Annotated in this window: 50 protein-coding genes and 8 pseudogenes (1 of these 58 running past the window's edge); 18 read left to right on the plus strand and 40 right to left on the minus strand. The window is 40.7% G+C overall.

Translation table 11 applies throughout. From position 1 onward, the window contains the following. Nucleotides 1–418: 418 nt before the first annotated feature. From UYI_RS0130835 to UYI_RS0130845, 3 genes are read right to left on the minus strand one after another with little or no spacing between them, the layout of a single operon-like run. Entirely contained in the window at nt 419–796 is a 378-nt protein-coding gene (locus tag UYI_RS0130835; RefSeq protein WP_016870544.1) for a hypothetical protein, read from the minus strand. Nucleotides 797–851: 55 nt separating this feature from the next. Next, the gene (locus tag UYI_RS0130840) at nt 852–1,355 is read right to left on the minus strand and encodes a hypothetical protein (RefSeq protein ID WP_016870545.1); all 504 of its coding nucleotides are present in this window, start codon (nt 1,353–1,355) and stop codon (nt 852–854) included. A 55-nt stretch (nt 1,356–1,410) separates the two neighbouring features. Next, on the minus strand, nt 1,411–4,530 hold the full coding sequence (locus UYI_RS0130845) for an efflux RND transporter permease subunit (protein WP_016870546.1): 3,120 nt from the start codon (nt 4,528–4,530) through the stop codon (nt 1,411–1,413). A gap of 290 nt (nt 4,531–4,820) precedes the next feature. On the opposite strand from UYI_RS0130845, the gene UYI_RS35485 reads away from it, so the two are divergent. Continuing rightward, a complete protein-coding gene (locus UYI_RS35485; protein ID WP_071588903.1) occupies nt 4,821–5,006 on the plus strand; it encodes a CbtB-domain containing protein in 186 nt (61 codons plus the stop codon). Between the two features lie 84 nt (nt 5,007–5,090). Beyond that, nucleotides 5,091–6,233 carry a hypothetical protein gene (locus UYI_RS0130850; protein ID WP_016870547.1) on the plus strand — a complete coding sequence of 381 codons (1,143 nt, stop codon included), beginning with the start codon at nt 5,091–5,093 and terminating at the stop codon, nt 6,231–6,233. Between the two features lie 175 nt (nt 6,234–6,408). Here the strand turns inward: UYI_RS0130850 and UYI_RS0130855 are convergent, their stop codons facing one another. After that, nucleotides 6,409–6,660, minus strand: coding sequence for a thioredoxin family protein (locus UYI_RS0130855; RefSeq protein ID WP_026086282.1), 252 nt, complete (start codon nt 6,658–6,660; stop codon nt 6,409–6,411). Nucleotides 6,661–6,838: 178 nt separating this feature from the next. Between UYI_RS0130855 and UYI_RS0130860 the strand changes: the two genes are divergently transcribed. Further along, a complete protein-coding gene (locus UYI_RS0130860; protein WP_016870549.1) occupies nt 6,839–7,147 on the plus strand; it encodes a hypothetical protein in 309 nt (102 codons plus the stop codon). 67 nt (nt 7,148–7,214) lie between these two features. Here the strand turns inward: UYI_RS0130860 and UYI_RS0130865 are convergent, their stop codons facing one another. Next, the gene (locus tag UYI_RS0130865) at nt 7,215–7,673 is read right to left on the minus strand and encodes a heavy metal-responsive transcriptional regulator (protein ID WP_016870550.1); all 459 of its coding nucleotides are present in this window, start codon (nt 7,671–7,673) and stop codon (nt 7,215–7,217) included. 452 nt (nt 7,674–8,125) lie between these two features. Between UYI_RS0130865 and UYI_RS0130870 the strand changes: the two genes are divergently transcribed. Beyond that, nucleotides 8,126–9,148 (plus strand): F510_1955 family glycosylhydrolase, encoded by a 1,023-nt coding sequence (locus UYI_RS0130870; RefSeq protein WP_016870551.1) that lies wholly within the window; start codon nt 8,126–8,128, stop codon nt 9,146–9,148. Nucleotides 9,149–9,185: 37 nt separating this feature from the next. On the opposite strand, the pseudogene UYI_RS33795 reads toward UYI_RS0130870, so the two are convergent. Beyond that, nucleotides 9,186–10,172: pseudogene (locus tag UYI_RS33795) on the minus strand (RpoD/SigA family RNA polymerase sigma factor). Between the two features lie 427 nt (nt 10,173–10,599). Here UYI_RS33795 and UYI_RS37420 point away from each other — a divergent pair. Then, nucleotides 10,600–10,737: a hypothetical protein gene (locus UYI_RS37420; RefSeq protein ID WP_157226422.1), complete on the plus strand. Its 138-nt coding sequence runs from the start codon at nt 10,600–10,602 to the stop codon at nt 10,735–10,737. On the opposite strand, the pseudogene UYI_RS33800 reads toward UYI_RS37420, so the two are convergent. From UYI_RS33800 to UYI_RS0130895, 4 genes and pseudogenes are all read right to left on the minus strand, one after another. Next, a pseudogene (locus UYI_RS33800) lies at nt 10,725–13,303 on the minus strand (efflux RND transporter permease subunit). The gene UYI_RS37420 and the pseudogene UYI_RS33800 overlap by 13 nt on opposite strands. A gap of 122 nt (nt 13,304–13,425) precedes the next feature. Beyond that, the gene (locus UYI_RS0130885) at nt 13,426–16,551 is read right to left on the minus strand and encodes a CusA/CzcA family heavy metal efflux RND transporter (RefSeq protein WP_016870556.1); all 3,126 of its coding nucleotides are present in this window, start codon (nt 16,549–16,551) and stop codon (nt 13,426–13,428) included. A 58-nt stretch (nt 16,552–16,609) separates the two neighbouring features. Beyond that, nucleotides 16,610–18,301: an efflux RND transporter periplasmic adaptor subunit gene (locus tag UYI_RS0130890; protein ID WP_016870557.1), complete on the minus strand. Its 1,692-nt coding sequence runs from the start codon at nt 18,299–18,301 to the stop codon at nt 16,610–16,612. Between the two features lie 208 nt (nt 18,302–18,509). Next, complete coding sequence (locus UYI_RS0130895) at nt 18,510–19,235, minus strand: DUF305 domain-containing protein (RefSeq protein WP_016870558.1); 726 nt, start codon at nt 19,233–19,235, stop codon at nt 18,510–18,512. Nucleotides 19,236–19,785: 550 nt separating this feature from the next. On the opposite strand from UYI_RS0130895, the pseudogene UYI_RS35490 reads away from it, so the two are divergent. Both UYI_RS35490 and UYI_RS33805 read left to right on the plus strand, forming a co-directional pair. Then, nucleotides 19,786–20,000: pseudogene (locus UYI_RS35490) on the plus strand (cation transporting ATPase C-terminal domain-containing protein); the annotation flags it as partial. A 224-nt stretch (nt 20,001–20,224) separates the two neighbouring features. Continuing rightward, nucleotides 20,225–21,244 (plus strand): annotated as a pseudogene (locus tag UYI_RS33805) (iron uptake porin); the annotation flags it as partial. Here UYI_RS33805 and UYI_RS35495 read toward each other — a convergent pair. From UYI_RS35495 to gorA, 3 genes are all read right to left on the minus strand, one after another. After that, on the minus strand, nt 21,167–21,646 hold the full coding sequence (locus UYI_RS35495; protein WP_235148047.1) for a flavodoxin: 480 nt from the start codon (nt 21,644–21,646) through the stop codon (nt 21,167–21,169). The pseudogene UYI_RS33805 and the gene UYI_RS35495 overlap by 78 nt on opposite strands. Nucleotides 21,647–21,679: 33 nt before the next feature. Further along, the gene (locus UYI_RS40320) at nt 21,680–21,814 is read right to left on the minus strand and encodes a hypothetical protein (protein WP_407636606.1); all 135 of its coding nucleotides are present in this window, start codon (nt 21,812–21,814) and stop codon (nt 21,680–21,682) included. 79 nt (nt 21,815–21,893) lie between these two features. Continuing rightward, nucleotides 21,894–23,234: a glutathione-disulfide reductase gene (gorA, locus tag UYI_RS0130910; RefSeq protein ID WP_016870560.1), complete on the minus strand. Its 1,341-nt coding sequence runs from the start codon at nt 23,232–23,234 to the stop codon at nt 21,894–21,896. Between the two features lie 267 nt (nt 23,235–23,501). On the opposite strand from gorA, the gene UYI_RS0130915 reads away from it, so the two are divergent. Further along, nucleotides 23,502–23,870, plus strand: coding sequence for a four-helix bundle copper-binding protein (locus tag UYI_RS0130915; RefSeq protein WP_016870561.1), 369 nt, complete (start codon nt 23,502–23,504; stop codon nt 23,868–23,870). A gap of 378 nt (nt 23,871–24,248) precedes the next feature. Here the strand turns inward: UYI_RS0130915 and UYI_RS33810 are convergent, their stop codons facing one another. Further along, entirely contained in the window at nt 24,249–24,566 is a 318-nt protein-coding gene (locus UYI_RS33810) for a transposase family protein (protein WP_235148048.1), read from the minus strand. Between the two features lie 113 nt (nt 24,567–24,679). Between UYI_RS33810 and UYI_RS39405 the strand changes: the two genes are divergently transcribed. The 6 genes from UYI_RS39405 (at nt 24,680) to UYI_RS39420 (ending at nt 28,565) form a co-directional block, all read left to right on the plus strand. Next, nucleotides 24,680–25,513 carry a helicase-related protein gene (locus UYI_RS39405; RefSeq protein WP_016870562.1) on the plus strand — a complete coding sequence of 278 codons (834 nt, stop codon included), beginning with the start codon at nt 24,680–24,682 and terminating at the stop codon, nt 25,511–25,513. A 529-nt stretch (nt 25,514–26,042) separates the two neighbouring features. Next, complete coding sequence (locus UYI_RS39410) at nt 26,043–26,330, plus strand: Zn-binding domain-containing protein (RefSeq protein WP_235148055.1); 288 nt, start codon at nt 26,043–26,045, stop codon at nt 26,328–26,330. 101 nt (nt 26,331–26,431) lie between these two features. Then, nucleotides 26,432–27,178, plus strand: coding sequence for a hypothetical protein (locus UYI_RS0130935; protein ID WP_026086285.1), 747 nt, complete (start codon nt 26,432–26,434; stop codon nt 27,176–27,178). Between the two features lie 28 nt (nt 27,179–27,206). Then, nucleotides 27,207–27,644 carry a hypothetical protein gene (locus UYI_RS0130940; protein ID WP_016870565.1) on the plus strand — a complete coding sequence of 146 codons (438 nt, stop codon included), beginning with the start codon at nt 27,207–27,209 and terminating at the stop codon, nt 27,642–27,644. 167 nt (nt 27,645–27,811) lie between these two features. Beyond that, nucleotides 27,812–28,261 (plus strand): transposase, encoded by a 450-nt coding sequence (locus UYI_RS39415; protein WP_235148049.1) that lies wholly within the window; start codon nt 27,812–27,814, stop codon nt 28,259–28,261. Nucleotides 28,262–28,277: 16 nt separating this feature from the next. Further along, a complete protein-coding gene (locus tag UYI_RS39420) occupies nt 28,278–28,565 on the plus strand; it encodes a hypothetical protein (protein ID WP_081589282.1) in 288 nt (95 codons plus the stop codon). Between the two features lie 16 nt (nt 28,566–28,581). Here the strand turns inward: UYI_RS39420 and UYI_RS40395 are convergent, their stop codons facing one another. The 6 genes from UYI_RS40395 to UYI_RS0130980 all read right to left on the minus strand — a co-directional run bounded on the left by UYI_RS40395 (nt 28,582) and on the right by UYI_RS0130980 (nt 32,295). Beyond that, nucleotides 28,582–29,064, minus strand: coding sequence for an MFS transporter (locus UYI_RS40395; protein WP_235148050.1), 483 nt, complete (start codon nt 29,062–29,064; stop codon nt 28,582–28,584). After that, nucleotides 29,003–29,248 (minus strand): hypothetical protein, encoded by a 246-nt coding sequence (locus tag UYI_RS40400; RefSeq protein ID WP_026086287.1) that lies wholly within the window; start codon nt 29,246–29,248, stop codon nt 29,003–29,005. The genes UYI_RS40395 and UYI_RS40400 overlap by 62 nt, the downstream gene beginning before the upstream one ends. After that, nucleotides 29,236–29,592 (minus strand): MFS transporter, encoded by a 357-nt coding sequence (locus UYI_RS40405; RefSeq protein WP_026086288.1) that lies wholly within the window; start codon nt 29,590–29,592, stop codon nt 29,236–29,238. The genes UYI_RS40400 and UYI_RS40405 overlap by 13 nt, the downstream gene beginning before the upstream one ends. Before the next feature lie 97 nt (nt 29,593–29,689). Then, nucleotides 29,690–31,087, minus strand: coding sequence for a two-component system sensor histidine kinase RppB (gene rppB, locus UYI_RS0130970; RefSeq protein ID WP_016870566.1), 1,398 nt, complete (start codon nt 31,085–31,087; stop codon nt 29,690–29,692). Next, nucleotides 31,065–31,778, minus strand: a complete 714-nt coding sequence (gene rppA / locus UYI_RS0130975; protein WP_026086289.1) for a two-component system response regulator RppA — start codon at nt 31,776–31,778, stop codon at nt 31,065–31,067. The genes rppB and rppA overlap by 23 nt, the downstream gene beginning before the upstream one ends. A gap of 31 nt (nt 31,779–31,809) precedes the next feature. After that, nucleotides 31,810–32,295 (minus strand): DUF2808 domain-containing protein, encoded by a 486-nt coding sequence (locus tag UYI_RS0130980; protein WP_016870568.1) that lies wholly within the window; start codon nt 32,293–32,295, stop codon nt 31,810–31,812. Between the two features lie 528 nt (nt 32,296–32,823). Between UYI_RS0130980 and UYI_RS40325 the strand changes: the two are divergent. Beyond that, nucleotides 32,824–33,887, plus strand: a pseudogene (locus tag UYI_RS40325) (IS701 family transposase); the annotation flags it as partial. Nucleotides 33,888–34,074: 187 nt separating this feature from the next. Here the strand turns inward: UYI_RS40325 and UYI_RS33835 are convergent. Next, nucleotides 34,075–35,061, minus strand: a pseudogene (locus tag UYI_RS33835) (RpoD/SigA family RNA polymerase sigma factor). Nucleotides 35,062–35,717: 656 nt separating this feature from the next. Continuing rightward, the gene (locus UYI_RS0131000) at nt 35,718–36,119 is read right to left on the minus strand and encodes an ArsR/SmtB family transcription factor (RefSeq protein WP_016870572.1); all 402 of its coding nucleotides are present in this window, start codon (nt 36,117–36,119) and stop codon (nt 35,718–35,720) included. A gap of 32 nt (nt 36,120–36,151) precedes the next feature. Here UYI_RS0131000 and UYI_RS0131005 point away from each other — a divergent pair, with 32 nt between their 5' ends. After that, nucleotides 36,152–38,074: a heavy metal translocating P-type ATPase gene (locus UYI_RS0131005; RefSeq protein WP_081589283.1), complete on the plus strand. Its 1,923-nt coding sequence runs from the start codon at nt 36,152–36,154 to the stop codon at nt 38,072–38,074. Here the strand turns inward: UYI_RS0131005 and UYI_RS35505 are convergent. The 3 genes from UYI_RS35505 to UYI_RS0131015 form a co-directional block, all read right to left on the minus strand. Continuing rightward, entirely contained in the window at nt 38,026–38,205 is a 180-nt protein-coding gene (locus UYI_RS35505) for a hypothetical protein (protein WP_071588906.1), read from the minus strand. The two genes, UYI_RS0131005 and UYI_RS35505, sit on opposite strands and share 49 nt — an antisense overlap. 129 nt (nt 38,206–38,334) lie before the next feature. After that, nucleotides 38,335–39,150, minus strand: coding sequence for a CemA family protein (locus tag UYI_RS33840; protein WP_235148051.1), 816 nt, complete (start codon nt 39,148–39,150; stop codon nt 38,335–38,337). 221 nt (nt 39,151–39,371) lie between these two features. Further along, on the minus strand, nt 39,372–39,569 hold the full coding sequence (locus tag UYI_RS0131015; protein ID WP_016870575.1) for a hypothetical protein: 198 nt from the start codon (nt 39,567–39,569) through the stop codon (nt 39,372–39,374). A 150-nt stretch (nt 39,570–39,719) separates the two neighbouring features. Between UYI_RS0131015 and UYI_RS0131020 the strand changes: the two genes are divergently transcribed. Beyond that, the gene (locus UYI_RS0131020; protein ID WP_016870576.1) at nt 39,720–40,193 is read left to right on the plus strand and encodes a hypothetical protein; all 474 of its coding nucleotides are present in this window, start codon (nt 39,720–39,722) and stop codon (nt 40,191–40,193) included. Between the two features lie 117 nt (nt 40,194–40,310). Here the strand turns inward: UYI_RS0131020 and UYI_RS33845 are convergent, their stop codons facing one another. Next, nucleotides 40,311–42,608: an efflux RND transporter permease subunit gene (locus UYI_RS33845; protein ID WP_326930443.1), complete on the minus strand. Its 2,298-nt coding sequence runs from the start codon at nt 42,606–42,608 to the stop codon at nt 40,311–40,313. Next, nucleotides 42,523–43,731 carry an efflux RND transporter permease subunit gene (locus UYI_RS38220; RefSeq protein ID WP_167325082.1) on the minus strand — a complete coding sequence of 403 codons (1,209 nt, stop codon included), beginning with the start codon at nt 43,729–43,731 and terminating at the stop codon, nt 42,523–42,525. Before UYI_RS38220 ends, UYI_RS33845 begins: the two co-directional genes overlap by 86 nt. A 53-nt stretch (nt 43,732–43,784) precedes the next feature. Between UYI_RS38220 and UYI_RS39915 the strand changes: the two genes are divergently transcribed. Continuing rightward, complete coding sequence (locus UYI_RS39915) at nt 43,785–43,913, plus strand: hypothetical protein (protein ID WP_268742382.1); 129 nt, start codon at nt 43,785–43,787, stop codon at nt 43,911–43,913. Between the two features lie 41 nt (nt 43,914–43,954). On the opposite strand, the gene UYI_RS33850 is transcribed toward UYI_RS39915, so the two are convergent. The 13 genes and pseudogenes from UYI_RS33850 to UYI_RS0131095 all read right to left on the minus strand — a co-directional run. Beyond that, nucleotides 43,955–44,197: a hypothetical protein gene (locus UYI_RS33850; protein ID WP_235148052.1), complete on the minus strand. Its 243-nt coding sequence runs from the start codon at nt 44,195–44,197 to the stop codon at nt 43,955–43,957. Nucleotides 44,198–44,427: 230 nt separating this feature from the next. Then, nucleotides 44,428–45,427: pseudogene (gene sigB, locus UYI_RS33855) on the minus strand (sigma-70 family RNA polymerase sigma factor SigB). Between the two features lie 316 nt (nt 45,428–45,743). Beyond that, nucleotides 45,744–47,954, minus strand: a pseudogene (locus tag UYI_RS33860) (efflux RND transporter permease subunit). Between the two features lie 21 nt (nt 47,955–47,975). Continuing rightward, nucleotides 47,976–49,697, minus strand: coding sequence for an efflux RND transporter periplasmic adaptor subunit (locus tag UYI_RS0131050; RefSeq protein ID WP_016870582.1), 1,722 nt, complete (start codon nt 49,695–49,697; stop codon nt 47,976–47,978). A gap of 456 nt (nt 49,698–50,153) precedes the next feature. Further along, nucleotides 50,154–50,540, minus strand: coding sequence for a hypothetical protein (locus UYI_RS38495; protein ID WP_199332355.1), 387 nt, complete (start codon nt 50,538–50,540; stop codon nt 50,154–50,156). Nucleotides 50,541–50,544: 4 nt separating this feature from the next. Beyond that, nucleotides 50,545–51,231: a phosphatase PAP2 family protein gene (locus tag UYI_RS0131060; protein WP_016870584.1), complete on the minus strand. Its 687-nt coding sequence runs from the start codon at nt 51,229–51,231 to the stop codon at nt 50,545–50,547. A 109-nt stretch (nt 51,232–51,340) separates the two neighbouring features. Further along, nucleotides 51,341–53,008: a bifunctional lysylphosphatidylglycerol flippase/synthetase MprF gene (locus UYI_RS0131065; protein WP_016870585.1), complete on the minus strand. Its 1,668-nt coding sequence runs from the start codon at nt 53,006–53,008 to the stop codon at nt 51,341–51,343. An 81-nt stretch (nt 53,009–53,089) separates the two neighbouring features. After that, nucleotides 53,090–54,031, minus strand: coding sequence for a lysylphosphatidylglycerol synthase domain-containing protein (locus tag UYI_RS0131070; RefSeq protein WP_016870586.1), 942 nt, complete (start codon nt 54,029–54,031; stop codon nt 53,090–53,092). A 235-nt stretch (nt 54,032–54,266) separates the two neighbouring features. After that, nucleotides 54,267–55,130, minus strand: coding sequence for an APC family permease (locus UYI_RS33865; RefSeq protein ID WP_016870587.1), 864 nt, complete (start codon nt 55,128–55,130; stop codon nt 54,267–54,269). A gap of 52 nt (nt 55,131–55,182) precedes the next feature. Continuing rightward, nucleotides 55,183–56,100, minus strand: coding sequence for an alpha/beta hydrolase (locus tag UYI_RS0131080; protein WP_016870588.1), 918 nt, complete (start codon nt 56,098–56,100; stop codon nt 55,183–55,185). 89 nt (nt 56,101–56,189) lie between these two features. Then, the gene (locus tag UYI_RS0131085) at nt 56,190–56,573 is read right to left on the minus strand and encodes a DUF1634 domain-containing protein (RefSeq protein ID WP_016870589.1); all 384 of its coding nucleotides are present in this window, start codon (nt 56,571–56,573) and stop codon (nt 56,190–56,192) included. A gap of 1 nt (nt 56,574) precedes the next feature. Then, the gene (locus UYI_RS0131090; RefSeq protein ID WP_016870590.1) at nt 56,575–57,447 is read right to left on the minus strand and encodes a sulfite exporter TauE/SafE family protein; all 873 of its coding nucleotides are present in this window, start codon (nt 57,445–57,447) and stop codon (nt 56,575–56,577) included. An 85-nt stretch (nt 57,448–57,532) separates the two neighbouring features. Beyond that, nucleotides 57,533–57,671, minus strand: the end of a protein-coding gene (locus UYI_RS0131095) for a sulfite exporter TauE/SafE family protein (RefSeq protein ID WP_016870591.1). Its footprint extends 239 nt past the window's final position; only the last 139 of its 378 coding nucleotides appear in the window; its start codon lies beyond the right edge, outside the window — the gene reads right to left on this strand; the stop codon is at nt 57,533–57,535.

Genomic DNA, 57,671 nt, shown 5'->3' on the forward strand with positions numbered 1-57,671 from the left:
TTGAATCAACTCCTTCTTAATTTCAATTTTCAACTCTCTACTCAGATGGAGGGTCAAGGTACAGCAACAAAACTTTACTTATCATAGTTTACCTGTTTTGAGTTACTCCTTTAACAGCAGCCTATTCTTTTAGCTTTTCATCTAGAAATGAAATCAAGATGAAATATCTTTCTAGATATAAATTTGTTTACAATGTCATGGCTTGCTGAACCACTAGAAAAATATCTGCGATCATCAAATCTAAGCTAGCCGCACTCGACGCAAGGTTATGGCATTTGAGGAGTTGAGCCACTTCACGAACTTCTAGTTCGTGGATTCAGGCAAAGGTCACGTTAACTTTTCGCGCTTTATCGCTATCTGGTTAACGCTTTTGCCTTTTAGATCGAACTGCTCCGAGGGTAAATGAGATAACCTACTTTCAGACGCGCTTACTTGTTTGCAGTTTGTTTGATATTGCTGCCATGCCGATCTTAAGTGACTCCAACCTCGGATACTCACATTGAGCATCCTGCAATGACAACTGATCCTCATTAATGTATCTAGCCAGATACGCACTCCAGATGTCCCTGTTCATCACAAGCCCAGTAACATCTTTATGAACTCTTTGGGATAATGATTTTTTGATACGGCTACCGTCTAAATGAGTTTGAGAGAGTGCAGTTTTCTGGGTAGAAAAAGCTATGAATTGTCCACCAGCATTCTCAGCTTTGCGTTTCAATTCACTTTGTACGAAGCCAGGGGACTTAGCAGAAATCGCTTTACCATAGCGTTTCTGCCATCCCTTGACTGAATTCATACCCAAAATCAGCAACGCTTAAAAGCTTCTTACGGCATTCTTTAACAGGAAGCAGTTACTGATTAAAACTAAATCGACCGTTTACCTTTTCACCTCCAACATCCGCAGTAACTTTTACTTGATACTGACCAGTAGCTTTTTCAGAAAGTGCAGCCGTGTAGTGTTTGCCACTGGCATCATAAGTGAGAGGGATTGTTTTCTGCTTGCCATCGGGTAGCTGAACTTCAGCCGTCACTTTAGCGTTAGGAACTGCTTGATGATTGTCGCCTTTTTGCAAATATAAATCCATGTGAGTTCCATTAGCCTCTTTCTCAGGTACAAACTCTAAGTGATAAGCTCCTGTCTCTACAACTTGACCTCCACGAGATTCTCCATGCTGCCCCTCTGTTTTAGCAGTAGGTGAAGCTGAAGTATTAGTACTTAATATAGAAGACGGATTATTCGTAGAATCAGATTGATTATTTTCTGTATTACCTGCTTGATTGCTATTACTACAAGCTCCTAAAAATAGTAGTACTGTACTTGCTAAAACAACAAAACTTATTTTTAATGATTTCATCGTCTTATTCCTCATTAACTGTTAACAATTGAGAAAATATGGGAGAAAAACATCCTCATGATACCGCAGTTTGGCTGACTTCAATATTTTGCATCTGCATACTCTTTTTAGGAACTAAAAATCTGCCAAACTGAGAATATAAAGCTGGAATCACTAATAAAGTTAATGCTGTAGAGGTAAACAATCCCCCTAGAACGACCACCGCCAATGGCTGCAAAATTTCCTTACCAGCACCAGTGCCAATTACTAGTGGCACCATTCCTAAAGCAGATGATAAAGCGGTCATTAAAATAGCAACTAATCGCTCTATAGAACCTTCAACTAAAACTTCCCGCAAAGGCATACCATTTGCTAACTTATGATTGTAGTTATCAACTAATAGCAATCCATTCCGAGTAGCCACACCGAATAGAGTAATAAATCCCACCATTGAAGCAACAGAAATAATACCCCCACCCAAGGCGGCAGAAATCACACCACCAATTAATGCCAAAGGCAAATTAATCATAATCATTACTGTTGCAGTCATTGATTTAACAGCAAAGTAAATTAAGACTGTGATAGCGATAAATGCCAAAATCCCAGCCCAAATTAAAGTTTGTGTGGCTTGTTCTTGCGCTTGAAATTGACCACCGTATTGAATGTAATATCCAGAGGGTAATTGTACTTGTTGCTTAACTTTACTCCGAATATCATTGATGACAGAACCTAAATCTCGACCATTAACATTAGCAGAGACAACAATTAAACGAGAAACATTTTCGCGATTGATAGTATTTGGGCCTGTACCGTATTCTACCTTTGCAACATAAGCAAGAGGGATTTTCTGCCCCTTTGGGACATCAATTAACAAATTGCTGATAGTTTCTAAATTGTTACGGGCGCTTTCTTGTAACCAAACAACAAGGTCAAACACTTGTTGTTGTTCCAATACTTGAGATACTACTCGTCCATTGAGAGCAGTTTCAATTGTTTGAGCTAAATCACCTACAGCTAGACCATAACGAGAAGCTGCTGCTCTGTCAAACCTAATCTGTACTTGTTTGATTGGCACTTGTGGTTCTAGTTGCAAATCTACAATTCCCGGAATATTGCTTATGGCTGATTCGACTTGTTTACCAATAGTGCGGAGTTGTTCTAAGTCGGAACCAAAGATTTTGACAGCGATCGCACTCCTGACTCCAGATAACACTTCATCCAATCGGTGGGAGATAAAACCACCAATATTAGCCGCTACGCCTGGTAATTTCGCAAATTCTTGACGCAGCGTCTCGATACTCTTTTCCCTGTTTTTAATCCCCTCCTGACTCAACTCAACATCCAGTTCCCCAAAGTAGACACCGCCGACATCACTATCGCCTAGGGCGCGTCCTGAGCGTAACTGTAAAGCTGCAAACCGTTTATCATTCTTGAGAGCATCTTGAATTGCTAAATCAGCTGTATTTGTTGCTTCTAAAGATTCTCCTGGATAGAGAGAAGTAGCGATGACAAGGGAACTTTCTTGAAACTCTGGCAAGAATACCCGTCCTAAAGATGGCAGAATCAGCATTGAAGCTATAAAGCTAGCCACAGCTGCAATTAAGATAATTTGAGGGCGACGGATAGAAAACATCAAAGCCGGACGATATACTTTATGGGAAAATCGCGCCACCCAGGTTTCTTCATCTGGTAAGCGTCGATTTACTAACAACAATGCACATAGTGCTGGAGTTAGTGTCAGTGCCACTAATGTTGAAGCAATAATCGAAAGCAAATAAGACACACCCATCGGTGTAAAGATGCGACCTTCTACACCAGAAAGGGCGAAAATTGGTGCAAAGACTACAGCAATAATTACTGTTGAGAAAAGTACGCTAACACGCACTTCAACCGAACCATTAAACACAACTTGCAACGGATTGGTTGGTGTTCCTGCTAGCTGATTTTCTCGCAAACGGCGGTAGACATTTTCCATGTCAACAATTGCATCATCTACCACTGAACCAATTGCAACCGCCAATCCTCCCAATGTCATCGTGTTAATACCTTGCCCCGTCCAATTTAAAATCATCATTCCTAACAACAAAGACAAAGGAAGGGCACTAAGACTAATGATCACAGTCCGCCAATTCATCAGAAATAAAATCAGAACTACGGAAACGATGATGATGCCATCTCTAAGTGCATCCTCAACATTTTTGAGTGAAGCTTCAATAAAATTTTCTTGACGGAAAGTAACGTCTACTTTTACATCTTTGGGCAAGCTGGCTTTAATTTCTGACATTGCTGCTTCAACTGCACGGGTAACAGTTGGGGTGTCAGCTTGTGGCTGTTTGTTAACAACAACAACAACTGCTTTCTTGCCATTCAAAGTAGCATCGCCGCGTTTTAATTCGGCACCAATTTTGACATCAGCTACTTGACTCAGCAATACTGGTGTGCCATTTCTAGCAGTAATTGCTGATTGCTTTAATTCATCGATAGATTCAATCCGTCCGACTTCGCGAACCAACATTTCTTGGTCTGGGTTAATTAAAAACCCACCGGGAGCATTGACGTTGGCTTTTTCAGTAGCTTCAGTAACTTCGTTTAAAGAAACATTAAAAGCTTTCAGCTTATTTGGATCGACTAGCACTTGATACTGACGCACATCCCCACCAAACACTACGATTTGAGTAACGCCGGGAACTGCCAAAAGGCGATTTTTTACTTGCCAGTCAACAATCCGCCGCACCTCCATTAGGGGAGTAGTTTCGGAAGTAAAAGCGTATTTAATGACGGCCCCTAAAGGAGAGTTAATAGGGGAGATTTGTGGTGGTTCTACTCCTTGGGGCAACTGGCTTTGAGCTTGTTGCAATCGCTCTGTGACTAGTTGGCGGGCGCGGTAGATTTCGGTATCCCAACTAAAAATCACTTTAACAACAGATATACCTACGGCAGAGGAGGAACGTACCGTTTCTACTCCCGGAGTACCGTTAATAGCACTTTCTATCGGTCTGGTAACGAGGGATTCGACTTCCTCTGGTGCAAGTCCTGGTGCTTCGGTTTGGATTTCCACTTGTGGGGGTGCAAATGCAGGAAAAACGTCTAGTGGCATTTGAGTCAGGACGCGAAATCCCCACAGACTAATAATGACGGAGGCTATAACAACTAGCCACCGTTGAGCTATAGACCACTTGACGATGGAATTGAGCATTTTTCAAACCCCTCAAGGGACATTACTGTTCATCCAGTTGGGATGAGTAGTGTGTTAATGATTCGGCACTGTACTTAATTTCTCAAATGAAGATGAAATTAGGATGAAATCTAAAAGTTAATCAAGAAATGTACAAATTTGTACTGTGGCAACAACTGAAACATTTTTACCTAAAAACTTAGTTAAGATTTTTAGCAATTTAGTTAGTAAATATACATAACTACCAGGTGGCAAAAACTAAGATATCGTGATAAAAAGTTTGAGACTGGGTTTTAGTAAAGGGAGCAACTATGAATACCATCTCTATCGTTGGGCAACGGACAAAACAACTAACCCTGTCAGTACCTGGACAAGCAAGCATACTGACTGGCCTGGTTATGCTCATTCTCTGGACTGTCTATTTTAGCCCCTATCCCCCAGTACATGACACGTTCCATAAATTGCGCCACGGCACTGAATCAGTAGCGTGTCACTAAAGATAGCGATCGCATAAATACTATAGTGGTGGGCGATACTCACCCTATTCCCTGGTGCAATAAACTCCGTAATCAAATAATTTAATGAAAAAACGGAATACAGGCTTACTTTTCGCTGCTATTAGTGTAGTCAGTTTGACAAACTGGTTTTTGCCATCACCGTCAGTTGCATCCTCGCCTACAGTACAACTAAAAACCGAACCATCACTAGATAAAGTTTTACCATCATCTGAGCCTGTCAAACTGACTCTTCAAGTAGTTGATCCTCAAAGACAACCCCTTTCTAACACCAACTTGCAACTAAAATTGTTAACACCTGCACCGACTCCTTGGCTAACTTCCGATTTCCCAATTGTGGAAGGAACAAAGTTACTGGAGTTCAATGCCACTGCCCCTTCTGGCAAGTTGCAGTTTGAGCAAGTAATACCTATTCGTGGCACCTATCAATTGCAAGCCAAGGTGACGCCAAAGGTTGTGGGTGCTTTTAAGCCATTTGAGCAAACCCTGACATTTTCTGTCCCAGAGAAACCTGTGAAATATCGGAATGTAGCGATTTTAGCTGCTATTTTGCTACTAGCAGGATTTGGTGGTGGTTGGGTTATTGGTGGCAGACAAACTGTAGAACCAGGTGAAATTGCCCCACAACGAGTGCGCGTGCTGCTGAGTGGAGCAACAATAGCTGCTATTGCAGCCTTATTGATAGTCAATATTAGCGCAGAAAGAGCATCAACTCACGCTCACTCCGCACATAGCCACGCCACTACACCAGCTATCCAAAAGTCTGGAGGTTTGGAAGTTCGCTTGTCTGGCGATACTAATGCAACTGTTGGACAAACTGCAACCCAGACAGTGCAAGTAACCGACACTGTAACCCGAAAGCCAGTAAATGATGTGACGCTAAATATTCAGGCGATCGCCCTGGAAGACAATGAACTGATGTTTGCTTACAAAACTACTCCTAATTATCAGGGTAAGTTCACTTGGCAAGAACAGTTTTTTGATGGCGCACCGCACCAAGTAGTTGTGGAAGTTTCACCACAGGTGAAAGCTTCACGGCAATTTCAATCATTTAAAGTAGTACAAGAAGTGGAAGTTGAAGGAATTGAGCCTCCCCTTTCTAGACGCTTTATTAGCTTAGGTTATTTCACCAGAATTTTTGTTGTAGGGCTAGCAGGAGGATTGATATTACGCCGTCGTCGGAATGAGCCTACATATCAAAATATTTGAAAGTCGGTTTCGGCGTGTATTTACAGTGTTACTAAACTATAAATAAAAATAGATTAGTAATAAAAACACAAAACCATATAAATGTAAGTGCCACCCAATTCAAAAATGAAGGGTGGCTTTTGCTTTATTTAGCTAACACTAGACTTGTCGCTTAAGAATTTATTATTAAAGTCTTTTAACTCAAAGGTTGACCAACACCGACAGCTTGAAGTTGCTCTCGACTCGGTTTACCAGTCAGGACAAGTGTTCCATTGATGGCGATCGCAGGAACTGCATTTACTCCATACTGCTGGGCTTTTGATCGCTCTTGTCCCAGGTTATAGACCAATATTTCACAACTTGAACAAGCGAGTTCTTGCACCATTTGCACTGTTTCACTGCACAGAGGACAGTCAGCTGTAAAAATCTCTATTTGACGTTTTGACATTTTGCTCATCAATAATTTTACTTCACTAATATTCTCAACCCTATAGTTTGCTATAGAGTCAACCCTACCTGAGTAAAATTTTTAAGCGAATTACTTGACTCTCTAGTTAACTAAAGAGTTTAGTATTGTTTTAACTGTTAAGGAACTGTTTGACCAACTAGATAATCAAGAAGCAGAAATGAGCATATCTACTCCCACAAAAACCTTATTAGGCGGAATTGTAACTGTAACGGCATTGCTATCATTCGCAACTCATCCTGCATTAGCAAACACTGCTAGCCAGACTGTAGAAGCAACCACATCTACAAACAAGACAAATTTAGCTAAAGAGCAGACAAATCAAACAATAGCGCAAACATCACCAACACAACAGCCGACAAATGAGAAGGGATGTGCCTGCTGCAAATCCATGATGAGCAATATGCAGCAAATGAATCACAGCAATATGCAGAAGATAATGAATAATCAAAACAACCCGTCTAGATAGGAAGAGATATATTCTCACCGTTAATAGTAACGGTGAGAGCTTTGTTTAAGTGAAAAAATATTATTTTTCACAAAGATATATCCTTATCAGCAACTTGTTCAATTAGGCTACAAAGTTTCTGACTATAGGGGTCATCAAGAGGTTTATCTTCCCACTGGTCTCGATAGGTTTCTAGTTCAGCTTTAAGCGTTTGCATCTGATAGATTTGGTTCTCAAGATGAGCGATTTTCTGATTTAGTAAATCTCGCACAAGTGGACACGCAGGATTACCGCGATCGCGCACACCAAGCACTTGCTGAATTTCAGAAAGAGAAAACTGTAAGGATTGAGCTTTTTTGATAAACTTCATCCGCTTGATGGCATTAGAATCGTAATAGCGATAGCCACTTTCACTTCTGTGGACGGGTTCTAGCAACCCTAATGTTTCGTAATAACGAATCGTTCCCACAGCAACATCAGTTTGTTGTGCCAACTCTCCGATTTTTAGAAGTTTATTGTGGGATGATGGTTCACAAGTATTTTTCATGGTAGTCACTATAAATTTTTTGCTGTCGAGGGAAAAACCTGCACAAAACGCGCAACCCTTTTGGTTTATTAGCTTGGCGAACAATCTACATCGCGGTGGGTTCTCAAAACGAACGGATTTTCGCAACAATCTTGAGCAATGTAGCAACAATCCCGTTCGTTTTGAGAAGGGTTGCGCGTTTTGTGTGGATTAATGCGTCGTCTACTAACTACAGCTTAAACTCTACAGTAGACTTTAGAGTAAAGACTCTCTGTTGCCTATCTCATAACCTTGTCCATCATAGGCATTTCTTCTTCAACAGAACGTTTGACCGTACGATCATGTTCCCCTATCCCTATTTATTTTGTGTGTAAAAGTTTTATTTCCATGCAAATGTTCTTGACTCTATAGTCTGCTATAGAGTCAAAAATGCATACATAACTCTTTCAAAAACTTTTAGAGAAATCTTACCTATGAGTCAGCCAGATACAAATAATCAATCTATGAAATGGATAGGAATTGTTATGGTAGTCTGCGCTATCCCCATAGCAGTTTCCTTATTTCTAGGTGGAGGCTTGGGATTTTTATTTGGTCGTTCTAACCAGCAGTCTCCCAACAATCAGTTAAGCAGTCAAGAAGCACCTCAACTTCAGTCTCAACCAACGGCTGTGAATGTATCTCTAGAGAAAGCGGTCAATTGGCAAACCAACAATCATGTTCATGGTTTGGCGGTGAATCTAGATAATCCCAAAGTAATTTATGTTGCTTCTCACAATGGGCTGCTGCAACGTTCTGAAACTGGGGAGTGGTTCTGGATAGGAAAACAACGTGCAGATTACATGGGTTTCACCGCTGATCCAACTAACAGCGATCGCTTTTATGCTAGTGGACACCCTCATACGGGAGGTAATTTAGGATTCATCAAAAGTGAGAATCAAGGGCAAGATTGGAAACAAATTTCTATGCCTGGGGTAGACTTTCACGCTTTGGCAATATCTCCTAGTAACCCCAATGTTTTCTATGGATGGCCTGCTTCGGGAGCGCAAGGGCTGCATACTTCTACTGATGGTGGAAAAACTTGGACTAATCCCCGCATGAATGGGTTAGGGAGCGCTCCCTTTGACCTTGCAATTGATCCACAAAACCCTGACCATGTGTTTGCAGCTACTCGCACGGGTTTGTACGAGAGTACTAATGGTGGTAATGACTGGGCGCTAGTGCCAAATACACAGGAAGCTCCTGTTGTTAGTCTAGCTTTACTCAAAGATGGCAACAGTACTGTCATGTATGGGTATCGTTTTCTCAAATCAGCGCCTGGTGTTTATCGCAGTAATGATGGTGGTAAGACTTGGGAGAAGCTTTGGACGGAAACTGATGGAGTGGTTGTGAAACTAGCGATCGCTCCCCAAAACCCACAAATGCTATATGCTGTCAACGAAAATAATGCCGTCTTTCAATCACAGGATGGGGGCAAGACCTGGAAAGAGTTAACTTAACTATTAAGTTTTTACGTATTGTTGTTTTTTCATACATTTAACTGACAATATACTCACGTAAATTTGTTTGGCAACGACGAAGGTAACTGAGCGCTTGTTGCTCTATGTAACGAACTCTCCTCTGGCTAATGTTGAGTCGTTTAGCCACCTGCGCTAATGTGAGTTCGCAACCATCTTCCAAGCCATAACGCAGAATTAGGACTTGTTGCTGCTGTGGAGTTAATTCTGTTAATGAAATATGGATATCTTGGCGCATAAAATCTTGATCTGCGTAGGTTTCAGGTGAGGCTTCTGGAGATTCTGTTAAAATTTCTTGCAATTGTGTGTCCTCGTTATCGCCCACTTGTTTGTCTAACGAGACAGGTTGGCGACATATCAACAGAAGTTCGCGGATTTGGACAGGATTTAATTCCATCTTTTCTGCAATTTCAGGGATACTAGGGCTGCGCCTCAATTTCTGAGATAGTTCTCTTTGCACTTTTTTAAGTTTATTCAACTTTTCAGTAATATGAATTGGCAGTCTAATAGTTCGTCCTTGCTAAGATATTGCTCGTGTAATTGCCTGACTAATCCACCAATAAGCATAGGTAGAAAATTTGTAGCCACGTGTGGGATCAAATTTTTCTACACCACGTTCTAAACCTAATGAACCTTCCTGAATCAAATCCATAAACTCTAAATTTCGTCTCTGATATTTTTTAGCGATAGAAACTACTAAACGCAAATTTGCTGCAATCATTTTTTGCTTTGCCTGTGCGCCTTGCTGAAAAATTTCCTTCACTTCTGTTTCACTAAGCTGTATATATTTAGCTAATTCTTTTTGAGTTGGTTCGTGGTTGAGTTGTTTCTTCAAAGTTTCCTTATTCTTCTGTAACATAATCATCTGCTGTACCTGTTTGCTATATAAAATCTCTTCCTCATGAGTTAACAATGGTACACGAACTATATCTCGCAGATAACTCCTAACTATATCTGTGGTGAATCTAGTATTTGAAGTTGTTGTGCTAATGTCGGAAGCTGACATAGTTTTAGTATTTAATGTGTAAAAAATTTAGATTTCGGCTAAAGTTAAACTGAATTACAAATCAAAATGAGCATAAGTTAATAACTTTTTTGTCAAGTTTATTATCTTTGTAAGTATTTACTATGACGTTTTTTATTTTCAGAGATAGAAATATAATTGTTTTTAATAAAAATATTACGTATTTACTTAATGTAAATATCTGTATTCATGATAATCAGAAAAAATAAAAAAACTCAATATAAACCTTGCATGAAAAAGTAGTATGAGGAAAAATCAATCTTTGTAATTACTTACTTAAATTGATTAACTTGGTAGTTTGCAAGGATATATTGAGTGACTAGTATCTTATAGTGACAGATAATGATGAAATTAGGATGAAATTTCAACTATTGTTAGAAATTGGCTCACTCTCCACTTAATTTGGTATGTGCGAATCCTGACCTCTCTCCAACGACTCCATCCTCTCGAACAGTTCCCGGTATGGGGCATGATGGTACAACCGGAGCAGCATTTCATCATGATGGTGATTCCCCATCATGAAGGCGATCGCAATTATATTGACTGATTCTCGAAAAGTGCTTTCGATACCTTCCCATCCTTTACTACTTGCATACTTTGCTTAGGCAATAAAATTTTACCAAACTTAGCATATAAAGCAGGTAAAACCACTAACGTTAACGCTGTAGAAGTAAACAAACCACCCAATACTACTATCGAAAGTGGTTGGAGAATTTCTTTTCCTGGACCGCTCTCAATTACTAAAGGTGCTAATCCTAAAGCTGAGGTAAAAGCTGTCATCAAAATAGCATTTAGCCGTTCCATTGAACCTTTGATTAACAGTTCCTTAAGTGGCATTCCTTCTGCAAATTTAGTGTTGTAATTATCCACCAATAACAAGCCATTACGAGTGGCAACTCCAAACAAAGTGACAAAGCCAACCAAAGAGGCAATAGAAATAATACCGCCACTCAAAGCCACTGAAAATACTCCCCCTACCAATGCCAAAGGCAAATTAATCATAATCATGGCAGTAGAAGGAATAGATTTAACTGAAAAATACATGATGACTGTAATAGCAACAAGGGCTATGGCACTGAAAATTAAAATATTTTGAGTAGCTCTTTCTTCTGCTTCAAATTGCCCTGCATACTGAATGTAGTAACCCGGAGGAATCTGTACTTGTTGCTGAACTTTGTCGCGAATTTCATTCACTATAGAGCGTAAATCTCTACCGCTAGCATTAGCAGAAACAACTATTAAACGAGAGACATTTTCTCTGTTGATAGTGTTTGGCCCAGTGCCATTTTCAATTGTGGCAACTTGTGCTAAGGGAATCTTTTGACCGTCAGGAGTATCAACTAATAAATTGCGAATTGTATCCAAGTTTTGACGTGCATCTGACTTTAACCACACAAGTAAATCGAAAGTTTGTTGTTTCTCCAAAACTTGAGAAACTACTCTTCCATTCAGGGCAGTTTCGATAATTTCAGAAAGTTTTCCTACTGTCAATCCATATCTTGAAGCAGCCGGACGGTTAAACTTAATTTGTATTTGTTCAATCGGTATTTGAGGTTCTAGTTGTAAATCTACAATCCCATTAACGGTTTTCATTACATTATCAACTTGTTGACCAATTGTGCGAAGTTGTTCTAAGTCACTGCCGAAAATTTTGACAGCGATCGCACTCCTTACCCCTGATAACACTTCATCCATGCGGTGAGAGATGAAACCACCAATATTCGGTGCTACCCCCGGTAATTTAGCAAATTCTTCCCGTAGCTTCTCAATCGTCCCCTCCCTATCTTTCATTCCTTCTTCGCTTAACTCAATGTCCAAGTGACCTAAATTTACTCCTGCTGCATCTGCATCACCTATTTATTTTCTCGCAGGTTGCGGTAGACATTTTCAGCATCGACAATGGCATCATCAACAGCGGAACCAATTGCTACTGCCAATCCTCCCAAAGTCATCGTATTTAAACCTTGCCCCACCCAGTTTAGTAGTAGCACTCCTACTAATAAAGACAAGGGAAGGGCAGTTAAACAAATAGCCAGGTTGCGCCAATTCATCAAAAATGGAATTAAGATAATAGCAACAATAATGCTGCCTTCAATTAACGCTTCTCGAACATTTTCAATCGAAGAATCTATATAATTTTCCTGGCGAAAGGTAGGGGTAACTTTAATATCCTTGGGTAAGCCTGCTTTAATCTCTGACATCGCCGCTTCAATCGCACGGGTGACAGTGGGAGTATCGGCTTGTGGCTGTTTGTTAATCATTACAATCACTGCCTTTTGACCGTTAAAGGTGCCATCACCTCGTTTAATCGCTGCACCGATTTGCACGTCGGCAATATCTGATATTTTTACAGGTGTACCATTGCGAGCAGTAATTACAGATTGCTGTAGTTCTTCTATAGATTCAATTCGCCCTATACCCCGAATTAATTTTTCGCGATCGGGAGTAATTAAATAACCACCCGGAGCATTAACATTAGCAGCAGAGGCAGCTTGCTCTACGTCTTCTAAGGTGACATTAAAAGCTCTAAGTTTTGCTGGATCAACTAATACTTGATATTGGCGATTATCACCGCCGTATGCTACTATCTGAGAAACACCACCGACAGCCAAAAGGCGGTTTGTTACTTGCCAATCAACTATGCGCCGCACTTCCATTAGAGAAGTTTTTTCTGATGTAAAGGCGTATTGTAAGACAGTTCCGATGGGGGAACTAGTAGGGGAAATTTGCGGTGTTTCAACTCCTTCTGGAAGTTTACTTTGCGCTTGTTGCAGTCGCTCTGTTACTAGCTGGCGTGCTTGATAAATTTCAGTTCCCCAGTTAAAAATGACTTTGACGACAGAAATTCCCGCAGCTGACGATGAGCGTACTGCTGTTACTCCTGGAGTGCCATTAATCGCACTTTCAATTGGTAAAGTTACCAGGGATTCTAATTCTTCGGGGGCGAGTCCTGGTGCTTCAGTTTGAATTTCAACTTGGGGTGGTGCAAAGCTAGGAAAAACATCCAAGGGCATTTGGATAATTGTCCGAAATATCCAAATTGTGAGGATAATTGTACCTAAGATGACTAACCAACGGCGAGCGATCGCCCATTTAATGATAGAACTGAGCATATTCAGACTTTAGGCAAGGGAAAGATTGTAGTTTGATCGCAGTGCTTGTGCATTGGCTAGCCTTTACCCCAGTTTCTCAAAATAAAATGAAATCAGTATGAAATTTCATATGTCAATTTTGTTTACCACTCCAGTACTGTTCCCACTCTATTCACCTTTTCAACTTCTGACAAAGTTTGCTTAGGTATTAAGTAATTACCGAACTTAGAGTACAATGCAGGCAATACAAGTAATGTTAATGCTGTAGAAGTAAACAACCCTCCCAGCACTACTACTGCTAAAGGTTGCAAGATTTCCTTACCTGCGCCCGTACCAATGACTAAAGGGATCATTCCCAAAGCTGAGGTGAGAGCCGTCATTAAAATAGCAACTAAGCGCTCCATTGAACCTTCAAATATGACTTGCCGCAGACTCATTTTCTGTGCAAGCTTGTTGTTGTAGTTATCTACTAGTAGCAATCCGTTACGTGTCGCTACTCCAAACAGAGTTATAAATCCTACCAACGAGGCCACAGAAATTATTCCACCCCCTAAAGCAATGGAAAATATGCCCCCCACCACTGCTAAAGGCAGATTAATCATAATCATCAGCATTGCCGCAACAGATTTAACAGCGAAGTACATTAAGACTGCAATAATGACAATTGCCAGTCCTCCAAATACCAGCAAATTTTGAGTAGCTCGTTGTTCTGATTCAAACTGACCACCGTACTGGATAAAGTAACCTGTGGGCAATTGTACTGACTGCTGCACCTTGGTTTGAATTTCGTCAACTACAGAGCCTAAATCTCGGCCTGATACGTTTGCAGACACAACAATTAGGCGAGAAACATTTTCCCGGTTAATTGTGTTGGGGCCAGTGCCGTAGTCTATACTGGCAACTTGAGCAAGAGGAATTTTTTGACCTGTAGGAGTATCTATTAGTAAGTTACGGATAATATCTAAGTTATTGCGAGCATCTTCTTTTAACCAAACCACCAAGTCAAATAGTTGCTGCTCTTTGAGAACTTGGGAAACAACTCGTCCATTGAGAGCAGTTTCTACCATCTCAGTCAGATTACCGACAGTTAAGCCGTAGCGAGCTGCTGCTTCTCTTAAAAATTGAATTTGCAACTGTTTAATCGGGACTTGGGGTTCAAGTTGTAAGTCAACAAGTCCCTCAATTCCATTTACAGCCGCTAGCACTTCAGTGCCAAGGCGACGCAGTTCTTCCAAATTGGGGCCGAAAATTTTGATCGCGATCGCACTCCTTACGCCAGATAATACCTCATCCATGCGGTGAGAAATAAAACCGCCGATATTCGGTGCAACTCCGGGTATCTTCGCAAATTCGGCTCGCAGTTTCTCAATACTTCCTTCCCTATCTTTCAATCCCTCTGCACTCAGTTCTACATCTAAATGTCCCAAGTTAACTCCACCTGCATCTGCATCACCAGGGGCACGTCCGGATCTTAACTGCACTGATTTAAATCGTTTATCATTTTTGAGCGCATCCTGCATCACAAATCCAACTTGATTGGTTGCTGCTAGAGAACTCCCTGGATAAAGCAGAACTGCGTTTACTAAAGATGGTTCCTGAAACTCCGGTAAAAACACCCGCCCTAAACTTGGTAGAATAAGCAAAGAAGCTACTAAAGATGCTCCAGCAACTGCCAAAATAATTGTGGGGAAGCGAATAGAAAAATTCAGCATTGGTCGATAGAGTCGTTGCGATAAAGCACTCACCCAAGTATCATCTGCAGGTAAGCGTCTGTTCGCCAATAAAATCGCGCATAAGGCTGGGGAAAGGGTCATTGCTACAAAGGTAGAAGCAAAAATTGACACTAAGTAAGCAACTCCCATCGGTGCAAATATCCGACCTTCCACGCCTGTCAGCGAGAAAATCGGCGCAAAGACAACGGCAATGATTATAGTAGAAAAAATTACACTAACTCTTACTTCGACAGAGGTATCATATACTACTTTAAATGGGTGTACAGGAGTTCCTGCTAACTGATTCTTTCGCAAGCCTCGGTAAGCGTTTTCCATATCTACAATCGAATCGTCTACCACCGAGCCAATTGCGACAGCCAAACCTCCCAGTGTCATAGTATTAATACCTTGACCAAACCAACCCAAAATTAACATACCAATTAGAACTGACAAAGGAATTGCACTGAGGGTAATGATGGCAGTGCGCCAGTTCATCAAAAACATCAGCAAGATAATCGAAACGATGATAGTACCATCACGTAGAGAACTGGTAACATTTTCAATTGCTGCTTCAATAAAGTTTTCCTGGCGAAAAGTTTCTGTAACTTTGACATCTTTGGGCAAACCAGCTTTGACTTCCTCCATTGCTCTTTCAATGGCTCGTGTGACAGTCGGAGTATCATATTGGGGTTGCTTGTTAACCATCACTACGATCGCCCTTTGACCGTTTAAACTACCATCTCCACGCTTGAGGGCTGCACCAATGCGCACATCAGCAATATCTTTGAGTAGAATCGGCGTACCATTGCGAGCTGCGATCGCCGAACTTCCCAGTTGCTCAATTGAATCTATACGCCCTACTCCACGAATAACAATTTCTTGATCGGGATTAATCAAAAAGCCACCCGCAGCATTGACATTTGCACCTGTTGCTGCTGCTGTTACTTCTTCGAGAGTGACATTAAAAGCTTTTAGCTGGGCTGGATCGACTAAAACCTGATACTGGCGAACATCACCACCATAGGCAATCACCTGAGAAACACCCGGTACAGCTAGCAGTCGGTTGGTAATATCTCGATCAACCAAACGCCGCACTTCCATCATTGGAGTTGTTTCGGTAGTGAAAGCATATTGCACAACTGTACCAATCGGGGAAGAAATAGGGGAAATTTGCGGATTTTCCACCCCTTCTGGTAGTTTTTGCAGCGCCTGTTGCAACCGTTCTGTGACTAATTGCCGTGCTTGATAAACATTAGTTCCCCATTTAAAAATCACCTTCACAACAGAAATACCCACTGCCGAAGAAGAACGCACCGTTTCTACTCCCGGCGTACCATTAACTGCACTTTCTATTGGTAAAGTAATTAAAGACTCGACTTCTTCCGGAGCAAGTCCTGGAGCTTCGGTTTGAATTTCTACCTGAGGTGGGGCAAAATCAGGAAAGACATCTAGGGGCATCTGGGTAAGGTTATACGCACCCAAAAATGTCACAACAATTGCTCCTAGCACCACTATCCAGCGTTGGATAATCGACCACTTGAGAATGGCATTTAGCATATTTTGTTCAATTTAAGAAAGTGCGTGCTGCTGGTGAAGTATGGACAATAGAATTTAGTTAAGATTGTGGATAATGAGGATCTTCATGTTCATTTATATTTGTGGTTGAACCAGATAAAGCTGGCGATTTAGAGTTATTATGATAACTTTCTGTTTCATGAACAGGAGCATCTAACTCCGACGAACTGCCTACTAGTACTAGCTGCTGCAATTTACTGCGACGACCAGACCAGAAAGCACCACCTATAAAAGCTATAGTGGCTATTGCAGCTCCTCCACCTACTCCTAGCAACCACAGCGGTACTGGTAAGCTAGACGTTTGAACCTCCGTTGTCTGCGAAGGAGCTTGTGTATGTTCGTCTACTTTTTGCTTAGTATCACCCCGCAATGATTGGGCATAAAGTTGCGGCGCACGCTGCGTCACAATCATATCTCCCTCGAATAAACCACTTTTGACTTCAACCATATCACCGGATGTTTGACCCAAGCTAACTTCAGCAGCTTGGAAAGCATTGCCATTTTGCACGTAGACAACTTTTTTACCATTCGCGTCAACCACTGCTGAACTAGGAATAGCCATAGCTGCTGATGTTTGATCTGTGAGAACTTCTAGCTCCGCGAACATTCCCGGTTTGAGTTGCCCACCAGTATTATTAATTTCTGCTTGTACTGGTACTACTCGTGTTTCTCCTTCTACTACTGTACCAATTCGAGAAATTCGTCCAGAAAAGTTACGCTCAGGCATACTAGCGACTTTTAAACTAATTCTTTGACCATTTCTTACCTTACCTAAATCTTTTTCATAAATATTAGCTGTGGCAAAAAGCCGACTATCGTTGACAATCGTCATTAATTTGCCACCTGCATCATTAAAAGTTTGACCAATAGTCACTTCTCTATCAGCAACCTTGCCGGAGATGGGAGCGGTTACTGTCACCAGTCCTTTAGCATTGGCACTGTTTCCTAGTTGTTGCAGTCGCGTTTGATAAGTAGTATTACTGAGGTTGATACGTGATTGTGCTACATTTACTGCTGCTTGAGCGCGTTTGAGTTGATTTTCCGCTTCGATCACGTCCCGGCGGCTCTTGGCTTTGGTTAGTTCTGCTTTAGCTTCTGCTAGCTGGGTTTGGGATTCAAGGGCATTACGACGTGGTAAAGCACCAGCATCAGCTAATTGCTTGTCCTTGTCATACTTTTCTTGAGCAAATGATACTTGACTCTGTGCTTGAGCGATTTCAGAGTCAGCTATTTGTTGATAGCGATCGTAGTTTTGTTGAGCTAATCTCAAGTCTGCTTGTGCTTGTTGTAAATCAGCTTGAGCTTGTGCTAGTTTTTCTTGTGATTCAACTCGCAATGTCACCAAGTCTGGGCTGGTTACAACAGCAACGGGTTGACCTTTTGTGACTGATGCACCTGGTTCCACTAACAATTCAACCACTTTCGCCCCAGTAATTGGGGTAGTCACTTCCACTTTTTGGCTGGGAAGGGTTTCAATTTGTCCGGTAGTCTTAATGCCAACAGCAAGGCGCTGACGTTGGACTGGCTCGACTTTAATCCCTAATCGTTTTGCTGTGTTGGCATCAACCTGAATAGAATTAGCAGTTTGAGTAGCTTGGTTTGGACCTTGAAATTCGTCTCCGTGTCCGCCGTGGGCTAGAACTACTGCGGGAGTTGCCAGTAATATCAGGCTTAGGAGTGTCCCAGAAACACTACCAATTGCTGTAGGTGGCTTGAAATAGGAGTTGGGCATGGTGCTTCAAGTCCTTGAGTACCAGGGGAAGGGAATTGCGTATCGTATTTATGTTATTAGTGCGCGTTAGATATACACACATTTTTTAGTTTTTCATATAGAAATGAAATTAGGATGAAATCGCAGTTAAACTACTCCTTAAATCAAGAAACACATAGCTTAAATTTTCAAGCACTTTGCTCAGCTGCAAAAGCAATACACAATTAACTTACTTGTTGTACCAAGCTTGTCGCCATTGCTTCATTTGATTAATCTCAGCTTGCTGTGAATCAATAATTTCTTGAGCCAATTGCTTAATTTCAGGACGTTTAGACTTATTCAAAGCATCTTGGGCCATTGTTACAGCACCTTCATGGTGAGCAATCATTGCGTTCATAAACCGGAGGTCGAATTCTGCATCGGCAGATCCGAGATCCTCAAGCATCGTCATGCTTTTCTGTTGTTCTTTGGACATAGGAACCACAGATTTACCCTCACCGCCGTAGGCGACAGGCTCAGCACTTGCTTGGGGATACCATGCTTTTCGCCACTTCTGTAATAGCTCATTTTCTTCTCTACTTTGAGCAACAATGATGTTGCGTGCCAATTTCTTGATCTCAGGGCGTTGAGATTTTTGCTCAGCTTCTTTCGCCATAGCGATCGCTCCTCGATGATGCAAAGTCATTGCATCAATGAAGCGTAAATCATAGTTAGCATCAGCTGGGCCTAAATCCATTGCCATGCTGTGGTTCATTCCACCATGATTCATCATGTCGCTATCATGGTTTATCTGTTTGTTGTCACTAGTACCGCTAGCTATGGTATTTGGTGCTTGGCTTTGGTTTTGGGAAGCAGTTGTAGAACAAGCTGTAAGCACGCCGCCTGTTAGGGATGCAAGTGCTACAAAGGTAAACGCAAAAAATCCAGTTTTCCAAGAGATAGGTCGCATAGACATCAAATTAATCTTTGACTTTTGAAATTAAAGAGTTTCCTTCTCTATTATTGAAAGCTCTAGTTAGATAGAGAGTTGACTGTGATGTACCGTGATTACCGTACATACTATTTAGTTTGGCGCGAAAAAATGAAATGAGAATGAAATCTGCTTAACCACAAATAGGAAATTATTACTCTCCAATCTGTGAGACACAATTGTTACTTATAATGCTCCGTAGGCAGGCGAGGCTTAAACTACTAGTCTCTTGGGTGCTGGCAAACTTATTTTATTTCACCTCTGAAGATATTAAAAAATTTCTTTGAGAAGAAATCGGTATTTCATCCTGATTTCATCAAGTTCTGTCAATCTTAAGTGTAGAAGTGAACCAATAATTATAGTTAAGCAGGTGTAAGACTGTACTATATGCCATCTCCTATGACTACTTCTAACTCCAATTCTGTATCGGATACGGCAACAGCTTGGCACACCATAGAAATAGAAGAATCTCTCTTATTGCTAGACAGCGATCGCAATGTTGGTCTAACAAATCAGCAAGCCATTGGACGGTTGCAAGCTAAATCCTTTCTCCAATCCCTATGTACTTGCTGCAATTACCCTGACCACAGTATTACAGATCATGTTGATCTATGTTGCACCGCTACGAAATTTTTTGATACCCACTGGCTAAATTCCATAGAACTTGCTATTTCTATCGGATTTAGTGCTTTGATGTTTGTTTGGATTGAACTAGAAAAGTTGTTTATTAAGTGGTTTTTTACTCGTTGAATTTGTTTAATTCAATAACTTGTAATTTCATCCTAATTTCATCATGCTATGATTTTATTTTTATTTAAATTAAACTTGACAAACCTCTGTAAAATGCTTGCATTACTTAACTAATTTATTTTATTCAAAATTTGAAATTTCATCTTAATTTCATCATGCTTTGAGAACCTATTTATAGGGGTGTCCCCTCTAAATATTTACTTTGGTGTGAAGAGTAAACAATCATGTCTAAGTTATTGTGGAAATGCCTGCTAATTAGTCCCGGAGTTTTATTAGTCAACTTAGCTTTTTCAGGATCAACAATAGCTGCTGAAATTCCAATTCAAACTGAAGTTAAACAAGAAGCAAACTCTCTTCCAAAAGATTTTTATTTAAGCCAAATCCAACAGTATAGTGGTGAGACTAGCCAAGTCACATCCGTTTCGCAGTTTTCTGATGTACAACCTACAGACTGGGCATTCCAAGCTTTGCAGTCTTTGGTCGAGCGCTACGGTTGCATTGCAGGTTATCCAAACGGTACTTATCGCGGTAACCGTCCGATGACTCGTTATGAATTTGCCGCAGGTTTGAATGCTTGTTTAGACCGGGTTAACGAACTGATTGCCACAGCGACAGCTGATTTGGTAACTAAAGAAGACCTGGCTACCCTACAGCGCCTGCAAGAAGAATTCTCTGCGGAACTTGCTACCCTGCGTGGCCGTGTAGATGCTTTAGAAGCTCGTACTGCTGAACTGGAAGCCAATCAGTTCTCAACTACTACTAAATTGGTTGGAGAAGCGATTTTCAATGTATCTGACGTTTTCGGTAGCGATAAGAGGGCAGTTCCCTCTGGTGTAGATTCAGATACAGCTCCCGACTTAGATTCCAACACTATCTTCGCCGATCGGGTTCGTCTAAGATTGAACAGCAGCTTTACAGGTTCAGATCTGTTGCAAATCCGTTTACAGTCTCGGAACATCACTCCGTATGACACAAATGTAACGGGTACTAACATGACCCGCTTTGGCTTTGATGGAAATCAGGACAACGACACTGTCATAGATAAAGTCAACTATACTTTTAACCTGAGTGACGCAGTACAGGTAAAAGTTGATGCTGCTGGTGGTAATATATATGACAACATCAACAACTTTAACCCTGACCTTGCAAGTGACGGAAAAGGCGCTTTATCTCGCTACGGTCGCTTCAGTCCCATCTATCGCACTGGTTTCGGTGGTGCAGGTGCAACCATAACTTTCAACCCTAACTGCTTTAGACTCATTAAACTCATAACCATCAGTAGGCCAGTACCCTACTGTTGTACCGCCCTGCTCTGAAATTTTTTCTTCTAAAATGCCGAGTGCATCTTCAAAAGTATCAGGATAACCTACCTGATCGCCTGGTCCAAAATAAGCAACTTTCTTGCCACTAAAATCTATGTTGTCTAGCTCATCGTAAAAATATTCCCAAGCACTTTGTAGTTCACCAACATTCCAAGTGGGACAACCAATGATAATGTATTCAAAGTTTTCAAAATCACTTGCTTCAGCCCTTGCAATATCAAAAACCTCCACCACAGACTCCCCACCAAATTCCTTTTGAATCATTTCTGCTTCTATTTGGGTGTAGCCTGTTTCACTACCATAGAATAAGCCAATATTAGCCATTTTTACTCCTTTTTAGCTGACAATCTACAACCATTAGTGAAGAATACATAAACCTAGCTTTAGCGCCTCAATGTACAAACTATTTAGTTGAGGATGAATGCTGATGGTTATGTCAAAGTCTTTCTTAGTAACACCCATGTTAAAAATAAGAACAATGCCTTGAATCATCTCTATGGTAGATTTACTTTACTTAGGAAAAGAACAGAAACAGCCTGTGAGTGCGATCGCTGCCATACCTAATCAGGACTCACCGCAAGCTGAAAAACTCTTCGCCAACCGTCGGATGAATACCAATTGTGTGATCAAAATGTTGCTTGGTGACACCTGCTTTCATAGCAAGACCAATCATTTGAATCACCTCTGCGGCGCAATTGCCTACCATATGAGCGCCTAGAACTCGGTCTGAGTTGCCATCAACCACTAATTTAATCAAGGTTTGTTGCTCCGATTCACCTATTAAGTTGAATAGTGGTTGAAACTTTTTAGAATAGCAGCGTACAGATTCACCAAATTTTGCAGGGGCTTGAGCTTCTGTTAACCCAACTGTAGCGGCTTCAGGTTGGGAAGCCAATACATGAGGAATAGCTTCATAACTAACTGTGCGAGGACGCTTGCCAAATTCTGTATCGGCGAAAGCGCGACCAGCAGCGATCGCCACTGGAGTCCAATGAGGTCTAGGAGTGCAATCACCAACAGCAAAAATGTTTGCCACAGAAGTACGGCTGTATTCATCTACAACAACCCCCCCTTCATCTACCTTAACCCCTGCATTCTCTAAATCCAGCCTATCTAAATTAGGGACACGATCTGTGATAAAGACAACTGTTTCTACAGTAACTGGCTCACTGTCACCTGATACGATTAAATTCAAACAATTCTGTGCTTGTTCAATTTTTTCAACAGAACTATTGCAGCAAATTCTGATTCCTAATCGAGTCATTTCCTCTTGAATAGTTGTGCGAATATCTTCATCGCAGCCTGGCAGAATTTTGTCTTCAGTTACTATCTGCGTAACCTTTGAGATTAGACCATTCATAATTCCTGCTAGCTTTACAGCAATATGGTTGCTACCAATAATTGCCAGGTGTTCTGGTTGCTGTTTAAGTTGTAGCATTTCAAGAGTGCTGATAGCATATTCAACTCCTGGGATGTTTGGCTTTACATCTTTTCCACCCACTGCAATCAAAATTTTGTCAGCCGTAATCTGCCTTCCTTCGATTTCTAAGGTGTGAACATCTAAGAATTGGGCGTGTCCTTTTAACAGTTCAACCCCTGCTTTTTGTAAATGCTGAGTATGCACCTTACTTAGATGGTTGATTTCACGGTTTCTGGCTGCAATAAACTGGCACCAATCAAAGTTTTTCTGAACTTTTCCCCAGCCGTATTCATCAGCATTTCTAAAAATTTGGGAGAAACTTGCAGCATAGATCATCATTTTTTCTGGAATGCAACCATGAACGACACAAGTACCGCCTACTTGGTCTTGTTCAGCAATTGCCACCCTTGCCCCATAATTAGCAGCCCGTTCTGAGGCAGCAAGTCCTCCCGGTCCTGCGCCAATTACAAAAAGGTCGTAATCAAAGCTCATAATTATTAACCTTGTTTATAAAAATTGCTATGTTTCCTTATATATTTAGCTTTTCGTAGAAAGATGAAATTTGCATGAAATCCTTGTAATCCTAAGTACAAAAAATTAGATATGCATACAGAAATGAAATTAGTATGAAATCCTTATATTTCATTGGTAATAAATACTCGTTAATCCATTAGGTAGAGGTAAATGTACCTCAACATTTTTAAGGTGAGGCTAGAGGAAATTCTGCCTCTGACCTAAGCAATTGGAGATGTAAAAATCATGGCAATACAACAACTTACTTTGAACCAAGTTAATCAAGGGATGCAGGAGTGCATTCAAAACTGCTTAGACTGCCACAGTATCTGCTTGAATACTGTGACATATTGCTTACAAAAAGGTGGCAATCACGCAGAACAATCTCATATTCGACTACTGCTCGACTGTGCTGAAATTTGTGAAACCAGCGCTAATTTTATGCTGCGGACTTCCCAGTTACACGCTCGTACCTGTGGGGTTTGTGCAGAAGTTTGTGAGCGCTGTGCGGAGAATTGCGATCGCATGAGCGATGATGCTCAGATGAAGGCTTGTGCTGATATGTGCCGTCGTTGTGCTGAATCTTGTCGGCAAATGTCAATGGCAACTGCATAAGTCACTCTTTTCGCTGGCTGCTGTAATCGGGTAGTCAGCGAGTGTAAAACCACCACTATGCATACATAAACAGCGATCCAAGTAATTGCATAGGTTTTAATAATGGCTGTACAACAACTTACTTTGAACCAAGAGACATCTCCAAAAACTATCAAAGCATTGCTGTGACTAGCTCATAAGATGCAAGCGCAAGCATCAAATCCGGCGAATATAAATAGACTCGTCCGGAAATTTGCAAAGCAGTCCATATCTGGCTTTGCACAGTGTTAGCATGAAACCAGAACCAACGTCAGAATAAGGCTTTGAGACAGTTACTGATAGCAACTATCTGTAAAAATGTTCATAGCTCAAGCATAAGTGTTCTCCTATTTACAACTTTCATGAAACTGGTAAAATTAGCGCCCCAATTCTTAACCTGACCAATCCACAAATAGTAAGAATTATCTGCTCATAAGTTCGGGAATTCAGAGGAAAACGTTGTTGAGCAATGCGCAAGATTTTTACGAGTCTAATTACGTGTTCGATAAAGATGCGTTGACTGGACAATTTTTTATTTTCTTCTTTTTGCTTTGCTGTTAATTCCCATGCGTCGTGGTTTCTTTTGAGGGGTCGTAATATTTTCTCCTCCAGTATATCCTTTATCTCCTTCAAACATTTGCTTGGATTCAAACTTTTTTTGTTGGTTGCGGAATGCACTTCAGTTAGCAGTCATAATTACCAGAAAAAAACCGTAACAGTAAAAACCACCACTTTGACTAACGCCTGTCTGCTCAAATAGCAAGCAGGTAATTTTTTATGACTAACCCGGAATGGTTACAACCCAACAAACATTTCAGTACAATTCAAACTGGGGATTTATTGAGACAATCAGAAAAATTTCAATTATTGTTTGCGACGAAACGCATTTCTATCAGGGTATATTTGGCGCTCATTTTGCACTACTTAATCGTCGCACTCAACTGATGATGGAGTCTGCTGGTAACGATATTTCTACACTGAGGTACATATTCGCCTCTGCAACAATTAGTAACAGCAGTGAAATCGCCCAAAAGCTATCCAACCCAGTAGAAAAAGACAACCTCACTATCATTGACCAAAGTGGCGCAAAACGATCAGAAATCACTTTCCTCAGCCTCAGACCGCAAAATAGTACTCTTTACCAAACTGCCCAGGTAGCAGCCTTGCTTGTGAGTAAGGGGATAGTTGGAATTTGCTTCTGCGATAGCCGAGAGCTGGTCAAAACTTTAACCAATACCATCCGTAAAGCCCTAGCCGAGATGCAACTACCCCACTTAGGAGAAACCATCTCTGCATTTTATGGAAGTATGAAGCCAAACCAGCGAAACAAAATTATTGCAGATATACAGTCGGGAAAGGTCAAATTCATCGTATCAACTTCTGCCTTAGAAGCTGGGTTAGATATCGGCTGCATCGATGCAACTGTTATACACAGCTATCCAGGCTCAATTCTCGCCTTTCGCCAAAGGGCAGGACGCGCAGGTAGGAAGGAAGCGGGACTATTGGTATTTATCCCGTCAAAGCGGTCAATCATGGACTCTTACTACTCCAAGCATCCGGAACGCTTGTTATCTGACCCTCCAGAAGTTATCAACTTTAACCACAATTATGAAACCATCTTATAACAGCATATTCTCGCCTGCTGCAAAGAAAGTAAGCCGACACTAGCCCAAATTACCCGTCATTTTGGTAGTCTTGGTGATGCGATCGCACGAGAACTAATCGCCGATAACCAACTTATATTTAGCTACAACCAAAGGCTTGCAGTTAACCGAAACCTCGGTTATGTCCACTCAAATATCAAAGTCAGAGGCAATACTGATAGAAATGTCAGTTACATAAATCAAAATAGTGGGGAAGAATTTGAAGAAAGCGCAGCTTCTTCTGCACTACGAGAAGTTTACCCTGGTGCTATATATCCAGCCCAAGATTTCGATGGCAACCCAGTATGGTACAGTTCTCAAGAGCTTAACCTAAACGAAGGAAAAGCTTAGTCAAAAACTCAGAAAAGATATACTTAACAAACAGAAGTATATTTCCAATGAAGAAAAACAACTATTTGAGAGCAATGAAACAGACATTTGCGTTCATACTCTCGCACACCAAGTCATCCTCAGTCTACCACTTGTCGAACATGGGGCAAACAGTCGAGATATCGATTTCATATTAGTGGAGGTAGCATCAAACCATAACATTGTAGGCTATTTCTTCGATACATGTGAACACGGGACGGGAATGTGCGATACCCTTGTCAAATATTTAGAAACTGCTTTTATTCAAGCAAAGTTTCTAGTGGATAATTGCCCCTGTAAATATGGTTGCTCATCTTGTACAACTATCCACCGTTGCCCTGATGATAATAAAGCATTGTTTAAATCAGTCGGGTTATCTCTACTAGAAGAAATCACCAACTTTACACAAACACGCACCATTAATCAATAACAGATATAATCCTACCCTAGTTGGGTAGGATTATTTTTAAGTAACAAAACCACGCACATCGCTTACGCACGAGCTTGATGAAAGTTTGTAGTCATATAGTGATGCACGTAGAGCTATTAGCTGATTCAAGTCAAAATCCCAAACGGTTTAAAATTCTCTATGCACCAACATATCTCCTACTAGAAACAAACTTAAACATAGGAGATTTTGTTGAACATAGCAGCATTGATTTTATTATCAATCATGCTGTCAATCTAGGATATGAGGTCAAAATCTCCCATCCAACAGTTCAAGACAATGAGAAATATCCTCTTCCTCAAGTCAGCGATGAGCTTGCTGATTTGATGATTAATTATCCATCGGATTTAAAGCTACTAACTAATGGAATGGTATTTGAACAAAGGGCATATCTAATGTCTAGAGTTTACCATGAGGTATGCCAAAACATCGAATCAAAAACTCTCCTGAAAGAAGCCGAATATTGGTTGATAAATTATGCACGAGACGTTATTGCTAAAGAGTGCAATTACTTACCAGACATTCTTACCAAACTCGACAATCCAGTTGTTAGGTCAATGACAATAGATACTCTTATGATTTGGCAACCTGACTGGAAAAGAGCTATTTCTGAATATACAGGCAGCAGATTTGAAGCTGGTAACAACGAGTTTGAAGTTATTGGCTACTACCACAATCAAGAAAAAAAGAGTAGGAAGGGAATAATGATATTGTGCAGGGTAACAAAAACTATGAATAATTATCCTGAATTTCCTACATTTCCCTTGAATACAAACTGTACCCTTGGGACTTATCAAGTTGAAAACGCCCTTAACCAAAGGTTGGCTTAAAACATAATCAAAAGCTGAAATATCAACCATGAAAGACCAAACTCTTCCGTCACAACGCATCCAAATTTACATATTTGGTGACAGAGATACATCCAGAACCAAACTTCCAACAGATGCGATCGCACGCCTTAACACTATTATTAATCTGGGGGCAGAAATCCACATCAGTGATGCCAGAGGTACAGACAGATTAGTGCAAGAATATCTCAAACAACAGTGCTATGAGCGCGTAACAGTTTGGCACATACACACGGCAAAAATTCAGAATAATTTGGGGTTTAGAACCAAATCGTTTAAAGGCTCTTACATTGATATGGATAAAGAACTTTGCAATATGTGCCATTACGGACTGGCAATTGGGAATAATTTCTACGTCAACAGAAATATAAAACAAATGGTGGGTAGAGTTCGCATTATTAAAGTAGAACCAGAGCCAACAGAAACGAATATTTGTGGTTTCCCCTAATCAAACGATGGGTAAAAAATAGCTTCAAAACATGAGAGAAGCGGCTGATATTTGCAATTGATAGAACCCAATGGCGTTCACAAAATGTATTTGTAATTAGTTTAATCTAACAAAAAAGAGCAATACCTGTGTACTGGTGATTGTTACCCAAAAGAGGATGTAGTAATTTGGCAGAGCAGAAAAAATTAATTCGTCCACTGTTGCAGTTATTTAAGGGATATCGAATGCTGGTACTGGGAGATAGAGAATTCCACAGTATAAAACTGGCGAATTGGTTACATAGCAAGGGCATTGACTTTGTATTGCGTCAAAAACAAGGTACTTATATTCGGCAAGAAAACCAGTCACATCAACGCTTACAATCTTTGGGATTAACTCCTGGTATCTCCTTCTTCTTAACGGGTATTCAGGCGACTAAACAAAAAGGTTTTGCTAAATTTAATCTCGCCGGATATTACAAACGTAAATATCGTGGAGTTGTTGAACCTGCTGGTTGGTTTTTATTAACTAACCTTGATAATCTTCCAGATGCCATTAAAGCATTTAAGTTGCGGAGTGGCATTGAGGCAATGTTTAAGGATTGCAAGACTGGGGGCTATAATCTCGAATCTACTTAAGAGTAATGGTCAACGCTTGATTGCATTGATTTTATTAATTGCTATTGCCTATACAAGTGCAGTGTTAGTTGGTCGTAATTCCCGCAATATGGGAATGCAAAAATATGTCGGTCGTCTGAAAGAATTAAAGCGATTACACCGCCGACATAGCGCCTTTTGGGTTGGTTTGTATGGTCAATTATGGGTAGGTGCGATGGAATTTTGGGCTAATTTAGCTCAGGAATTGATGCGTTTGAAGCCCGCTAAACTACCCTATTTTCATCAAGGTCTACGGGCTATGGCTCTCATCCAGTCTGCTTTATAGCCTCTTTGTCACCCCTTCAGGGGTGTGAGTGGCGGATACGTTTGTGTTGATGAGGATGGGTATGAGGTTCTCCTGATGGTATTCCTGGGTGATGATTGTGCTGATGATGTTCATCGTGGATGTGTTCGTGTTCATGCCAAAGGTTTGCATGAACGTGTTCATTTTCATCCGCAGGAGGTGAAAGGATGAGTTGTACCACTCCTAGCAACATTAAACCAATCAAACTGCCGTAGAAGAATTCGCCTTCTGCAAAGTTACTTCCCAACCATCCAGCCAGAGGATAGGAAATCCCCCACCACAAGTGACTCCAAGCAAAGTGTGCGCCGTAAACTCGCCCTTGCATAGCAGTGGTAATACGGTCTGCAATCAAAGTTTGGGTAGGTAAATTTACAAAGTTTTGTCCGATACCAGCCACTAACCACAAAACCATTAATATGCTAACAGAGGCATAGTTTGCTGGCAGGAGGGATAAGGTTATCAAAATCGCACCGAACAGCACAAAGGTTGTCCTGTCTAAAGCGTTGACTTATTGCACCAAAAGCGACTGCTGAAAGCGTTGCACCGATACCAAAGGCAGCCATGACCCAGCCATACTCCACATCTCCCAGTTTGAGCGTTCCCTTGACGTAACTGACAGTATTGACCAAAATCTGCGCTCCGGCAATAGATGCTAACAACTGCATGAATAATGCATAGCGGATATATGCATCAGTAAAGAGGCGAGTCGTACAGGCAACAGGCTAATCAGAACCATGCGTATACAGTGGGTTGTAATCAGTATCAGCTTGCGATCCAAACGGTCAGCTAAAGCACCTGCTAAGGGAGATAGCAAGACAAACGCAGTAATCCGCAACGTCAAAGCCAAGGCAAGTACAACTGCACTATTATCTCCAGCTAACTCAAAGGCGAGTAAAGCTAAACCTACCCAGGTGAGGGCATCTCCCAACAAATTGGTGGTTTGAGCTGCATAGAGCCGCGCAAAAATGGGATTTCTCAGGCTGCCAAAGAGATGAAATCTCCTGTTCATGTTCTTAAAGCTAGTTTTTTATTGCTGTTTTTAAAGAGGGGATATTTCTGTATTGTTTATATATTAATATTTTCTATTATATCCCATAGGAGGGTATTTAATTTTCACCTGTCGATACCCAGGTCAGTTGTTTCCACTCTTTTGTTAAGGGCAAGCGAACGATAAAAGTACTACCTTTACCAACTTGGCTTTGCACCTGAATGCTGCCCTCGTGCGTCTGGGCAATTGCTTGAGCGATCGCCAATCCCAATCCAGATCCACCAGTACGACGCGAGCGATCGCTATTGACTCGATAAAAACGGTCAAAAATCGCTTCTTGCTCCTGTGGTGCAATCCCAATACCTGTATCTTGAACTTCAATTACGGCATCACTATTGCTGCGTTTGAGAATGACGGTTATATAACCATCAGCAGGCGTGTATTGAATAGCATTTGCAATTAAATTAGAAAGCAAACGTAAAAGTTGGTCTTCATCTCCCATCACATACAGAGGCTGATGGCACAAAACTGAGGATGTTAATTGCAAAGAAGCTGCACTCGCTAACGCTGAAAACTCTTCTATCAAATCATCAATCAAAACGTTGAGACAACAAGGTAGCCGTTCTATCGACAGAGTGTGCTGTTCCAATCGCGAAAGTAGCAGCAAATCTTGAACTAGTTCCGCCAGTCGATGACTCTGACGTTTAATCGATGCTAGAACATCTCGCGCTTCTTGTTCAGACAGGTGTGACTTATCGAGTATGGTTTCCACCGTTGCATGAATTGCTGCTAGGGGAGTACGCAATTCATGGGAGGCATCAGATGTGAACTGTTGCATTTGTTGATAAGACCTGTCAATTGGTTGCATCGCCAACCCTGCCAGCCACCAACTAGAACCACCAACTAGCAGTACCGTAATTGGTAATCCTAACGCCAAAACTAATTTCAAAGCTGCAAGGCGATTATCTAGTTCTTTGAGAGAGCGCCCTACTTGTATATAGCCCCATACCTGATCTTTAGTATGTAGTGGCAGGGACTTTTGATGGTAACGATTGCCTTGTGCGTCTTTGACTGCTTGCCACACATCTGTTCGCACAATTGGTGGTAATTCGTTGGGCTGAAAACCCGCTACAGCGATTAATCTTCCTGAAGCATCGATAAAACGAATGTAATATTGCTTATCTTTATAGACAGGACTAAAGATGCCGTGTTCAGCAAGGGTGCCTTGGCTGTGTTCAAAGATTTTTTGAGCAGGGCAGGTAGAGTTTATTTGACAAAGATTGGGTAAAACCTGTTGAAAAATCGGCTCTATGCGGCTGGGTTGTTTTAGTGTTGGTTCAATGACATCGTGCAGCGTGCTTGTTATAGACTCTAGTTCCCGGCTGATAGAAATCGAGTAAGCATCAATAATTACTTCATACACAGCAAAACCGCACAGGCTCAAAATTAGACCCATAGCCAGCGCATACCAGGTAGCCAATTGCCAACGGGTTTTATGAAAAAGTCGAATCTGCATTGCTAGGATTAAAACGATAACCCATACTAGGGACAGTTTCGATTAGACTATCACAACCAGATTCCGACAACTTGCGTCGTAAAAGTCTAATTTGAGCAGCTACTACATTACTAACGCGTTCTGCACTAAACGTATACAAATGATTCAGAAGTTGATCGCGAGTAACAAGTGTGTTGGGACGTTTCATGAAGTATTCTAGTAGGTGAAATTCCTTCTTTGTTAAAGAAATTACCCTTTTGTCCCCATTGGGATACTCGCAAGAAAATGTAAAATTACTGTAGTCTAGGATTAGACTACCAACTTGCAACTGTGGAGACTGAAAATGGGGAGAACGTCTCTGCAAAGCCCGCAACCGTGCCAGCAGTTCTGCCATGCCAAATGGCTTTACCAGATAGTCATCTGCTCCTGCATCTAGTCCGGCTACCTTATCTTTCATGCTATCTTTTGCTGTTAGCATCAGTACAGGTAAACAGTTACCACGAACTCGTAACCGCTTGCATAATTCTAAACCTGATATTCCTGGTAGTAACCAATCAAAGATTGCCAGTGTATATTCACTCCAATGAGATTCTAGACAAGTCCAAGCTTCATCACCATCCAAAATCCAGTCAACAATATATCTTTCCTGATTCAGTTTTCGCTGAATTGACGCACCCAAGTCTGTTTCATCCTCAACTAGCAGAACTTTCATAACAAGCCAATATAACTCAAAAATTTGTCCATTAACGTACACGCAGTTGAGCTATACCAACTGGTAATTCAGCATTAATACCAGCGAGAACAGCAGAAACTTTGTACATTTTGTCACCATTTGTTGGTGCTGTTTTTTTGACCTTATTCATATCTATAGTCAAAGTAGTTCCTGGTTCAACTTGTCCAACAAAAACTAATGTAGCTTTTTGACCACTAATAGAAATCTTAGCATCAACTTTTTTATCTAACTGGTCAGATACATCAATATCATCTCTAAGAATTATGTTACTTGGAGCTTGGATAATTAGTTGGGAAATAGCCTTGCTTTGTTGAGGAACTTCTATTTTTAAGGTATGTCTGAGAATTCTCCAGTGGCGAATACCTTGAGGAAATTCCATGAAGCCAATAACATGAGGAGACTTATCAGATTGTAGTGAGGGATTTGCATAAGTACTTGGAACTGAAACTACCATAGTCAAGATGAAAACAGCAGCGTATATTAGTGTTTTATCCATTTCATTCTCGTAACTACTTCACTATGTCAATCAATCATCAAAACATTTTTGGTAAATTGAAGTTACCTCTTAATAGCTTGACAAAGTGAGATGAAAATTGGATGAAATTTTAGCCAGTTAAAGAAATTTTTTCAAAAATAAAAATAAATAAGTAGTATTTAATAGAGCCATAAAGTTTTCGTAAACTCATATTTTTTATAGTCTGGCTCTACATTCAAAGCTCTTTCTAACTTCATTTCAGATGACAACGATATTGGTAAACTCAGATCTTGCACCTCACCGAATAAATCCGCAAAAGGTAAATAAAGAGGGCAAAATATAACAGTGGAAGAAGAACGCCGCTTCAGTACAAAAGAGTTAATAATAAAACTAAAATCAAGCGCAATAATACATAGATAGCTTCAAAAACTACAAGATGCTGGGATGACGTATTCTGCCTCAACAAGAGTGCGATCGCACTTTGATTTGCTTGGTTGGTTCAAAACATGAGAGAAAGGGCGTGAAATGTATTCGTAAGTTAGCAAGACAATGCTTGCCCACGCCCAAGAACTAGTTTATAGCTTGAAAGAATTGATGCCTACCCAATATCAAAAAGATAATCTTGATGCCATGCTGGGATTATTTTTGGAGGCGAAAGGGAACCCCTTACCCGAACACTCTCAAACCAAATCTGCGAGTGCATTGAGTCGTTTTTTAAATATCAATCCTTGGTCAACAAGGGAGATGATTCGTGTAGTTCGTACCCACACATTGCAAACAGTTTTAAAAATGCTATTGTCATCTAGTAAAGGACGTAAACCTTTTTTACAGGTCATTGTTGACCTAACTACTCTAGAAAAACGTGGTAAATTTAAATGCTTTGAGAATTTGATAAAAGTCTATAACGGCAAGTGAGGTTTACATTTAGTTGTAGTTTACTTAGTTGTAGGAAAGTGGCGTATTCCGTGGAGTTTTCGGGTTTGGAGAGGTAAAGGAACTCCATCTCCAGCTACTCTTGGGCTGAAAGAGCGTTAAACGTTTACCGCAATCTTTAACTCAACGCTTCCAGACAATTATTTTGGCTGATACAGCCTTTGGCAGCGTAGAATTCCTTGAGGGTGTGCGTCGTCTGAAATATCATGTTGTTACAGGTGTAGCTATTAGCCGTAAATTAGCAGACGGTAGACTTTTAAGACGTTTACATAAACAAGGGCAACAGGTTTATTTATTTGGTTTAAAGTTTCCTGTTACTGTTTCTTGGTATTACTTAAAACGCGATAATGGCAAACTAGAAAAACGCTTTGTCTTATCTACTCGACCTATTAAAGCTTCTACCCTTAAGTGGTGGGGTAAGCGCCGATGGTGAGCCAGCGCGGTGGACGGGTTCCCCGGCATAAAGCGACTGGCGTAGACGCCGAAGGCGGCTTCTCGAAGAGTACCCGAAGGGCAGCCTTGTTGGATGGTTTAAAACCGCAAAGCATCGTTTCGGTTTGCATCGCTTTGGGCAAGGAACTTTGCTGGGTATGTATCGCTGGCTGATTCTTTCTCTGACTGCTTACCTGATTGCTCGTTGGACTTATCTGCATATTCAGCCTGAATCACCACCTGATTGGGGGCAAGCTGCACAAACAGCAAGAGAATCTATTTTCCCCGAAATAGTTGTGTCTCTTCTTTTACATAATGTTGAACGTCTAACTTCCCTTGCACGTAGTTGTGGTTTTGACATTCAGATTTCCAGGTGCAAGATTTGAGTAAACACTTAAAGAAGCAAGGTACTTGTACTGATATTTTTCCATACATTTAACTAACTATATACTCTCGTAGATTTGTTTGACAACGACGGAGGTAACTGAGTGCTTGTTGTTCTATGTAACGAACTCTCCTCTGACTAATGTTCAACCGTTTAGCCACCTGCGCTAATGTGAGTTCGCAACCATCTTCCAAGCCATAGCGCAGAATTAGGACTTTTTGCTGCTGTGGAGTTAATTCTGTTAATGAAATATGGATATCTTGACGCATAAAATCTTGAGTTATGTAGGTTTCAAGCGAGGCTTCTGGAACTTCTGTTAAAAGTTCCTGCAATTCTGTGTCCTTATTATCGCCCACTTGTTTATCTAACGAGATAGGTTGACGACAGATCATCAAAAGTTCGCGGATTTGGGCAGGGTTTAATTTCATTTTTTCTGCAATTTCAGACACACTGGGACTGCGCCTCAATTTCTGGGATAATTCTCTTTGCACTCTTTTAAGTTTATTCAATTTTTCAGTAATATGAATTGGCAGTCTAATAGTTCGTCCTTGCTAAGATATTGCTCGTGTAATTGCCTGACTAATCCACCAATAAGCATAGGTAGAAAATTTGTAGCCACGTGTGGGATCAAATTTTTCTACACCACGTTCTAAACCTAATGAACCTTCCTGAATCAAATCCATAAACTCTAAATTTCGTCTCTGATATTTTTTAGCGATAGAAACTACTAAACGCAGATTTGCTACAATCATTTTTTGCTTTGCCTGTGCGCCTTGCTGAAATATTTCCTTCACTTTCGTTTCACTAAACTGTAAATATTCAGCTAATTCTTTTTGGGTTGGTTCGTGGTTGAGTTGTTTCTTCAAAGTTTCCTTTTTCTCCTGTAATGCAATCATCTGCTGTACATGTTTGCTATACAAAATCTCTTCCTCATGAGTCAACAATGGTACACGAACTATATCTCGCAGATAACTCCGAACTATATCTGTGGTAAATTTAGTATTTGAAGTTGTTGTGCTGGTGTCGGAAGCTGACATGATTTTAGTATTTATTGACCAAAAAATTTAGATGTAGGTTGAAGTTAAATTTAATTACAAATTAAAATAATTGTAAGCTAATAGCTTTTTTGTGAATTTTTATTTCTTTAACTATTTACTATGATATTTGTTTATTTGAATTTTCGATATGGGTTTATAATAATTCCTAATAAACTAAAGTACAGATTTGCTTAATACAAACATTTAATTTTCTAACAATTAGAAGAAATAAAAAAACTCAATATAAACCTTGCATGAAAAAGTAGTATGAGGAAAAATCAATCTTTGTAATTACTTACTTAAATTGATTAACTTAGTAGTTTACAAGGATATATTGAGTAATTAGTATCTTATATTGACAGATAAAGATGAAATTAGGATGAAATTTCAACTATGTGCGAGCGGACATAATAATAAACTCTGCCAGTGTCCCATCCGCAAAATTTCCTAATGCGGGTAATCCTGCAAATTCCAGAACAGTTAGGAACTCATTCACACCTCAACTTGCCGAATAACATAAGGAATTAACCCAAACCTAAAGAGGGTAGAAAAGTTGAGCAACCTTCTTCAGATATAAAGGTTAGGAGCGATTTACCCCGCCAGTCCTTTTTTCCTTCTCGTCTTTGCTAATAGACGAGGTATCCTCCGTCTACAGGTTAAGTCTTCGCTTCTTTCAGATGCTCGGAGACTTCTTGGTAAAGGCTCATAACATGATTGTCTGCCAAACTGTAATATATATTCCGACCTTCACGATGGTATTTAACCAACCGTTGCGATCGCAGAATTCGCAGTTGGTGCGATACCGCAGACTCACCCATCTTTACGGCTGCGGCTAAATCACAAACACACAATTCTCGATTTACTAAAGCAGACATCAATCGCAAACGATTTGGATCGGCTAATGCATTAAAAAACTCTGACATCTGTTGTGCTTTTTCAACAGAAATAATTTCTGGTTGCACCTGGCGCACCCGATCGAGATGAACCAGATAAGCATCACAACTGGGCGCGTCTTCAGAGTGAAGAGACTTCGCTTTGGGCAATGTTAGTTTTTTCATAAGTAGACAAGATTTCGACATCCCTCAAAAAATTGTCAGGTGTAACAGAAGCATCCGTAAATTTTAGTACTGGCAAGTTGCGAGTGTCCTACGATCCGCAGCAGGTGAATGAGGCAACCCTTCGCGATCGCATCACCGCTTTAGGCTATACCGTTATCAGTCCCACTCCAAAGCTGACAGACGACGAAGACCACGACCACAATCGCGGGCATAGTCATGGCACAGGCGAGTTTAATTTGAGGGCAGAACTCCTTCCAGTGCTTTTAGTTGTGGCTCTTTTTGCAGTAGGAATGATTTTTGAGGAACCCTTGCATAACACGCCTTATTGGCTAGGTGAATATGCAGTTTTCATTCCTGCCTACCTGCTAAGTGGCTGGACTGTATTGAAGACGGCTGGACGCAATGTTCTTAGAGGGCAGGTGTTTGACGAAAACTTTCTGATGACCATTGCAACTGTGGGGGCGATCGCCATTCACCAACTTCCTGAAGCCGTCGCTGTCATGCTGTTCTATCGGGTTGGAGAACTATTTCAGGAATATTCTGTTGGGCGATCGCGCCGTTCTATCAAAGCCTTACTAGAAGTTCGCCCTGACACTGCCAATCTCAAAGTTAATGGTTCAGTAAAAGCTGTTTCACCAGAAGCGGTTAGGGTGGGAGATATCATTCTGGTGAAACCAGGAGAAAAAATTCCTCTAGATGGTGAGGTTCTGGAGGGCTATTCTCAGGTTGATACCTCAGCCTTGACAGGAGAATCTGTTCCACGCACGGTAAAGGTTGGAGAAACCGTTTTAGCAGGCATGATTAACAAGACGGGGGTGCTGACCGTTCGAGTCACGAAACTGTTTGGAGAATCGTCGATCGCCAAAATTCTTGATCTAGTCGAAAATGCTACCAACAAGAAAGCAGCGACGGAAAAATTCATCACTCGGTTTGCCCGCTACTATACGCCGATTGTCGTCATTCTGTCGCTGACAGTTGCTCTGTTGCCCCCCTTATTTATTGTCGGTGCAACTCATGAAGAATGGGTTTATCGTGCCCTAATCTTACTTGTCATTTCCTGCCCTTGTGGGTTAGTGATCAGTATTCCACTGGGTTACTTTGGAGGCGTTGGTGGGGCTGCTAAACGAGGCATTCTCGTCAAAGGTTCAGCGTTTCTCGATGCCCTCACCGCCGTTAAAACCGTTGTTTTTGATAAAACCGGAACACTGACCAAGGGCGTGTTCAAAGTCACGCAAATTGTGACTCAAAATGGTTTTTCAGAGTCAGAATTGCTATCCCTGGCAGCAAAAGCCGAAGCTCATTCTAGCCATCCCGTTGCACAATCTATCCGAGAGGCATACGGTCAACCAGTTGATGATGCAGATGTGACCGATTACGAAGAAATTGCGGGTCATGGCATCCGGGCTAAAGTGAATAATCAAACGGTGCTGGCAGGGAACGATCGCCTCCTGCATCGAGAAAACATTGACCATGATACCTGCAATGTAGAAGGTACTGTTGTTCATCTTGCTGTAGATCAACGTTATGCAGGCTACATTCTAATTGCCGATGAAATCAAAGAAGATGCGGCTCAAGCTATTCGAGATCTCAAGCATGTTGGAGTTGAGCAAACGGTTATGCTTACGGGTGATAACAAGGTGGTTGCTCAGGGTGTAGCCAATCAATTAGGTTTAGATTCCTATGTGGCTGAATTGTTACCAGAAGGCAAAGTCGAAGCAATTGAGCAGTTATTGAGGAAATCGGGTAAAGGCAAGGTTGTATTTGTGGGTGATGGCATCAATGATGCTCCTGTCATTGCTAGAGTCGATATTGGAATGGCAATGGGTGGGTTAGGTTCCGATGCTGCCATTGAAACGGCTGACGTGGTGATTATGACTGATGCACCATCCAAAGTCGCCCAAGCGATTCAAGTTGCTATATGTAATCGAAAAGTATGCTTAACAAGCCGCCATTGAATAGGAGGAAGTTGCAAACTATTATCAACATTGGAAACTTCATCATCTGCATTGGCACTTGCATAGCCAACAGAAATTACAGATGCGATCGCCAAAGCAAATGTAGCAGTATAGATCAGCATTCTATTCATAATTTTGGTTGGTCAGGTAGTAAAATATGTCAACTTATTACAGATTAATACTTGGTACATGAATCTTCCTTTAAAAAGGATGACAGCTTGCTATGAAATTACGATGAAATTTTTGCAGCTTAATAAAAATTATTCATTCATATTTCGATAGGTAGCCACAGCTGAGGGAGAACTGCGATTGAGATAGCGGAATATCCAGTATTTGAAAATAGTATCCATTATCACCGGAACAGTAGCAATAAACAGAGAAATAAAACTCTTGTTTTCCGGCAAGCCGTAATGCTTTAAAGTACTTCCTAGAATTATTTCCCAACCATAGGGAGAGTGAAAACCGACAAATATATCTGTAGATAGAATAATTAAAAAAGCCTTAGCAGAGTCGCTTAAACTGTAAGTTATATCGCCAGCAAAAGACCTAAGAATAGATAGTTGTTGCTTACCTATTAAAATTAAAATAATTAATGTGATGACCGTAAGTATATCTGCAAAGACATTTGTCACTGCATTAATACTTTCAATTTTATTTTCTTCTACTATAATACTAGCCTTTTCCTTTAGCTTCTTTTGTACAACTTCCCTAGATAATACTGGAATTTTTCCAATTCGAGCTTCAAAGTAAAGACCTTGCTCAAATCTTTTTAATTCAGCTAAGGCTTTTTCTTCTTGAGAAGAGTTTATGAAAATATCCGACTCTTGTGAACTCCAAAACTTCTCAACTAGGGGAGTAATTATAAAGTTTCTAGAAAGTTGATTTATAAGTAGTGGAACTACAATCAGAATTAATAAAAAACGGATAGATAAAATCGTTTGACGGCGAGAAGCGCGAAACTCTTCAATAACCTTTGTCTCAGTATTTGGATCTAACGTCTGTTGAAATTTTCCTATGGTTCGCAGGATAGATCGGGGAATAAAACTCATCTTTTGAGATGATGGCTTTAATTTCATCTTAACTTGTAATAAGCATTCAAAATTCCAGTTGCACCAATAAGTTAGTGGCACATCTGTAGCGTTTTAAAGAGCTAAAATATTTAAAGCTTAAGTCTCTAAACTCCACTTTATAAAATTGGGATGAAATTAAGATGAAAAATCAGTATTTTAAAAAATATTCTCTCTAATTTAAACAATTCTGCATTTGTATAATTGATTAGAGAAGACGAATCAGAATGCTACTCATCAAAGTTAAAAATTGTCAATAAGAATTTGGTGATATTACTTGCTCCAGATACATCGAGCCAAAATGAACCTGTATCCGGTTCTACAATCAACTGAAAACGAAAAAAACGACAACATAGACGCTTCTGTGCCACGAAATCAGCGATCGCCATTAGTTGGAATACAGTAGATAATGCTGTACTTATTTCCATAGAAGGATGTGGGTTTACAGGAACCTGGTTTTAAGCTGCAAGAGTTATTGGTGTTGAATAGCATCTCTTTGGCTTTCCTGAATGTAATTTTCTTTTAGGTACTCAATATTTTATAAGTAAACAATGATATGAAATAAAAGTGGTTGTTTTATGTCAAATTCCTTAAATACCATTCACTTCCAACGCTTGCTTAATTTACCAGAGTTGAATATTGCTATTTTCTCCTTTCTTCTAAATTTTCTTTGGGAGATGCAGCAAATGCCGTTTTTTCAGCTTACCTCTGAGTTTTCTTGCCTTGATATGATAAGAAACTGTACTATTGCTACCGTAGGGGATGTAGGAATTTCACTTATCGCCTTTTGGGTTGTTGCAGTCGTATCGAAGTCACGCCAGTGGTTTCGTCAGCCACGTTGGTGGCAGGTAAGCAACTTTATTTTAGTTGGTGTTGTAATTACGATTATTTTTGAAGCTCTAGCTACTGGAGTGCTTGATAGATGGGAATATGCTGCTACTATGCCAATACTTCCTTTTTTTGGTACTGGCTTACTTCCGTTGCTTCAGTGGATATTAATACCACCTATAATTGTCTGGTTAGTTAAGCGTCAAATTTCCAATCTCAAGTAAAGTTATTACTTTGAGAATTCGTTCTCAAAAAGCTAATCTGATTGGATATTTAGTCACAGAAATCGCTCCAAATGCGATCGCCACCAGATTCTCTGTCCATATGCTCACTAAATAAATTTAAACCACGTTTTCTTGAGCAAGAGGACATGGATAAGTTGGATTGCCCGTTTCTATTTGAATTGTAGTGTGTTCAATACCAAAATGGTCGTGGAGTTGTTGATTTACCTGGACTAAAAAAGCATCGCCAGGATATCCTGCGGGCATAATTAAGTGAGCAGTCAGAGCTGTTTCGGTGGTACTCATACCCCAGATATGTAAGTCATGTACACTAGTCACACCGGGAAGTTCAGCTAAGAATGTACGGACTGCAAGTGGTTCAATACCTGCTGGTACGGCATCTGTGATCAAGTTGAAAGATTCTTGGAACAATTGCCAAGTACTCACAACAATCACAACAACAATTATCAAACTCACAGCAGGGTCAAACCATAGCCAACCAGTGGTTACAATTGCAATCCCAGCCAGGACTGCACCCACAGACACTGCTGCGTCAGCAACTAAGTGGATAAAGGCTCCTCTAATGTTTAAGTCTCTTTCGCGACCAGACAGAAACATCAAGGCACTTCCCATATTGATGGCAGCTGTCATTAAGATAGCAGTCAACCTTTCTACCGACCCTTCCATCAAAGCCTGTCGCAGAGGTTGTCCTTCTGCCATCCTAGAATTGTAGTTCTCAACCAGCAATAGTCCATTGCGTGTAGCAACGCCGAATAAGGTAATAAATCCTACCATCGAAGCCACAGATAGAATACCTCCAGCTAAGGCAATGGAAATGATTCCACCCACTAACGCCAAGGGTAAGTTTAGCAAGATCATGATGGTGGCAGGAATCGATTTGACAGCAAAGTAAATCAGGACTGCAATAGCAACAAAAGCTAATCCACCAGCCCAAAGTAGAGTTTTTGTGGCTCCCTCTTGCGCTTCAAATTGACCACCGTATTCAATGTAATATCCGGGAGGCAATTGCACCTCTTGTTTAACTTTGTTCCGAATTTCTTTAATCACAGAACCTAAATCGCGTCCAGCCACATTGCTAGAGACAACAATATAACGGGAGACGTTCTCACGGTTAATGGTGTTAGGGCCTGTACCGTAGTCAATTTTTGCAACTTGAGCTAAGGGGATTTTTTGTCCGTTGGGTGTATCAACTAGCAAATCGCGAATGACTTCGATATTGCTGCGGTATTTTTCTTGTAACCAGACAATCAGGTCAAAGGTTTGTTGCTGTTCTAAGATTTGAGATACAGTTCGCCCATTCAGAGCCGTTTCTACCGTCTCTGATAATTCGCCAATACTCAAACCATAGCGAGCAGCTGCGTCACGGTCAAATTGAATTTGCACCTGTTTCATTGGTACTTGCGGTTCTAATTGCAAGTCTGCTAAACCGGAAACCTCACCCATTGCTGATTGTACTTGTTGACCAAGCTGGCGGAGTTGTTCTAAATTGGGGCCAAAAATTTTTACAGCGATCGCACTTCGTACCCCAGAAAGCACTTCATCCATGCGGTGTGAAATGAAACCACCGATATTGGGGACTACACCGGGAATTTTCTCAAATTGCTCCCGAATCATTTCAATCGCTTTGTCTCGGTCTTTTCCTCCCTCTTCACTCAGTTGAATATCTAGTTCTCCGACATTGACACCAGCTACTTCAGTATCACCTTGCGCTCGCCCAGAACGGAACTGAACTGCTTGAATCCGAGGGTCTTTTTTGAGAGTGTTCTCTATCGCCAAACCTACCTGATTGGTAGCATCTAGAGATTGACCAGGCATCAGAATCGTGGTGATCACTAGGGCGCGGTCTTGAAATTCTGGTAAAAAAACTTGCCCTAACGAGGTCATAATTAATATTGAAGCGACAAAACTAGCGATCGCACCTGTCAAAATAATCTTGGGGCGACGTAGAGAAAATTTCAAAAGCGGGCGATACAGGCGGTGAGAAAATCGTTCAACCCAAGTTTCTGTACTTGGTAAACGTCGATTTACTAGCAAAAGGCCGCATAGTGCCGGAGTCAATGTCAGTGCTACTAAGGTAGAAGCCACAATCGACAGCAAATAAGCTATACCCATTGGTGTAAAAATCCGACCTTCCACCCCAGAAAGCGCAAAGATTGGTGCAAAGACGACTGCGATAATGATTGTCGAGAACAGCACGCTCACCCGCACCTCTACTGAGCCATTAAAAACTACTTGCAGTGGTGACACAGGATTGCCTGCTGTCTGGTTTTCTCGCAAACGGCGGTAGACGTTCTCCATATCCACAATTGCATCATCCACTACCGAACCAATCGCCACAACTAATCCGCCCAAAGTCATCGTGTTGATACCTTGTCCCGTCCAATTGAGGATCATCATTCCCAACAACTAAAGATACGGGAATCGCGCTCAAGGTAATGATGATCGTGCGCCAATTCATCAAAAATAGAATCAAGATGACACAAACAATGATCGTGCCATCGCGCAAAGCTTCTTCAACGTTTTTGATAGAGGCTTCGATAAAATCCTCTTGACGGAAGGTTTCAGTTACTTTCACATCTTTAGGCAAACTGGCTTTTAGCTCTTCCATTGCCGCTTCAGCCGCCTTCGTAACGCTTGGTGTATCAGCAGTTGGCTGTTTATTGACAGTCAAAATTACCGCCTTTTTACCCGCAGAACTACCATCGCCGCGTTTGAGTGCAGATCCTATTTGCACATCTGCCACTTGTTCGAGAAGTACAGGTGTGCCATTACTGGCTTTAATAACCGATTTTTTTAGCTGTTCAATAGATTCAATCCGCCCAACCCCTCGCACCAAAGTTTCTTGGTCGGGAGTAATTAAAAATCCCCCTGGTGCATTGGCGTTGGCTGCTTGTGCTGCTTTAGTGACATCATCCAGGGAAACATTGAATGCTCTTAGCTTCGCAGGATCTACCAATACTTGATATTGGCGCTCGTCTCCACCAAATATGACAATATTACTAACGCCAGGGACAGCCAACAGGCGGTTTTTCACTTGCCAATTGACAATTCGCCAAACCTCCATTAGAGGAGTAGTTTCGGAGATGAAGGCGTATTTAACAGTCCATCCTAAAGGCGAACTAACCGGAAGAACCTCTGGATCTTCCACACCTTGTGGTAGCTGGCTACGTGCTTGTTGCAACCGTTCCGTTACCAATTGGCGGGCGCGATAAATTTCTGTATCCCAACTAAAAGTAGCCCTCACAGCCGAAAGACCGACAGCCGAGGAAGAACGCAATGCTTCCAGTCCGGGAGTGCCGTTAATCACACTTTCTATCGGTCGAGTAACTAAGGACTCCACTTCCTCTGGTGCAAGTCCTGGGGCTTCCGTCATAATTTCGACCTGGGGCGGAGCAAAGCTGGGAAATACATCCAATGGCATCTGTGTCAAGACAAAAAAGCCCCAAACAGATATAAGAATGGAGGCAATAACTACTAGCCAGCGTTGAGCGATCGACCATTTAACAATAGAATTAAGCATTACTGGTAAGATAAAGCTTTACTGAAGATAATTCAGCATTCACTTTATCTAGGATGACAGGTTGGAATGAAATTCGGGTGAAATTTCTACAAGGGAGAGTGTGGACGATCGCGATCATTTACAAGCCACCATATCTCGATAATTCATTAGATTTTGATTTATTATTAATGCTAGTTTTGTGATTAACTCTGCGTCTAACTACTGAGTGAAATTTGCAAAATACTCAATTAATTGGTTCAAACCGTCCTAAAAAAGTAGGTCGGGGACGTTTGACAGCAGCTTCTACACGGTCTGACAACATGGGTGTGGGATTACCATTCGGAAGAATTCCTGCACCGAATACTATTGCAACCTGTTCTTTTGGAACTAATTCTGGTTGAACGTAGCGATCGCCATTCGTCATTAAACCTATATAAGCAGTTGCTATTAAAAGTTTTACTAATACACTAATTACTAAACCTAGCAAAATCAATCGCAGGCGACGGAATAACTTGAAATATTTTTCCCTATACTTTTTTCAAAAAATCTCACATAAATGATATTGTGCATAGTATTTCTTTATCTGGGTTAACGAACACTTGATACTGACGTTCATTCCCACCAAATATGACGATATTACTTACACTAGAGATAGGCAACAGGCGTTTTTTCACTTGCCAGTTGACAAACACTACAAGCTTTCAAAATTAGGGAGCATCAGTCAGCTAAATAGCTGCGTGAGTTAACTCCATATTTTTGTAGAAGGGCGATCGCTTGTTTTTCCACTTGTCGGACTCGTTCCCGACTAATGCCCATGCGTTGACTAGTCTGTACTAGGGTAAGTTCGTATCCATCTGCTAAACCAAAGCGTAAGATTAATACTTCCTTTTGCTGGGGAGTCAGCTTTGCTAATAGATTGTGAATGTCTTGATAGAAAAATTCTCGCTCGGCGTAGCGTTCGGGAGATATTCTATCGTCCTCCAGCATATCCTGTAATTGGGTATCCTGCTCAAACCCAATTCGCATATCTAAGGAAACAGGTTGACGAACCAGTCGCAAACATTCTCGAATCTGACTGGGTTCTAGATTGAGTGCTTGGGCGATTTCAGTCACGCCAGCAATGTAACCAAGCTTTTGAGATAACTCTCGCTGAACACACTTAATTTTGTTCAGTTTATCAACCATGTGAATGGGTAAACGAATGGTGCGGGATTGTTGTGCGATCGCTCGTGTAATTCCCTGACGAATCCACCAATAAGCATAAGTAGAAAACTTGTATCCCAGAGTTGGATCAAATTTCTCTACCCCTCGTTCTAGCCCCAATGTACCTTCTTGAATTAAGTCTAGAAACTCAATATTGCGTTTCTGGTATTTTTTAGCAATAGACACTACCAACCGCAGATTAGCCTGAATCATCTTCTGCTTGGCAATTTGTCCTTGATTTAGTTGTTGCAGCAGCACTTCTTCTTTCAACTGCATCTTGTCAGCCCATTCTTGTAGCGTAGGTTCACGCTGTAATTTTTCAGATAGTTCTTCCTTCGCAGTCACCATTGCCATCATTTGCTGAACTTGTCTAGCAAAAAAAAATTTCTTGCTCAGGGGTTAACAGAGGTACACGTCCAATTTTATGCAGATAGATACCCACTGTATCTGCTATAGATGAAAATTCGTTATTATTGCTCTTAACTTTAGTTGGTTGAGATGCTGAGTTAGGCATGAATAAGTTAGCCTCCATTGAATAAATTCAAATGTTTATCAAATCATAAATAAACACAAATTAATCCAGAGTATTTCTTCGAGCAGTGACACACTATCAGCAGTTTATGTAAATAAATCAGCTTGAATAAATATATCTTGCGTTGGGGCTGTTGATTGTTGGTTGTTGTTTGTTGGTGGGGAGAAAGTAGCAATTCATACTTGTTTACATAGTTTGATTTATTTTCACCGATTTGCTTACACCTAGAAATTACCTTTGATACTATGAGCCAGTAAACGAATTCACTGACTGTACTTGATCAAAATTGCAATGCCAACTAATTTTCCAAAACCACCCCAGCTACCTTCCCATTATCCACAACAGCCGCACTTCGCTTAGGTAACAAATACTTACCAAATTTTGAGTACAAAGCTGGCAAAACCAGCAAGGTTAACGCTGTAGAAGTAAACAAACCACCTAAAACTACTATCGAAAGTGGTTGCAAAACTTCCTTACCTGGCCCCACTGCAATTACTAACGGTACTAATCCCAAAGCTGAAGTAAATGATGTCATTAAAATAGCATTGAGTCGTTCCATTGACCCAGCTATGAGAATTTCTTTCAACGACATTCCAATCGCAAACTTGGTCATGTAATTATCTACTAAAAGCAGTCCGTTACGAGTGGCTACACCAAATAAAGTCACAAAACCTACCAAGGAAGCGACTGAGACAACGCCCCCTGTTAAAGCTACAGCAATTACACCTCCGACTAAAGCGATGGGCAAGTTAATCATAATCATTGCTGTAGAAGCAATGGATTTGACAGAAAGATACATTAATACCGTAATCACTACGAAGGAAATAGCACTGAAAATCAAAATATTTTGTGAGGCTCTTTCTTCGGCTTCAAATTGACCGCCATACTGAATAAAGTAACCAGAGGGCAATTGCACTTGTGCCTTGACTTTGTTTTGAATTTTATTGACTAGCGATCGCAAATCTTTGCCCTGAGCATTAGCAGATACTACAATTAGACGGGAGACATTTTCCCGGTTAATTGTATTGGGGCCAGTGCCATAAGTAACCTTAGCCACCTTAGCTAAAGGAATTTTATTTCCCCCTTCATTTCCCCCTGGAGAAGGGATATCAACTAATAAATTTTCAATTGTTTGTAAATTATTACGGTATTGTGGTTGTAACCATACCACTAAATCAAACCTTTGTTGCTGCTCCAAAACTTGCGATACTGTTTTGCCATTGAGCGCAGTTTCAATTATGTTAGATAATTGCCCAACAGTTAAACCATAACGTGATGCGGCAACACGGTCAAATTTTATTTGAATCTGTTCGATGGGAACTTGCGGTTCTAATTGTAAATCCACTAGCCCAGACACAGATGACATTATACCTTCAACTTGTTTACCAATTCTGCGGAGTTCTTCTAAGTCTGAGCCAAATATTTTCACAGCAATTTGACTTCTGACCCCAGATAATATTTCATCAATTCTGTGAGAAATAAATCCACCAATATTCGCAGCTGCACCCGGTACTTTATTAAATTCTTCTCGCAACCATTCTACCGTTTCTTTACGTTTTTCCATTCCTTTGTCGCTTAAGCCAATGTCGAGGTGAGCGAGATTTACGGGTGCTGCATCTGGGTCATTAGGGGCGCGTCCTGCTCGTAATTGCACATATTTTAACCTGGGATCATCTTTAAGTTTATTCTCCAATACAAAGGCGGCACTGTTAGTAGCTTCTAAAGATGAACCTGGATAAAGAGCTAAAGTATTGACCAAAGTTGTTTCTTGAAATTCTGGTAGAAAAGCCCGTCCCAAAGCTGGAAAAATCACTATTGCCGCTATCATTCCTGCCACAGCCACAGAGATAATAATCATGGGACTGCGGATAGCAAAATCTAAACAAGGATAGTATAGCCGCTTGAAAATTCGGGGTATTAATGGTTCTTTTAACGGCATTTTTCCGTGTGGAAGTAAAATCGCACACAATGCCGGACTTACCAGTAATGCTTCTAAACTAGAAACCATGACCACTACTAGATAAGTTATGCCCATTGGGCCAAAAATTCTACCTTATACACCTGCGAGGGCAAATATTGGAGAAAAGACGACAATAGTAATTAAAGTTGCCCCAATTAGAGATTCTTGAACTTCCTGTACTCCTTCAAAAATAATTTCTAGTACTGGACGAGGTTTGGAAGAGTACTTATTTTGTCGCAACAAACGAAAAACATTTTCCGCATAGACGATGGCATCATCGATCGCTGTCCCAATGGCTACGGCTAATCCTCCCAAAGTCATTGTATTCAGCCCTAAGCCCAAAAAAGATAATACTTGCAATGAAAATATAAAAGTCAGAGCAAAATTCAACAGCACAACTCCCAGAGTCCGCCAATTCATCAAAAAAGGAATGAGGATAAGTGCTGCAATTATGCTGCCTTCCACCAAGGTGATTACTGTGGAAATAAGTGCCGCAATTACTACTAACCAACGTCGAGAAATTACCCATCTAGCGACTGCACTAATCATTATTTATTATTGATTTAGTTGTTAATTGTTAATTTTTGATTGTTTTTTTCGTGAACTATTAATGATTGTCTGAACGCGAGATTTTTCCTGTTCTTCGGCAGAAATAGAGGCGGTTGGTTGTTTGTGGTTGTCAATATAAACCTCAGTTTCATAATTGAACCCGTCACCTACTGGTAGTACACGGGAACGGATACGACGGCTAGACCAGAAACTACCAGCGACAAAAGCCAAAGTTGCGATCGCCACTCCTCCCCCTGCACCTAGCAACCATAAGGGTATTGGCAAGCTGTTAGTTTTAGCCTCAGTTTCTTCTGTGTGGGAACCACCTTCTTCCTTATGTTCTTCTTCTTTAGCTTTACTACCTCCCCGTAATGACTGTGCATAAAGTTGTGGCGCACGTTGGGTAACTACTGAATCTCCCTCGAATAAACCACTGGTTATCTCTACCAAATCTCCAGATGTTTGAGCTAAACTCACCTCAACTGACTGGAAGGCATTACCATTTTTGACATAGACCATTTTTTTGCCGTTTGCGTCTACCACAGCAGAGCTAGGAATTGCTAAGACAGGTGCAGATGTTTCGTTTGTTAATACTTGCAGTTCAGCAAACATTCCGGGTTTGAGTTGTCCACCAGAGTTCTCTATTTCTGCTTGCACTGGTATTACTCGTGTTTGGCCTTCTACTACTGAGCCAATTCGGGTGATTTTCCCAGTAAAGCTACGGTTGGGAAAAGAAGCAATTTTTACTCTGAGTGGTTGACCAATTTTTACCTTGTTCAAATCTTTTTCATAGATATTAGCTGTGGCAAATGTCCGACTGTCATTCAATATAGTCATCAATCTGCCACCGGCGTCTTGGAATGATTGACCGATGCTAACTTCTCGGTAAGCAACTTTACCTGAAATCGGAGCTGTTACTGTCACTAGTCCCTTGGCGTTAGCGATCGCTCCTAGTTGAGACAGTCGAGTTTGATACGTGCTATTACTAAGACCTATACGCTGTTTTGCTACAGCCACTGCTGCTTGAGCGCGTTTGAGTTGATTTTCTGCTTCGATAACGTCCCGGCAGCTTGAAGCTGTTACAAGTTTCGCTTTGGCTTCTGCTAGCTGAGTTTGGGATTCGAGAGCGTTACGACGTGGCAAAGCACCAGCATCAGCTAATTGCTTGTCTTTGTCGTATTTTTCTTGTGCAAATGCCACTTGGCTTTGTGTTTGAGTGATTTCTGCTGTGGCGATTTGTTGGTAGCGATCGTAGTTTTGCTGGGCTAGTCTGAGATCGGCTAGGGCTTGCTGCAAATCTGCTTGTCCTTGAGCAAGTTTTTCCTGAGATTCCACACGTAAGCTCACTAGGTCAGGACTAGTCAAAACAGCTACAGGTTGCCCCTTTTGAACTCTGGCACCAGGTTCGACTAAAAGTTCAACTACTTTTGCTCCAGAAATTGGGGTAGTTACTTCTACTCTTTGGCTAGGTAGAGTTTCAATCTGTCCTGTGGCTTTAATACCCAAAGCTAATGGTTGACTTTTGACTGGTTCGACTTTAATTCCTAACTGCTGGGCTGTTTCGGCATCAACTTCAATTGAACCACTTGTTTCGCTTCCACTTTGAAAGTCACTTGCACCACTGTGATCGTGTCCACCGCCGGCGAAAACAGCCGTGGGAGAAGATAGCAGCAGCAAACTGAGTACTGCGGAAGAAGCACAACGAATTGGAGTAGAAGGTTGATAACGCTTAGATATTACCATCGCTAATTATGTCCTGTGAGTTAGGAGAAATCAGAGTTACACTTGAATGTTGGTATTTTTAGGAGGAATTTGGATCTTGCACTGTCTTGAGCTAGTTACGTCGTTTTTACAAGTAGTTTAGGAAGTTTAACTAGCGTTCTTTATTCAGTCTTTCATATCGATATGAAATTCGGGTGAAATTTTGAATGGCGACTGCTATTTTTTAGGCAGAGCAACAACGTATTTACTGTCATAGATGTCTACAACGCTTCTACACTTAGAGTAAAAAGTAATTGTTAATTATTAGCCAATGCGATCGCTTTTTGCTTTAATAATTGACAACTTTGATCAGCGCAAAATTTGCTAGCCAATTCTTCAAAATCCTATGATTTATTAGCTTGGTTATCTATTCGTTTGGTCTTGTCTTCTTGACTACTTGCATCAGTGGTAAATCTCAGCGTTTCACGATATGCCGTACTACTCAAAAATTCCTAATCCTAACAGCGCTACTAGAACTAGTGCAGGAATTTTCCACTCTCGGCTCTCTTGTTCTTGCTCTGTTGCGCTAGCTATGTTTTTCTGTGGCGATGTTTCCGCTTTGGGTGTTGATGTAGTACCAGTTGCTACAGTGAGATCATACTTCATCTGAAACGCTTTGAAATTACTTTCAGCCTTTGGTGTACAGCTTAATTCCAAACGATGCTTTACTAACCAGGTTACTAAAACAGTCAATCCCAGACTCACTAAATCTGACAATAAATGTCCTGAGCCTGCTATTAGTGACAAGAGTAGCGATCGCACCCTTTCAAAATTTGGAAGTGGCGGGTGTAGTAATATGGCTGATGAGCTAGTAGTTTTAAGCAAAAAACTACCCTTGTCTCAATCTTTGTAGTTTCAGCATAGTTATACATATCATCAACCACAAGAAACCGACTCCATAACCTGCAATTACATCTGTCGGCCAATGTACTCCTAAATACAACCGACTAATACCAATTGTCGCAATTAAAATAACTGCTAAACCATAGATAATTTGCGAAAATTTCGGATAGTGAATTGCTAGCAAATAAGCAATAAAACCATACAATACCATAGAACCTAGTGCATGACCACTAGGAAAACTGAAAGATTTTTCAGAAATCAAAAGTGTCCAAAGTTGCGGGCGGGGTTTTGAGAAAAATAACTTTAAACCTGTATTTAGAATTAACCCTCCTAGACAAGTAAGCACAAAAATATATGTTTCTATCCGGTAACGTCGCCACCAAAGTATTCCTAAAGTAAATGCTGCGACTACTACTACTGTCTTTGGATTACCAAGATTCGTAATAAATAGCATCAAATTATCAAGACTCGGATTGGCAAATTGATGTAGCCATAATAAAAAAGATGTATCAAAGGCAAAAGCTTCTTTTTCCAGAACTTCTTCAGCAAGCTTGGCGACAACAAACAAAATCAGCAGACAAACAGTAAGTCCAACTATACCAATCGTGGCAATTAAAGGAGCTAAACGACGATATACATGGCGTAACCAAAAGGTAGAAATTTCTCGTATCATTGAGTTATGTCTAAATCTGTTATTGATTTATAGCTTATAGAATAATAGTCAAGAAACTGAAAAGATAATTTTAAATCAAAAATTCAGTTACTTTATTTAAATTAAGCTTTTAAGCACCTGGTTTAAAGTAATCTAGTAATCTATCCCCTGAATCTGCTCTTACCAGAGCTACCACTATATCGGGTAGTGCAGCTAAATTCGGATACACTAAGTAACGAGGTTCCCAACGAGGACTAAACTTATCCTTAAATGTATGCAAACCTTTAAAGTTATAAAACTTATTTAAGTGTTCGTAGAGATATTTTAATGCTTTCTCCAAAGCGGGAGAATCTTGTGTTCCTCCAACTCCAGAAAGTGCAGATAATCCCAAATTGAAACCGTCATAGTTGAGTTGCTGGAAGTGCTGAAACATTGAGACAAATAAAAATTCCATTGTCCCTTTTTCAATGTCTGTACGTCGTCGCATCAAGTCAATAGTAATTTCATTTTTCTGATACTCTGATACCACATTTGCGAAGGCACTAATTGCTCCTTCTGGAGTATATACAACCACAATTTCGCATTCATGCAAGTAGTCATAATCAAACCAACCAACAGAAAACTTTTTCTCGGCTCCCTGCATCATCTGAAGCCATTCATCACTTACTGACCTCAATTCTTTTAATAATTCATCTGCAATGGGTGGTTGATAAAATTTAATTTGATGACCCGACTTAGTAAGTCTATTTAGAGCATTTCTTAAGTTTTGGTTAGCTTTGCCTTGAAGGGTGAAGCTATGTAAGTCAACAATTGCCTCCTCACCAATTTGAACAGTACGGTAGCCTAAAGATTTATATATATCTAAATCATCTGGTAAAGTTTGATAAAATGCGGGATACCAGTCATTTTTCTCACAAAATAGCTGAAACCCAACAATTACTTCTTGTCTTTCTTCAAGAGGGCCTATGGGGTCGCCCAAAGCTATTGCACCTCTACCTTTTGCTACATAACCAATGAAGCTTTTTCCAGAAGGACTGAAATAATAAGTTTTATCATCAAAGAGAGTGAATCTTGCTAGAGAAGATTTTCCATATTGTTTTACAATTTCTTTTGCTCGTTTTCTTTCTACTTCTAAAGCATGATTTCTTAATAATACCGGACGCAAGAGCATGAATAAAGCATAAGCTAATGTAGAAGCACCTACGAAATATATTGAATCAGCGAAAAACTGTCCAAATCGCGTTGTAGGTTCTAACCCTGCATTATCAGCTGTGAAAAACATTGCCAAAGTTTGCAGCAACGCTTCTGGTAAGTCAAAATTAACTGTATATTGCCTATCTAGTAGAAAGAAACCTACAGTGCCGTAAGCTAATGTAAACAGCAATGCACCAATTAAAACTCGAATTCCTTGAGTAATAGAAGGACAATCTGATTGTGCTGTAAAAACATTACGCATTAAAATAAGTTGAGCTAGTAAAACTCCAGCTAATAAACTTTCTTCATAGTCCAAACCTTTGATTAAATGGCTAATAATAGTTACAATTAACAACCCAACTGTTAGTAACCAAGCTACTCGCTTACGTCGTAATAAATTAACTGCCAGAGTTAACAATATAAATCCAGAAATTGCTGCAAAAAAATGTCCACCTACGCGGATATCAAAAGGAACAAATTGCTCTATTAATTCTGTGCGTCTAGGTGAATTAGGAGTAACCGCAGATATCAAGTTAACAATCCCTACCATAGCGGTTAAAATAGAGGCTGTCCACAATCCAATCCGTTGACGTTTATTTAGCAATTGCTTTTCCTCACTTTGCTTAACTATTTGATTGTGTCGTGGAGCAAGTTTAATTTCAAGTTGGGTTAAACATAAATTAAGCTAGGAACGCGCTTTTAGCCGTTGATTAATTTCATACAAACCCAGCAACACCACTGCAACTATCAAGGGCAGGATATAGTAAACTCCTCGGTAAGCTATTAGCGAACCCAAAGCTGCTGGGGCTGTTACTTCTGATGGCAGTAGCAAAAGTATTACGGTTTCAAACACTCCTAAGCCTCCAGGAACATTGCTAACAATGCCTGCAATCATTGCTAGTAAGTAGATACCAGCAAAGCCGAAATAGGACAAAGGAATACTTGGGGGTAAGAGAAGATAGAGAACAGCGATCGCCAATCCCCAATCCACTAAAGAAATTCCTATTTGCTTCAAGGAAAGCCGAAAGGAAGGGAAAGAAAATATTTGTCCGCGAATCCTTAAAGGTTGATGGTAAAAATAACTTCCTAGTAAATATGCTCCTACGACGAGTAGAAAAATAACTCCGATTGGATGAACAGAGACAAAGGGTAAATTTAGTAGGGTAGGGATGGTGAGTGGCTCAAGAAGAAATATTATCCCACTTACGGCGAATAGTCCTAACCAGAAACTCAGGTTCTCGAAGGCAATTACTTGAGCGATCGCTCCTACTGATACCCCACAATTTGAATAAAGACGGTAGCGGATAGCACCACCTGTGAAAAGAGCAAAGCCAACAGAATTACTGATAGCATGGCTGATAAAAGCTGTAAAAATAATTGCATTAGGAGGAAGTGAATGACGGATATAGCGGAAGGCGAGAAAATCATAACTAGTGAGTACTAGATAGCCTCCGATGGAGCATCCAATGGCTATAAACAAGCGATTTGAGGGAATTTCTGTCAAACTACGAAGAACATCACTAAGGTTATGCTGCCGCAGTTCGTTGTTGATTGTCCAAAGAGATAAAGCAAACAACAACAAGCCAAAACCAGATAAACTAATTTGAGAAAGGCGTTTTCGATTCATCTTTAAAGTCAAGAACAGTAATTTACTGTCATTAACAACTTATTCTGTTTTGGCTTATACATACTTAATATATAATTTATAGTAGAAGCATCCTGTCCTTAACTCATCTACCACGAGAAGGAAGGGTGTTGTAGCAATTGATGGAAATCGTATTATAAAGTCAAACTAATTATTATAATTTTCGGATTGTTTTCAACTTCTCCTATCTGTTACAAATAATACCTAACACTTGTAACTACGCTGCTGTGTTTCTTGCGTAAAGCCCTGCGTAAAAACAAAGATGTTTGGTTGTGCAGCAAATCTTCCCACCAATGACGTGTAACAAAAACGGGTATGATGACGTTGTCATACGAGCATTTTTCCACTCTGGTTGTTTAAAAGCCATGACTCCATTAGAGATAGCTTCTACCCCCGTCATTGCTGTACAACCTGCCGCAAACGCTCGCAAAATCAGAAATAAACTTAGAGGTTCTTTTGCTGGAATTGCTGGATAAGTTTGAGGAATTAATGTTGTAACTTGATGATAAATACCTAAAATTAGTAGGATAAATATGCAAATAATAAAAGCATAAGTGGGAGCCATAAATAAATTGCCAGATTCTCGCAAGCCTCGTAAGTTAGCTAACATTAATAAAAAAATAGAAATCACGCAAAGCTCAACAGTGAAGTCTTGCAAAAGAGGAAAAGCAGAGGTCAGAGCAGCAATCCCAGCTGCAACACTTACCGTTACCGTCAGGACATAATCTATTAGTAAAGAAGCAGCAGCAACTAAACCAGGGAAAAGACCCAAGTTTTCACTTGCTACCGTGTAAGCTCCGCCACCAGTAGGATAGGCACGAATCGTTTGCCGATATGAAAGCGTAACGATCGCTAACAGCAGACTAATGGCTAGAGCAATAGGAAGAGATAAGCCTAACGTACTACTACCTGTCAAAACTAGCACGGTTAAAATTTCCTCAGTCGCATAGGCAACAGAGGAAAGTGCATCAGACGAGAGAACTGCTAATGCAGCCGCATTGCTTAATCTTTCTGTAGAATGAGAGCTAGTTGGTAGGGATGATCCAATCAGCTGACGCTTAATTTTAGAGTAAAAAGACATAAAAACAACTTTTGAAAACGGTAGAACAACCCTAACCTAGAAAGCAGATTGATTAATTCTTCTGCGCTGAGGCTTGCTGAAATTGCTTTCCCACATAAGTAAGTTGGTCTGCTAGATATTTGTGCCAATAGTTCCAGCCAACATCTGCGCCAACAATACCATGACCGCCAGGAAAAGCATGGAATTCGTTTGCAATTCCTAACTTATCTAGAGTTTGATGAAACTGCTGAGTTGAGGTAAGAAATTCTTTATCTTGCTCTCCAGCATCCAAATATGCTCTAATGCGTTTAAGTTCTGCCACTGGTATTTTTTCAATAAAATCTTGGGGACTATTTGCCGTACCACTGATATCAGTAAAGTAGCCACTAGAACTAAAGAAAACATTAAAGTTATTCAGGTGGCGTAAACCAATATTAAACGCTCCCCAACCACCACTTGACTGTCCTCCCATTGCCCAAAACTGCGGTTCATTCAACGTCCGATAACGAGATTTCACAATTTTGACTAACTCTGAACCAATCAAAGTGCCAACTTTACCATTGGGGCCATCATAGTAATCTGAATCCCAAAACGGACTTGTACCGCGCTTGTCGTTGCCATCTGGGGTAATCACTATTGAATGAGTTAATTTGTCACTTTTGTAAAGGTCATGTAGTACGGAGGTGACGGCTGCTTTATCCTGATAAGCACGAGCATCGCCATGTCCCCCGTGGAGTAGGAAGATTACTGGATAGCGCTTCTTTAGGTTCTTGGCATAATCGGGAGGGAGAATTAAGCCATATTGTCGCACTTCTCCCATTGCTTTGCTGTTGAAAGTCTTTAGCTCAAATGACAATCCTGTATTTTTCTCTACCTGCGGAGGGTCGAGTTGCGGCGCACCAGCAATGAATACATACCAATAGCCAGTTGCCAACAAGGTAGCAACTATAGCTATACCTGCTAGTAAAATATTTGACCATCGTAACTTCATCTATAATTTCCTTGGTTATTATCTCAAAATAATATTAAAATTAAACTTCTCTATAATTGCTCAAAATCAAAACAGTAGATAATTATTTGTTAACCACCTATAAAACTAATAACTAGCCCAGTCAAAACAATCAAAGTCAAAATAATATAGGTGATATCTCGCTGACGCATAAAAGCTAATAGAGAAAAAGCAACTCTAGCAACAGGAGTAGCAATTAATAACAACAATCCAAGTTGAATGATGCCACGACGGCGACTTGATAATGCTGAGGTTGCGACTCCTTCAGGAGAGCGAAAAGCTGGAGGTTCACTGCGAAAAATTTGATAATTAGGAGTTTCTTTGCCGTGATAAATTAGGTATAAAGCTCCGCCAAATAAGACTACAGATGAAGCTAAAAGTACGCCATATCTTAACAAATTTCCAACCAAAATTTCGACTTGTCTTTCACTCAAGTTGTGTCGATTTTGGGACATTTTAAATTCTCCCAGTCAAGCCGTTATAAATCATTTGAATTGCCAATAGCACAATGACTATACTAAAAATATTTCTTAAAACGCCTACTCTTGCTTTTACTAATACCTTAGCTCCCAACAATGCGCCTAAAAGTACTCCTAACATGACAGGCATTGCTAGTCCAGGGTCAATGTAACCTCGTTTCAGATACACACCCGCGCTAGCTGCTGCTGTCACCCCAATCATAAAGTTACTGGTAGTAGTAGAAACCTTAAATGGAATCCGCATGAATTGATCCATTGCTAGTACCTTGAGTGCGCCAGAACCAATACCAAGTAACCCGGAAAGCACTCCGGCGACAAACATCAGACTAAATCCTACAGGAACAGCATAGACATTGTAAGGTTGTTCACCTGACTGTGTTGGGTAAGTGCTATTTAGCTTTAAACGAGTTGCTAAACGATCAGGTGGAGTATCAGCTGAGTGTTCAGGACGGGATTGACGCGAGAGATGGGCGCTGTAAAGTAAAACAAATCCAAACACCACAGCGAGTATTCTAGTGGAAACAAAAGCGGCTATGGTTGCACCTGCGATCGCTCCAAATGTCGTTGCTACTTCCAAGAACATTCCCAAGCGTAAATTAGTGTAGCCTTCTTTAACGTAAGCAGAAGCAGCACCGGAAGAAGTTGCAATTACGGATACTAGCGAAGCACCGATTGCGTAACGAATGTCAACACCAAAAACCAAAGTTAATAGAGGAACAAGCACCACTCCACCACCTAAGCCTGTCAACGCTCCCAAAAAGCCTGCGGTAGCAGAACTAATCCAGACTAGTAGGGTAAATTCTAAAACATTCAAGCGAACACCTCCGGTGGGCGCGTCACGCCAACGCACCCTCACTTCTGAATTAAACGTTGCTTATTGAAAAACTCAATAGCAACGCCTGCATTATATGGTAAACAAGTTAAGAAATAATTAATTACACGGAATCGTTAGTAGTTGCAAATAAAACTCTAACAGCACTCATAATTAGTAGCAAGGCGAATATTTTAGTTAAAACCCCATTCGGTAAACTCGTTCCTATTTTGGCACCGAACCACCCACCTAAAATAAATCCT

Source organism: Fischerella muscicola PCC 7414, from assembly GCF_000317205.1.
Lineage (GTDB): Bacteria > Cyanobacteriota > Cyanobacteriia > Cyanobacteriales > Nostocaceae > Fischerella > Fischerella muscicola.

Excerpts from the sequence above, each read along its gene's own strand:
- UYI_RS0130835 (WP_016870544.1), bottom strand. The coding sequence starts at position 796 with ATGAATTCAGTCAAGGGATGGCAGAAACGCTATGGTAAAGCGATTTCT.
- UYI_RS0130840 (WP_016870545.1), bottom strand. The coding sequence starts at position 1,355 with ATGAAATCATTAAAAATAAGTTTTGTTGTTTTAGCAAGTACAGTACTA.
- UYI_RS0130845 (WP_016870546.1), bottom strand. The coding sequence starts at position 4,530 with ATGCTCAATTCCATCGTCAAGTGGTCTATAGCTCAACGGTGGCTAGTT.
- UYI_RS35485 (WP_071588903.1), top strand. The coding sequence starts at position 4,821 with ATGAATACCATCTCTATCGTTGGGCAACGGACAAAACAACTAACCCTG.
- UYI_RS0130850 (WP_016870547.1), top strand. The coding sequence starts at position 5,091 with ATGAAAAAACGGAATACAGGCTTACTTTTCGCTGCTATTAGTGTAGTC.
- UYI_RS0130855 (WP_026086282.1), bottom strand. The coding sequence starts at position 6,660 with ATGTCAAAACGTCAAATAGAGATTTTTACAGCTGACTGTCCTCTGTGC.
- UYI_RS0130860 (WP_016870549.1), top strand. The coding sequence starts at position 6,839 with ATGAGCATATCTACTCCCACAAAAACCTTATTAGGCGGAATTGTAACT.
- UYI_RS0130865 (WP_016870550.1), bottom strand. The coding sequence starts at position 7,673 with ATGAAAAATACTTGTGAACCATCATCCCACAATAAACTTCTAAAAATC.
- UYI_RS0130870 (WP_016870551.1), top strand. The coding sequence starts at position 8,126 with ATGAGTCAGCCAGATACAAATAATCAATCTATGAAATGGATAGGAATT.
- UYI_RS0130885 (WP_016870556.1), bottom strand. The coding sequence starts at position 16,551 with ATGCTAAATGCCATTCTCAAGTGGTCGATTATCCAACGCTGGATAGTG.
- UYI_RS0130890 (WP_016870557.1), bottom strand. The coding sequence starts at position 18,301 with ATGCCCAACTCCTATTTCAAGCCACCTACAGCAATTGGTAGTGTTTCT.
- UYI_RS0130895 (WP_016870558.1), bottom strand. The coding sequence starts at position 19,235 with ATGTCTATGCGACCTATCTCTTGGAAAACTGGATTTTTTGCGTTTACC.
- UYI_RS35495 (WP_235148047.1), bottom strand. The coding sequence starts at position 21,646 with ATGGCTAATATTGGCTTATTCTATGGTAGTGAAACAGGCTACACCCAA.
- UYI_RS40320 (WP_407636606.1), bottom strand. The coding sequence starts at position 21,814 with ATGATTCAAGGCATTGTTCTTATTTTTAACATGGGTGTTACTAAGAAA.
- gorA (WP_016870560.1), bottom strand. The coding sequence starts at position 23,234 with ATGAGCTTTGATTACGACCTTTTTGTAATTGGCGCAGGACCGGGAGGA.
- UYI_RS0130915 (WP_016870561.1), top strand. The coding sequence starts at position 23,502 with ATGGCAATACAACAACTTACTTTGAACCAAGTTAATCAAGGGATGCAG.
- UYI_RS39405 (WP_016870562.1), top strand. The coding sequence starts at position 24,680 with ATGGTTACAACCCAACAAACATTTCAGTACAATTCAAACTGGGGATTT.
- UYI_RS0130935 (WP_026086285.1), top strand. The coding sequence starts at position 26,432 with ATGCACGTAGAGCTATTAGCTGATTCAAGTCAAAATCCCAAACGGTTT.
- UYI_RS0130940 (WP_016870565.1), top strand. The coding sequence starts at position 27,207 with ATGAAAGACCAAACTCTTCCGTCACAACGCATCCAAATTTACATATTT.
- UYI_RS40400 (WP_026086287.1), bottom strand. The coding sequence starts at position 29,248 with ATGCAGTTGTTAGCATCTATTGCCGGAGCGCAGATTTTGGTCAATACT.
- UYI_RS40405 (WP_026086288.1), bottom strand. The coding sequence starts at position 29,592 with ATGAACAGGAGATTTCATCTCTTTGGCAGCCTGAGAAATCCCATTTTT.
- rppB (WP_016870566.1), bottom strand. The coding sequence starts at position 31,087 with ATGCAGATTCGACTTTTTCATAAAACCCGTTGGCAATTGGCTACCTGG.
- rppA (WP_026086289.1), bottom strand. The coding sequence starts at position 31,778 with ATGAAAGTTCTGCTAGTTGAGGATGAAACAGACTTGGGTGCGTCAATT.
- UYI_RS0130980 (WP_016870568.1), bottom strand. The coding sequence starts at position 32,295 with ATGGATAAAACACTAATATACGCTGCTGTTTTCATCTTGACTATGGTA.
- UYI_RS0131000 (WP_016870572.1), bottom strand. The coding sequence starts at position 36,119 with ATGAAAAAACTAACATTGCCCAAAGCGAAGTCTCTTCACTCTGAAGAC.
- UYI_RS35505 (WP_071588906.1), bottom strand. The coding sequence starts at position 38,205 with ATGAATAGAATGCTGATCTATACTGCTACATTTGCTTTGGCGATCGCA.
- UYI_RS33840 (WP_235148051.1), bottom strand. The coding sequence starts at position 39,150 with ATGAAATTAAAGCCATCATCTCAAAAGATGAGTTTTATTCCCCGATCT.
- UYI_RS0131015 (WP_016870575.1), bottom strand. The coding sequence starts at position 39,569 with ATGGAAATAAGTACAGCATTATCTACTGTATTCCAACTAATGGCGATC.
- UYI_RS0131020 (WP_016870576.1), top strand. The coding sequence starts at position 39,720 with ATGTCAAATTCCTTAAATACCATTCACTTCCAACGCTTGCTTAATTTA.
- UYI_RS33845 (WP_326930443.1), bottom strand. The coding sequence starts at position 42,608 with ATGATGATCCTCAATTGGACGGGACAAGGTATCAACACGATGACTTTG.
- UYI_RS38220 (WP_167325082.1), bottom strand. The coding sequence starts at position 43,731 with ATGCTTAATTCTATTGTTAAATGGTCGATCGCTCAACGCTGGCTAGTA.
- UYI_RS39915 (WP_268742382.1), top strand. The coding sequence starts at position 43,785 with ATGACAGGTTGGAATGAAATTCGGGTGAAATTTCTACAAGGGAGAGTG.
- UYI_RS0131050 (WP_016870582.1), bottom strand. The coding sequence starts at position 49,697 with ATGGTAATATCTAAGCGTTATCAACCTTCTACTCCAATTCGTTGTGCT.
- UYI_RS0131060 (WP_016870584.1), bottom strand. The coding sequence starts at position 51,231 with ATGATACGAGAAATTTCTACCTTTTGGTTACGCCATGTATATCGTCGT.
- UYI_RS0131070 (WP_016870586.1), bottom strand. The coding sequence starts at position 54,031 with ATGAATCGAAAACGCCTTTCTCAAATTAGTTTATCTGGTTTTGGCTTG.
- UYI_RS33865 (WP_016870587.1), bottom strand. The coding sequence starts at position 55,130 with ATGTCTTTTTACTCTAAAATTAAGCGTCAGCTGATTGGATCATCCCTA.
- UYI_RS0131080 (WP_016870588.1), bottom strand. The coding sequence starts at position 56,100 with ATGAAGTTACGATGGTCAAATATTTTACTAGCAGGTATAGCTATAGTT.
- UYI_RS0131085 (WP_016870589.1), bottom strand. The coding sequence starts at position 56,573 with ATGTCCCAAAATCGACACAACTTGAGTGAAAGACAAGTCGAAATTTTG.